The sequence below is a fragment of the Microcoleus sp. K1-B1 genome (genome assembly GCF_036704705.1).
Lineage (GTDB): Bacteria > Cyanobacteriota > Cyanobacteriia > Cyanobacteriales > Microcoleaceae > Microcoleus.
On record NZ_JAUBSH010000017.1, the window covers coordinates 1 to 57,671 of the forward strand.

A 57,671-nucleotide genomic window follows, 5' to 3' on the forward strand; every position below is an offset into this window, starting at 1 on the left:
TGACCTATCTTTTTTTACCACAAGTTGGTCAACACCTCACTCTATCTCGGTTGCGGCGGAGTTGTCACCCCGCCAGGATTTCTTCAGTCCTCTTCAGAGGACTTTCGCTATTAGACAGGGGTTTTAACCCCTGGCGGACTGACGGGATGACTAACGAACTTGGCGAGCTAACAGCTTAAGTTGACACCTATGGGCATTGCTGTCTCCCTACTTAGTGGTTGACAATTAGCAATTACCAATTAGCAATTACCAATTACCAACAATTTAATATGTTCCTGCAAGCAGATGCAGCGATCGCACTTTAAATGAAAACAAGTGGCAGCGCGATCAATCTTCCTAAATAAACCTAGCCTTTATGCTGCTAATTTGTTAAGATTTACAAACATCAGGGGCATCAGCACAAGTGCAAACTCATCAGCATTCTCAGGCAAAAACAAACTAGACAAGCAAATTACACAAAATAATACTTAGAAATTTCTTGCCCTAACGCTCAAAGGCAAGTGTATCATGAACATCGAACTATTAAAAGAAAAATTAGAACAGCTAAAAAAACGTCCCAATTCGAGCAAAGGAACGATCGACCAAATCGAAAAATGGTTAATCGGTTCCCACATTTTGCAGAGATTGCGGATTAACCCTTACTACGTCGCAGGGGATACAGTCAAGAATATTAAAAGAATTACTTCGGAATTTCTGCACGGAGTGAAAGCTGGTGCCTTCGACTTGCACTGGGATATTCACTGCCCCCACTGCAACATGATTACAGAAGAATTTAAGGATTTGGCAGACACATCAGAAATGTCTTTTTGCCAGATGTGCGAGCGCGAGTTTAAAATTGATTTGCTCGATCGCGTCGAAGTTACTTTTTCCCTCAACAAAGAAATCGAAGACCCGCAACTGCGGCCCGTATGCGCTCCCCCTCCCGTACTCCAGAGCAAACTGCAACTGGTAACGCCTTTATACTGCACCGAATCGGAGATTGTCACCTTAGAAAACGGTCGATATCGCTACTGCTGTCCCCTGACTTTAGCTAAAGGGATTTTGAAGGTTGAAGGCGAAGAAACAGAAGAGATACAAGAAATTAAACTCCAGCAGTTGGCCGGCCCAGATTTCGATAAAAAAGAGCTGGCCGTGCGTCCCGGAAAAGTTAAGCTCGAACTAACTAATACCGAACACAATTTGTCCGGGCTGATTTTGCATTCAGATGAATTGCCCGATGAACTGACATTAGAACAACTGCCCCTGCGGCTGTCAGGAATGCAACTGCTTCATCACCCGGATTATAAGCGTTTGTTTGGCGATCAAGTAATATCGGAAAGAGAGCGAGTCAAGATTCGGGCGATTACTATTATGTTTACTGATATTACCGGTTCTACCAGAATGTACGAAACGCTCGGAGATACCAAAGCTTACAATATTGTCCGCGACCATTTTGAAATTTTCTTTGAGTCGATCGAGAAATTTGGCGGTAAAGTCATTAAAACCATCGGTGATGCCGTCATGGCTTCCTTTATCAGCAACGAACAAGCAATTATGACAGCCACCGATGCTGTGGCTAGTTTCAGGAAATACAATTCAACTCGCCAACAAGCAGAGTGGATTCAAGTCAGGATTGGCATTCACCGAGGTACGGCTTTGCTGGTAAATCTTAATAATTCGATCGACTATTTTGGCTCCACAGTCAACAAAGCTGCCAGGATTCAAAATCTTTCTAAAAGTGACGAAGTTTCGTTTTCCGAAGATGTTTACAGCGACCAAGCATTTTTGACAGCATTAAAAGCTGCTGGAGTGTCCGAAATTCACAAACGAGTTGAAGATTTAAAGGGCATACAAGGCGCACAAGTCGCTTATACTGCTAGAATTAATACGGAATCAGTAATCCCGCTGTCTGCTACACTTGTCGCTAAAAAAAGCTAAGTAGGTAAACAAATATAAGTAGTTATTGCTAGCCTCTCGTTACGATCGCCCCAACAGCAGATAGAGTTGTTCGATCGCGCTCAGAAGATAATGACTCCAACAGTATACTTACTCATTAAATGAGTTGCATAATACCTATAACTTAAGGTATACTTAAGTATAGTACGGGTTCTTCAGCGGCATCTTGCGAGAACTGTAGGTTGCTGAATAGCTGAAGTCCTCGACTTCATAGCATGACTTCTCCTCAATTATCTCCAGAAAATACACCCGAAGCCATCGCACCAGCCGCCCTCGACAGCGAACAATTAACCGAAACCGATGCCCCCTTTCCCATTGTTGGAATTGCCGCCTCAGCAGGAGGGTTGGAAGCATTCACGCAGTTACTCAGCCATTTACCGGCCGATACGGGTATGGCGTTTGTGCTGATTCAACATTTAGACCCCAATCACAAAAGTCTGCTTAGCGAGATTCTTGCGCGAACCACGCAAATGCCTGTTAATGAGGTAGAAGACGGCGTAGCTGTAGAGCCCAATCAAGTCTACGTTATTCCGCCCAACACCAAGATGGTGGTATGTAAAGGCGTGCTGCAATTATCACCGCGCGAGAAGATTTATGGCAAATATATGCCGGGAGATGCGTTTTTTACCTCATTGGCGATCGATCGCGGACACAAAGCAATCGCCGTAGTTTTATCCGGGGGAGACGGAGACGGTTCACTCGGGCTCAACGCCATCAAAGCAGCCGGAGGCATGACGTTTGCTCAATGTCAAGACACAGCAAAATTCGATAGTATGCCGAATACCGCTGTTGCCACAGGCAATGTCGATTTCGTTCTGCCACCGGAAAAAATTGCCGAGGAACTGGCAAACTACAGTCACAATCCCCTTCTCACTGGCCCGCTTCCCCTGACAAAAGTTGAGGAATCGCCCGAACAGGGAGATGCCCTGGCAACTATTTTTGCGCTGCTGAAATCGACCACAGGCGTTGATTTTAGCCACTACAAACCCACCACGATCGCTCGACGCATCCAGCGACGGATGGTGTTGTACAAGCTGGAAAGCTTGAATGATTACGCCCAACATCTTCGACACAATTCGGCTGAAGTCACAGCCCTGTATGAAGAAATCCTGATCCACGTTACCAGTTTCTTCCGTGACCCCGAAGCCTTTGAAAAGTTAAAAGAACTGGTTTTCCCCACGATTACCCAAAATAAATCGGCCGAAACTCCGATTCGGATTTGGGTGGCGGGATGTTCCACAGGTGAAGAAGTTTATTCGATCGCCATTTGCTTGTTAGAGTTTTTGGGCGATCAAGTCATCCAGCCACCGATCCAGATTTTTGCCACGGACATTGGCGAACAGGCAATTGGCAAAGCGAGGTCTGGCGTCTACTCAGAAAACCAGATGGTAGATGTTTCACCAGAACGACGTACTCGCTTCTTTATTGCCGAAGCAAGAGGTAGCTATAGAATCAGCAAGGCAGTCCGCGAACTTTGTGTATTTGCCCGACAAGACTTAGGCAGCGACCCGCCTTTTTCCAATATCGATTTAGTTAGCTGTCGCAATGTGCTGATCTACTTGGGAGAGTCATTGCAAAAAAAAGTTATGCCGATTTTTCATTACAGTCTTAAGCCAACGGGCTTTCTCTTGTTAGGCACTTCGGAGAGTACCGGAGAATTTTCCTACTTGTTTACTTCATTGGATAAAAAGTCTAAAATTTATACCAAAAAGTTGACTGCGACTCGTCCCCATTTTTCGTTTACGCCGAGTTCCTATCCCGTCGCTAAAGCACGTGAACGGGAGGAAGTGAAAAACAATTTTACGAATAGCTTGGATTTACAACAAGAAACTGACCAACTGATTTTAAATCGATATGCCCCAGCCAGTGTGGTTGTCAACGAGCAGATGAAAATCCTGCAAGTGCGGGGAGACATCGATCCTTACTTGAGAGTGGTAGCCGGAACCCCCGACTTAAACTTGCTGGCAATGGCAAGGGCAGGCTTGCTGGTTGAGCTTCGCACCGCGATTTATCAGGCACAAACGCAGAACGTAACCATTAGGAAAGAAAGGGTATTGCTTGAATTGGGCGGACGATCGAGTATCGTCAATTTTGAGGTGATTCCGTTCCAGCCACAGGCGGCCGAAGGACGCTACTTTTTGGTGGTATTTGAAGAGGCTTCACCCCCGGTGCTTAACTTCAGCACTCTCCCTTCTGAAAGCTTCGAGCAAGCTGATTTAGTGCGCGAAATTGAGCTGCTGAGGCAGGCAGTTGCAGCCGCTAACCAAGAAAAAACGGTGGCTCAAGCCCAACTGCAAGCGGTAATCCAGGATCAGGAAAGTCTCAACCAAGACCTCAAAATTGCCAACGAAGAAATCCTATCCAGCAACGAGGAGTTGCAAAGCACCAATGAGGAGTTAGAGACTGCCAAAGAAGAGATTCAAGCCACTAACGAGGAACTCACTACCACTAACGATGAACTTCGCAGCCGCAATATTGAACAAAGCCTGGTCAATAACGATCTGATAAATTTGCTTTCCAGTATCAATATCCCTATCTTAATGCTGACAAACGATTTACAGATTCGACGCTTTACGCCAACGGCACAGCAAATTTTTAGTGTGATTCCCACAGATGTTGGACGACCTTTTAGCGACATCCGCTCAACTCTGAACGTTCCTGACTTGGAACAGATGATTTTGGAGGTGATTGATACTCTTCAGACGAAAGAACAAGAAATTCAAACTTTATCGGGATATTGGTACAACCTCCGCATTCGTCCTTACCGGACAACGGAAAACCAGATTGACGGTGTGGTGATGGTTTTGCTCGATATTGATGCTCTTAAACGCAGTGCCAGAACCTTGGAGGAGGCCCGAAATTATGCTGAAACCATTGTGGAAACTGTGCAAACGCCTTTAGTCGTCCTAGATGCTGATTTCCGAGTGAATAAAGCAAATCGATCGTTTTATGAAATGTTTCAGGTTTCACCGTCAGAAACAGCAAAATCTTCGCTATTTGAGCTAGGCAACGGGCAGTGGAATATCCCCCAAGTGCGATGGATTCTGGAAGATATTCTGGTTAGTGATGTTCAGCTTGAAAACTTTGAGTTGGATCACCTGTTTGATAATATCGGGCAGAAAACCATGCTGCTGAATGCTTGTAAACTAGAACGAGAAGATCAAGCTTTAATGATTCTGTTGTCGATCGAGGATATCACGCAGCGCAAGCAGTTTGAGACAGTACGATCGCAGTTATTACTGCAGGAACAGTTTGCCCGCCACCAGGCAGAAACAGCCAACCGTAGTAAAGATGAATTTCTAGCGAATCTCTCCCACGAATTACGCAATCCTTTGACTCCGATTCTGGGCTGGTCACAAATTCTGCGTTCTGGGAAACTGAAGGAAGCAGCGGTTACTAAGGCTTTAGAGGTGATCGAGCGCAGCGCCAGAGCACAATCTCAGTTAATCGAAGATATCCTGGATATTTCCCGGATTACCAGTGGCAAGCTTCAACTGTGCATTTGTCCGATCGATCTGCGGTTAGTGGTGCAAGCTGCGCTGGAGGGGGTGCAATTATCCGCCGAAGCCAAAAACATTCAAATTGTTTCGCAGTTGATTCCTACGACTGTTTTAGGGGATATCAATCGCTTGCAGCAAGTTGTGTGGAATCTCCTGTCTAATTCGATTAAGTTTACTCCGGCGGGGGGACGAGTGGAAATCATGCTATCGACGATCAAGAATCATGCTCAACTTCGAGTCAGCGATACGGGAAAAGGCATTGATGCACAATTTTTGCCCTATATTTTCGATCGTTTCCATCAAGGCGATTCCAGCAGCGTTAAAGAGAATCAAGGGCTGGGATTGGGTTTAGCCATCGTGCGTCACCTGGTTGAATTGCACGGGGGGACTGTGCAAGCCGAAAGTCCGGGTGAGGAACAAGGAACTACAATGACTGTGAAATTGCCGTTGCGATCGCTACCTCCAGAGTTGACATCGGCGATCGATTTAAAGTCAACTGCTTTGGTAGGGCCTTTAAACGCCTCTAGCGATCGCGTCCCCTCTCTAGAAGGCTTGCACATCTTAGCCGTAGACGATCAGATCGATACCCGCGACTTTTTACAATTTGTGCTTGAAGGCTATGGGGCGGAGGTTTTGGCAGTTGCATCTGCCAGAAGTGCGATCGCTGCTTTGACTGAAAATCCGGCCAGATACGATGTGCTAATCTCCGATATCGGAATGCCAGAGGAAGATGGGTATTTCTTAATTCGAGAAGTGCGAGCTCTTGCTGCGGAAGCCGGAGGAGAAATCCCAGCCGCGGCGCTGACTGCCTATGCGGGCGATAAAGAACGCGAAAGGGCGATCGAAGCAGGTTTTCAAAGGCATATTACCAAACCTGTGCAGCCCATTCAACTAGCATTAATGGTTGCCAATTTAGCAGGAAGATTTTAATTTATTAGACCTCTTGCAAAAATAATTAGGACGGGCTCTCCGGCCCATCCCACAAGAAAAAATAACTCTTGTGGGATGGGCCGGAGAGCCCGTCCCATCAATTGAGGAAAATGATTTTTGCAAGAGGTCTATTAATTGTAGGGACACAACATTGTTGTGTCCTAGTTTTGTAGGAACACAACAATACTCAGCTCCAGACAAGCCTGTTTTGAACAGGCAAGATGCCTGTTCCACAATGATTATTGGAGATGTCTAATGTTGAACATGATATCAATTCCGGCTGCGCCGGAATGATATCAAATTCGCGCTCCGAAGTATGGCATTTTGAACAGGCAAGATGCCTGTTCCACAATGATTATTGGAGATGTCTAATGTGGGAGCATGATTTTGTAGTAGCATAACGATCGTGGGCAATTAAGAATTGCCAAAAATAGCGCAATATGGGAAGATAGAAAAAAAAATAAATATTACGGAGTTCAGATTCTTGGTAACTATTAAATGTCGGGGCATTACCTTCTCGAATATCCAAGCCGTAATCTTTGACAAAGACGGCACTCTAGAGGATTCTCAAGAATTTTTGAGATTGTTGGGAATTAAGCGATCGCGCCTCGCAGACGCTCAAATTCCGGGCGTTGGAGAGCCTTTACAAATGGCTTTCGGCATCGAAGGTGGCAGCATTGACCCCACGGGCTTGCTAGCAGTCGGTAGTCGTAGGGAAAATGAGATTGTGGCGGCGGGATACATCGCTGAAACGGGCAGGGGATGGCTGGAATCTTTAACTATTGCGCGTCGCGCTTTTGACGAAGCTGACGAAATGTTTAAAAATAGTGCGGTTTCTCCTTTATTTGTCGGCAGTTTGGAAGTGCTGAAATATCTTTCGGAAGCGGGTTTAAAACTGGGAATTCTTTCGGCTGCTACAACAGAATCGGTGCAGAAATTTGTGAAACACCACGCATTAGCCGAGTGGATTCAGTTAGAAATGGGAGTGGATTCAACGCTTCATAAACCCGATCCGAAATTGTTTTTGCAAGCTTGTGAGAAACTCGGAGTAAATCCCGCAGCAACTTTGATGGTGGGAGATTCAGCGGGCGATATTCAGATGGGTAAAAATGCGGGCGCGGCTGGCTGTATCGGGATTTGTTGGGGAAAGGCTGAGGTTAGTCATTTGGAAAATGCTGATGTGGCGATCGCATCTTTGGAGGAAATTACAATTTTAGCAGATTGAGGTAGGGAAACGGCATTGCCGTTTCCTCCAAATTAGGAAACGGCAATGCCGTTTCCCTACAAATCAAGACAAGGTGTTGCCGTTTCCTCTAAATTAGGACACTCCAAGAGCCCATTGGTGACAACTTAACGTACAACCGATACTCCGGCAGGGGTTGAAACCCCTGCCTCAAAGCGAAAGTCCTCTGAAGAGGACTGAGAAGAAAAATTTAAGATTCATTAGTCCTCTTAAGAGGACTTTCGCTATTAGACAGGGAATTCATTCCCTGGCGGACTGACGGGCGGACGGAATGATTGGGCGGACTGACAGTTTAAGCTGACACCAATGGGCATTGCCGTTTCCCTACAGACAACGCAAACCCAGAATTACGACATCTCTTTCAACACCGTCAAGTTCGGCAACTTGTGGCAGATATCCCCACCGCTGAAAGCCAAATTTCTCAAACAATCTTACACTCGGCTGATTGTGAGCAAAAATTATTCCTATGAGAGTTTTAAGCTTCAATTCTGGACTCCGCACAATTGCCGATTGCAATAGATTTTGTCCGATTCCGCAGCGTTGGCGATCGGGTGCGACGTAGATGCTAACTTCTGCTGTATGCTGATAGGCAGCGCGTCCGTAGAAAAGCTGAAAACTCAGCCAGCCAACAATATTTTGTTCTGATTCCATTACCAAAATCGGCCAGGAATTGGGGGAGTGTTCTCTGTACCACGGGAGGCGGCTTTCGACTGAGACTGGTTCTAAATCTGCTGTGGCCATTCTGCCCGGTATTGCTGCGTTATATATTTGGACAATTGCTGGCAAATCGCTTTCTTCTGCGTCGCGGATTTTCATCGTTTGATTGACTGTTGACTGTTGGCTGTTGACGGTTGACTGTTGGCTGTTGACTCTTGTTATTAGTTATTGGTTATTGGTTATTTGTGAGTTAGTACCAATGCCCAATGCCCAATGCCCAATGCCCAATGCCCAATGCCCAATGCCTAATGACTCTTGTACAGTTCCATAATATCGCTGACAGCCATTCTTGAATTTGCTCCCAAAGTCAGCGGTGATGTGTGTCCTCGCTGCAAGTGTTCTGCCGCCGCACAGCCAATCATTGCTGCGTTGTCTGTACAATATTTTAATGGCGGAAACAATACTCGCAAGTTGTGTTTTGCTGCTGCTGCTTGTAAGTTTTTTCGGAGCCCGCTGTTTGCTGCAACTCCGCCGCCCACTACAATAGTGGTAAGCCCGAAATTTACGGCACAGTCGATCGCTCTTTTTGTTAAACCCTTGGCTACTGTTTCCTGAAAGCTAGCCGCAATATCATTAATTGTAGAGGCAGGCAAGATGCCTTCGGCACCCACATTGTTATTTTGTTTCTTGAGTTTCTGTACTAATTGCAAAACTGCGGTTTTCAAGCCGCTAAAACTACTGTCGTAAGGATGGTAGCCACCACCAGGCAAGGAAATTCTGCCTTCTGGTAGAGGGTATGCTTGGGGATTGCCAAGGGCGGCCAATTTGTCAATCAGCGGCCCGCCCGGATATCCTAGCTGCAACAGTCTCGCAACTTTATCAAAAGCTTCGCCGGCGGCGTCGTCGCGTGTTTGTCCTACAGTTTCATAAACGCCGCAATCTTTGACGTAAATAAAGCTAGTATGTCCCCCGGAAACTAACAAACACAAAAACGGTGGCTGCAAGTCGGGTTCGGTAAGGTAAGAAGCGTAGATGTGCCCTTCGAGGTGGTGGACGCCTAAAAAAGGTTTTTGATGGACTATTGCCAAGCTTTTCGCCGCTGTCAGCCCGACTAACAATGCACCTACTAAACCGGGCGCACAAGTCGCTGCAATGCCGTCAATTTCTGACCAACTCAGGTTTGCTTCACCGAGACACTGGGCAATTACCTGATTGAGCATTTCTAGGTGACTCCGCGAAGCCACTTCGGGCACTACCCCACCAAACTGCTCGTGGATTTTAATTTGTGATGCTACAACATTGCTGCAAACTTGACGATTCTTAACAATTGCTGCTGCTGTTTCGTCACAACTTGTTTCGATCGCGAAAATGGTTGCCATTAACTGGTAATTTTATTTGATAGGTTAGTTATTGCTAGCTTAACTAATTCGGCGCAAGTCCCCCGATCTACCTGTACTCAGGTTATTGTTAAAGGATTTTTGCCCGATCGACAGGTAAGGCCATCATCGGATGCCATGAAGGAATATCCTCGCGGTATTGCTAGCTCAGCATTGACCTATGAAAACGGGAATCCCTCATTCTATTGGGCTTTGCCGCATCAATGATGGATACTTTACACTGTCAACAAACACGATCATCTGGATTCGAGATCGGCAAGTTGAAATGCTTGTACAAAAACTTATTGTTTTGTAACAAAAGGAAACAATTCCATGCGACGATTGTTTGCTGCCATTTTAGTGTTGAGTGTCTGGTTCAGTTTTGCTCCAGTTGCTTCGGCTTACAATTTAGTGCCGTGCAAAGACTCTCCCGAATTCAAGGAACTGGCTAAAAATGCACGTTCTACGAATGGCGACCCCGCATCTGCGAAAGCAAGATTCGAGCGCTATTCTCAAGCTATGTGCGGCCCGGAAGGATACCCGCACTTAATCGTAGACGGCAACTTGAGCAAAGCAGGGGACTTTTTGATTCCTAGCATACTGTTCTTGTATATCGCAGGTTGGATTGGTTGGGTGGGCCGTTCTTATCTGCAAGTTACCAAAAAATCAGCAACCCCAGAGGAAAAAGAGATTATTATCGACGTTCCTTTGGCAATCAAATGTATGCTGAGCGGCGTTTTATGGCCTCTGGCAGCTCTCACATCAATCACCAGCGGTGAAATGTTTGCGAAGGACGACGAAATTACTGTTTCCCCCCGCTAAAATAGGGAAATGGAGAAGAGCTAATAGCTAAGAGTTAAGTAATTAACTAGAAATTAGCAATTAGCGCGCTAGACCGATCGGCAATTACCAACTGTCTCGAATTTTCAGGAGCAGAATTCATGCAATACTTTGTCAAGTTTCTTTCGACAGCACCAGTATTGGCTATCCTTTGGATATCTATTCAAGCTGCGGCTTTAATTGAATTTAACCGCTTTTTCCCTGACCTGCTTTTCCATCCAATGCCTTAAGATTTGAGGGAAATTAGGTTGCAAAACCTAGAAGGTAAAAGTTGAGAGTTTTGATTTTTGAATTATGAGTTACAGGTTAATTTAAAGCTCAAATATCAAAACTCTCAAACCATACCAGTTCGTGCTAAACAGCGCATAAATGGGTAAACTTCAAGGATATCAACTATTTAGTTATCAAATTAGTTACCAATGACTATTGACTAATGACTACTGACTAATGACTACTGACTAATGACTAATATTGTGAATCGATGAAGTCTTATCTCGCCGCAGCAATTCAAATGACTAGCTTGCCTGACCTGCAAAAAAATTTGGTTCAGGCAGAGGAATTAATCGACCTGGCAGTGCGTCGGGGTGCGGAGTTAGTTTCCTTACCAGAAAATTTCTCGTTTATGGGAGAAGAGGAGGAAAAGATTGCTTCTTCAGAGGCGATCGGCCTCCAAAGCGAAAAATTCCTCAAAACGATGGCCCAGCGATTCCAGGTAACGATTCTGGGCGGCGGATTTCCAGTGCCGACGGAGGGGGGGAAGGTATACAATACTTGTTTGCTGGTAGACCCAAACGGCACGGAAGTGGCAAGGTACAGAAAAGTACATTTGTTCGATGTGAATGTGCCAGACGGCATTACTTACAGGGAATCGAACACTGTGAAAGCTGGTGAAGATTTGCCATCGCTTTATGTGTCGCCGGATTTGGGGACGCTGGGACTTTCCGTGTGCTATGACGTGCGGTTCCCGGAAGTGTACAGGCATTTGTCGTACAAGGGGGCTGATATTTTGTTCGTGCCGGCGGCGTTTACCGCTTACACTGGCAAGGATCACTGGAAGGTTTTGTTACAAGCTAGGGCGATCGAGAATACTTGTTATGTGATTGCCCCTGCACAAACTGGCCGCCACTACGGCCGCCGTCAAACTCACGGTCACGCCATGATTATAGACCCTTGGGGTGTGGTTTTGGCGGATGCCGGTGACGAACCGGGTGTGGCAATTGCAGAAATTAATGCCGATCGACTAGAACAAGTCCGTCGCCAGATGCCATCTCTGCAACACCGGGTTTTTCTGTGAAGGAATTTTGAGACCCATTGGGTCTCAAAATTTCAGTCCCCGTCAGCGACAAGACCTGAAAAGTTTTTATTCGATAAAGTAATTGTGTAGGTTCGTACAGACAAAAACTTAGATCATGTGCGTGCGATCGACAACAATAAGCGGGTGGGGGCGGATTTACGCTGATCTATGAGTGATATCAAATCCGTTAGCATCGGAATAGTAAATTAGAGTTCACGGTTGACTGTTGACTGTTGACTGTTGACGCCGTGAACAGTCAACAGTCAACAGTCAACATCACCTGACGGTGTTACCGGAAATGATATGATATTGTCGATCGGGCGTGAGTCTGGCCCCGACAGCTTAATGATATTGTTTTTTCCTGCAGATGAACGGCCAATAACTCGCGATAAAATGTCTAAGGCAGGTTCAATGGGCGTGCACTTCTGCTAAAAGGCGAATTAGCGAAAGTAGAATTGCACGAAATGCGTCTTTTTGGAGAAATGAAACACACTCTTTCGGTTTTAGTTGAAGATGAAGCGGGTGTCCTCACTCGAATTGCTGGTTTGTTTGCCCGTCGGGGTTTTAATATTGAAAGTCTGGCCGTTGGCCCGGCGGAACAAGGGGGAGTGTCTCGGATTACGATGGTTGTACCCGGAGATGACCAAATTATCGAACAGTTGACAAAGCAACTGTACAAATTGATTAACGTGCTTAAAGTTCAGGATATAACGGAAATTCCCTGTGTGGAACGGGAGTTGATGTTGCTGAAAGTTAATGCTGCTAGCGGGACGCGATCGGAGATCATTGAGTTAGCTCAAATTTTTAGAGCGCGAGTTGTGGATATTGGTGATGATACGCTGACATTGGAAGTTGTCGGAGATCCCGGTAAAATGGTGGCGATCGTCCAGGTTCTGAATAGATTTGGGATTAAGGAAATTGCTCGTACTGGGAAAATTGCCCTGACGCGGGAGTCGGGGGTAAATACTGAGTTTCTCAAGTCTTTGGAAGCGAAAGTTTAAGGAAGTTGACGGTTTACTGTTGACTGTTGACTGTTGACGGTTGACTGTTGACGGTTGACTGTTGGCAGTTGACGGTTTGCCATCAACTATGTTAAAGGAGCTAATATGGAAAGCTTTCAACAGCTACAAGTTTATCAATTAGCTGAAAAAATATCAAACGAAATATGGTTTATTGTTAAAAAATGGGACGAGTTTACGAAGGATACGATGGGCAAACAAATAGTGCGATCTGCTGATAGTGTTGGTGCTAATATTGCAGAAGGACATGGACGCTATAGCTGCCAAGATAATCAGCGTTTTGTTAAAATTGCCAGAGGCTCCTTAAACGAAACAAGACACTGGTTAAGACTTGCCTACGCTCGAAATCTTTTAACCCAAGAACAGAGCGATCGACTGCATCCCTTATTAAATGAACTTTCACCAAAACTGAATGCTTATCTTAACTCACTAAAACAAAAACCCAACAGTCAACAGTCAACCGTGAACCGTGAACCGTGAACCGTGAACCGTCAACAGCCAACAGTCAACAGTCAACAGTCCAATTACCATTTAGGTTGACTTTCTATCAAAAGTGTGGCTGCGATGCTGTCGATCGGCTTTGAGAAAAAGTATCCTTGTCCGTATTCGCATTGCAGCGCTCTGAGTAAATTAAGCTGTTCGATGGTTTCGATTCCTTCAGCAATTACATCCATACCTAAGTGACTGGCTAAAATTAAAATAGTCTGTACAATCGCTTCGTTTCCTTCATCTTCAGTCATGCGGCTGACAAAAGCTCGATCTATTTTTAAAGCATCAGTTGGAAAAGTGTGCAGGCGGCTCAAAGAAGAATAGCCAGTGCCGAAATCGTCAATATATAATTGAATTTCTAAATTTTTCAATTCCGCGAGGATAGCGACTGCTGATTCGGCATTCTCCATGATGACGCCTTCAGTAATTTCTACCTTTAAAGTGCGAGGGTCAAGCTGAGTTTCTTGTAAAATTTCGCTAATGCGATCAATTAAATCCGGTTGTTTAAATTGTTGGTTAGAAAGGTTGACGCTGACAGTCAACGGCGGATTTGCTGGGAATTTTTGATGCCACTGGTGGATCTGATGGCAAGCCGATCGCATCATCCACCAGCCAATAGGTATAATCAATCTAGTTTCTTCAGCTACTAAAATAAACTCGCCAGGAGATACGACACCCCGCTGCGGGTGATACCACCGCAGCAGCGCTTCAAAACCGCTGATTTTACCGGTAATTAGAGAAACGATGGGCTGATAGTAAAGCTGAAATTCCTGGGAGTCTAAAGCGCGTCGCAGGTCGTTTTCCAGTTGCAAAAGGGCGACGGCGCGAGTGTGCATACTTAAGTCAAAAACTTCGTGGCGAGCTTTGCCCAATCCCTTAGCATGATACATGGCAGCATCTGCATCTCGGAGCAGTTCTTCAGGCCGATCGTACAATATGGGGAACTGGGCATTGGGAACAGGAGAGTCAGAAGATAAGCAAGACAAAGAAGTTTCCCGATCGATATTTCCCAGATTTTCGGGGCTCGACAGTTTGCTGGTTTCCCTTCGATACGGAGGAAAACCGGAACAAACAATCCCAATGCTAGCACTGGTAAAAACTTGATATTCGTTAAGGTAAAAAGGCTCTGCCAGTTCCGCCTGCACTCGTTCGGCAATCTGGATCGCATCCTCGGTGCTTTTGATATTTTCCAGCAAAATAGCGAATTCGTCGCCGCCAAGACGCGCAACGGTATCTCCAGCGCGCAAACAGATTCCCAGGCGCTGCGCGATCGCGATCAGCAACCGATCGCCCACTAAATGCCCCAAACTGTCGTTAACAACCTTAAAGCGATCGAGATCGATAAACAGCACCGCAAACAAAATCTCGGGGCGGCGTTTTGAAAGATCGATCGCGTGGCCCAAGCGATCCATAAATAAAGCTCGGTTGGGCAAACCGGTTAGCATATCGTGCAAAGCATCGTGTACTAACTTATCTTCTGCTATTTTGCGGAGGGTAATATCTTCGACAGTGCCTTCGTAGTAAAGTAAATTTCCGTCAGGGTCCCGAACTGCCCGACCGTTCTCGGAAACCCAGATAGTAGTGCCGTCAGCGCGGTAAACTTGGGACTCAAACTCAGAGACAAAACCGTGTTTTTCGATCGCACGCAAAAACTCGACGCGGCGGTTGGGATCGAGGTAAAGTTGGCGGTCTATGTCTTGGATGTTCGCGATCAAGTCGGCGGCCGACTCGTAGCCGTAAATTCTCGCCAAAGCAGGGTTAGCGCTGAGGTAGCGTCCGTCAGTCGTTGTCTGGAAAATGCCTTCGATCGCATTTTCAAAGATACTGCGGTATTTCTCTTCCGCCTGTTGCAGCGCGAATTCTGCCTGCTTGCGATCGCTGATATCGGTCAACGTGCCGAGATAGCCTAGAACTTCCCCGCTTTTCGTCATTTCTGGCACTGCTTGCGAAAATACCCAGGTTGTAAACTCACCGTTGCAAAAGCGGTACTCTAAGTTACAGGGCAACTTGTCTGTGACAGCGCTATACCATTGGCTCAAAACACGCTCGCGGTCTTCCGGATGCAAACTTTGCGCCCAACCTTCGCCTAGTGCCTTTGGCGCAGTCAGTCCCGCCATCTCCAAAAATCGCTCATTGACGTACAAGCAATCTCCAGCAGCGTCGGCGCGGAAAATCCCGACAGGCAGTATTTTTGCCAAGGTGTAATAGCGGTATTCGCTTTCTAGCAGCGCGCTGGCAGCTACTTTAGTCTCTGTGATATCAAACATGGCGCCTTGAAGGATGACAGACTTGCTTGCTTCATCGCGAACTGCGGTTGCTTGATCGCGGAACCAGACGACTCGGCCGTTGCGGGCGATCGCGCGGTATTCTGAAACCAGCGACCCCTCGCAGAAGATATCTTCTCCATCGGTGAATTTCTGGGTGGCGTTTTCCACTAACACGCGGTCACGGTCTTCTGGGTGAACGAGTTTCAGCCACAGGTCGGGATCAGCTCTCCATTCAGCTACAGAATAACCTAGAAAAGTCTCGATTTGCGGGCTGATGTAAAGTTTGGCAGCCTTGCGGTTGAGGGGAGAAATGTAGGTGACAGCGGGCATTTGTTCTACCAGGGCGCAGTATTTCGCTTCTACAGTGGAGAGTGCAGCTTCTAGGCGCTGCCGCTCTAATTCGGCGGCGGCCCGTCCGGCAAAGATGCTGAGAATTAATCGGAATTTGGCAAGATGTGCTTCCACCAGGGGTCGATCGTGAAAAATACAAATAATGCCTAAAGGTTCGCCGTAAGAGTTTTTTAGCAAGACTCCCAGGAAACTGCGCGCACCTGTAACTACCGGTCTGCGGTCTTCTGGAAAGGTTTCCCAGAGGTAGTCTGGACAGGAATACATTCCCTCCTCCAGCACTCGCGCTTCGGGAGTATTGGCGGTGTCGCACTCAAAGTTTGGCTGCTGCTGTCCGTCGCTCCAAAAACTGATAAGTTGCAATTTATCGGCAGCAGCATCGGTGCGTGCCTTCGACTTAATCGATTTGGCAGCGACGGCGGTGCGAACTCCGAGTGCTGAGGCTAAATGGCAAACTAAAGCATCAAAGAATTCTGCCCCCCCCGGCGAATCAGTACCTGCTAGGATTTCGCCCAGCAAATCTTCCTCTAATTGCGCGAAAGCATTAACTTTGGGAGGATTATCGGCATTTGGGCGATCGGGATTTTCCCCCATCGAACCCGAAATGCTCAGACTTAAGGTTTTGCTAGTTCCAGGCCCCACAATAGGTGAAGAATTCACACTTAGGCGCTGTTGCTTGGGCAAGAATACAGCGCGGCCCATACCTAAAACTTTACCCAAGAAGCTGTCAGTTGCCGGCCAGCGATTTGAGTTGGGGAAAATCACAAAGTTTTTCCGCATTTTGAATCCTGCAGATAAATCGTCTGGCTTTAAGTCTGCCAACTGCCGTTGCTCTTTGGCTAGCGGTAGACTGGAAGGCCTTCGGTGCCACTTGAGATAAATCGCGGACACCACGGCTACAGTCGCCAATAATCCCAGAAGATATGGAAGAATCTCAAAGTAAAAAAATAAATCTAGATCGAACATCGATTAGCACCGCTCGACAATTGTTGTAGTTATCTGAAGCCAATCTATTTAAAAATAACTAAGTATCGTCACGGATGGGTAACAAATACAAGGTCAGTTCGCCGTGAAGGCGACAAGAGAGTTAACTGTTGAAAAAAAACTGGGCAATACTTGACATTACCGAACTTTTTGTGGTTTTTTTCGTACAGGCTGAACCCGTACAGATGAAATTGGAAACACATATATACGGTTGTGGCACTCCTCTAAGGGGGTGAGTTTACGTTTACTTTTCTAATCATATTTAACGCTGCACTCACATCAGCATTAATCCGACTTTCATTCCAAGACCGAAACCACTCGCGTGTACCGATCTTAGCCTGGTAAGACTCTTGCTTACCGACAGACTCTAAATCCCAAAATTGGCACTTATTTGTATAAGATGCTGCTGTAACTATTACCTTGATACCGAATAACTCAGTTTTGTAAGTAATAAATTTCATGAGCTGGGTATGAGGAATTACTTCAAACGTTGGATGTTTTTTGTCTGATATGATACTTTTTTGGCTCCTCACATTTGTGCCAATAATTAACTGGATTATTTTCTCATCTACCAACCGCTTGACAATTAAACTGCTGGTTTGAGCAAGGTAGTTTTTTAATCGCTTGTTTCGATTAAAGGTGAATTTCTGGGTTTGGCGCTTGGTAGATTTTTCCTGAGCAATTTTTGACTGTAAAAATGCTCGGCGCTGATTGAAACCTTGATTAATTGATTTGAGATTTTTTTCATCATAAATAGTTGGAGTAAATGTTGGCTTATTAGATGTCAAAGCAACGAGGTGCTTAATCCCTAAATCTGTACCTAATCTGAGGTGAGAATTTAAATCCACCAATGTTACAAGCTTTTGATGGGCAGGCTCAATAAAGTAGAGCGCTGTTGCAAAACCTATCCTTACCTTGATCGCATTTTGGGATTTTGTAGAAATTATTATGTCACTTTGAGAGAAATGAAGTAGTCCATTATTTTTGTCACCTCCCCTTTTTTTTATCAATTGCTTATCATGACTTAAAAATTTACCTCCCCAGATTTTATGTTTGTATTGGGGGATGATCGGGAGGAAGGCAAATTGAGGTAGCTCTCGGTCATAAGCTATTCTTAACTTGTGGGAATCATCCCAATCGTGAACAACTTGTTTGAGAATTTGTTTGAGAATTTGATTGCTAATTTGAGCAGAGAATGATTGAGACTCGTCTGTAGGTTTTAAGATAGCAGATAACTGTCTGATAATTTTGGTACTACCAACTTTAGGTTCCGAAGTAAAAAAGTTTTTTTTCATATAATGTTTGCCATGATTGTAGAGATTTCGCGACAGAAAGGATAAGTCATCAAACTGTTTATAAAACAGATGCTGCCGATCTATGGAAGGCCTTTCAACAACAATCATAATTTTTGGGATAAACGAAAAGTTTTTTGTTGCTTTGCTAAGCAATATACAATAAAGTCTAGGGATTATCTGATCTAGTGTAACACCCATGATGAAAGCGATCGTTTTTCAAACCCCCGGAAGCCCGTCCGTATTGAAACTGCAAGATATCCCCGCCCCTACTATACAAACAGAAACTGAAGTTTTGGTACGGTTGCGAGCGGCGGGTATCAATCCGATAGATACTAAGTTGCGATCGCGCGGCACTTTTTACCCTGACAAAACTCCTCACGTTTTGGGGTGCGACGGTGCTGGAGTCGTAGAGGCTGTCGGTGCTGGTGTGCAAAGTTTCCAAGTGGGAGACGAGGTTTTTTTCTGCAATGGCGGTTTGGGCGGGTCGATCGGTACTTATGCTGAGTTTGCCGTTGTAGACGAACGCTTTCTCGCCCTCAAGCCTGCTGCTTTAAGTTTTGCTGAGGCGGCGGCGGCACCGTTAGTTTTAATTACAGCTTGGGAATCGCTGTACGATCGAGGGCGCTTGCAAGCCGGTCAAAAAGTGCTGATTCAAGCTGGTGCCGGCGGTGTCGGCCACGTCGCGGTACAGTTGGCAAAGTTGCAGGGGGCAGAGGTTTGCACGACTGTTAGTTCTGAGGAAAAAGCCAATTTTGTCAAGCACCTAGGTGCAGATTCAGTTATTTTATACAAAAATACCAATGTTGTCGATGAGGTTTTGACTTGGACTCAAGGACAAGGAGTTGATTTGGCTTTCGATACAGTCGGGGGAGAAACTTTTTACCAAACTATTCCGGCTGTGAAGATTTATGGAGATTTGGTAACAATTTTGGAACCCGATCCAGCTTTGGGCAATTTGAAAACAGCGAGAATGCGGAATCTGAGAATTAGTCTGGAATTAATGTTAACACCGATGCTGGAAGGTTTGGTGGAGGAACAGGAACAGCAGGCTCATATTTTGCAGAAATGTGCTCGTTTGTGCGATCGCAATTTGCTAAAAATTCACGTCAGCAAAACTTTCCCTCTAGAAGAAGCGCAAGCCGCTCACGAACTGTTAGAAACAGGCTCAGTAACTGGTAAAATAGTGTTTGAAATTGCCGGGGTTTAAAATTGCGGATGGTTAATTTGCGGGTGGAAGAATCGCGGGCAATTGAGAAGTGCGGGCGATTTCCAGAGACTTCTGGCGAATTTAAAAAGGGTGAAACCAAACATCCCATAATCATCGCAGGAGAACTATAGCAATCCTTGCAGGAGTCGTAAACTTTTTACCCCACCCCAACCCTTCCCTTACCAAGGGGAGGGAGCAAGAAATTCACAAATGATGCGAGGATTGCTATAGAGACCCTTTTGACATCTTGAGGTCGATCTTTCACAACTGTCGATCGCTTCACCATATTGCTCGACCACGGGCATTACCCCGAACACCTGACTATTGAATAACAGAAGATTTATCAAGAAATTATGACCGCCAGCAAGTTTGAACTGTTAAAAAAAACCTCAAACAAGCAAAATAAATACCTGAAAAATGGGTATTTGTGCCGATGAATGCAACATGGATAATGGAAACGTCAAATTCTTGGATAGAAAGATGCAAAATCGTCGTTAATAATTTTGAGATAACTATAGCTAATTCGACGGTATAATGAATCTATGTTTTATTAGGCTGATGATTAAAAGGCTGGCAGCCTAAAAGGTGTCAAATAGGTTCTATCTTCGAGTTTAGACTAAGCAGGTCAAAAAGTTAGGGTAAGAGCATCTCAATCAGGTTTGACACAAGGACTCTTTGAATCTGCATCATATAGTCATCATTCATCGCCGCTCGTTTCTTTTTTTGTAGCACACTACGCTCCTTGAGTGGTTTCTTGATTTATAGCATTAAGTGCCATTCGTGTTAGAAGAGCCAAGTTTTGAGGGCTGTTTAACGACCGAATGCTGCATTGGTATTTATTAAAAGTGACATCTAAAGTCCAATCAACTTGTTTTCAATCCCCCAATGTTAACGAATTACACGACCATTAAGCTGAGCATCGACTGGTCAATAACTTAGGTAAAACTGTACCTGTTGAGTCGTTTTGTTCCAAAGATGACGGACTCATTATACAAAAAAAAATAGTCTGAATATCAGTACATTATTCTTGTTTATAAAGTCCTCCTAATGCCGTTAGTGGCACCGCCCAAACTTTTCTAAGTTCGACGCTAAAGACACCCCGAACCAGATTAGGATTCGGACTTCTGTGATTGAAAATCAAGGGGTGGAGGTTGCGATCGCTGACAATGGAATCGGTATGCTAGACCCAGTAAAGCAGCGCATTTTTGACCCCTTTTTCAGAACCAAAGCCATCGGTCAAGGTACGGGTTTGGGGATGTCGATTAGTTATCAAATCATTACTGAAAAACCTTGCGGAAAAATCAAGTGTTTTTCTACACCTGGCTCAGGCACTGAGTTTGTAATTCAGAGCCCCATTCGGCAACAGACAATTTCAGCATTCCCGATCGCTTAAACTTTTCTAAGTACCAAGAAACTATGGCTTGAAGGAACGCTCGCACTGGAAACTAGAAGAGCGATCGCGACCTACAACAAGCTTCTATTGCCACGAGGGGTTCAACGAGCGCGCCCGGTCGAAGCGCTGCAAATATGTTGTAGTACGATGTATAATCCTAAGTTAGAATAATTCAGAGTGAGACAGATAATGAGCTACTGGGATGTAATAAAAAACCTGAGTTCTCAAAACTTTAAGCGTCTGTGAGGAGTCAGTCCAGAGAACTTTAAACAGATGCTTTAGGTAGTGCGATCGCATAATTTATCTGGAGGCGCTTGTCCCAGCGCCAATTCTTGGTTTTCCAACTCCAGCACAGGTATTATAGTTATAGTTAAAGATCAAGCCATCATGCACTTTAGCATTGAATGAGTCGACAAAATATTTGCACTTGCTAACAAGCTGATTCCCTGCTCGTTTAATTTTTCCCTACAGGCGATCGAATATCGCAGTCCCAGGTTCCCATCCATTCCACATCCGAATAATCGGACTCATCGAAAAAACGAATATGAAAACCACGCTGCCCGGTTACAAACTCTTATCGTTGCCTATTCATGAAGGTATCAATACAGTTATTTATCGCGGGGTTAGGGAGTCCGACCCAACTCCGGTTATAGTAAAAACCCTCAAAGCCGATTATCCCACAATAGAAGAAATCGCACGATTGAGGCATGAATATAAAATTCTCAAAACCCTCGACATAGCCGGGATTATCAAAGCTTACTCTTTGGAAAAGCATAATAACGGTCTGGCGCTCATATTAGAAGATTTTGGAGGAGACTCCCTGAAAAACCTAATCACAGCTAAACACCTTGAAATCAGCGAATTTCTGAATCTGGCAATTCATCTAGCAGAGACCTTAGCTCAACTGCATGAAAATAAGATTATTCATAAAGATATTAAACCGCAGAATATTATTATAAACCCCAAAACCAATCAAATAAAAATCATCGATTTTAGCATTGCCACGCACCTAGAGCGAGAAAACCAGATTCTCAGCAGTCCCAACTTGCTAGAAGGCACCCTTGCCTATATGTCCCCAGAACAAACCGGGCGGATGAATCGCTCAATGGACTACCGCACCGACTTTTACTCATTAGGTGTCACCTTTTACGAAATGCTAACTGGAAAACGGCCACATCAAGCCACCGACATCCTGGAATTAATTCACTACCATATCGCTAAAATACCAGTGCCACCCCATCAGCAAATCGGTGAGATTCCCCAAGCAATTTCTGACATTGTAATGAAATTATTAGCAAAAACTGCTGAAGACAGATACCAAAGCGCCCTGGGACTAAAAGCTGATCTAGAAATATGCCGTCATCAACTGCAAACCCTGGGTAAAATTGACAATTTTCCCATCGGTAAAAGGGATAAATTTGGACAATTCCTAATCCCACAAAAGCTCTATGGTCGTGAGCAAGAAGTCGCCACTTTGATGGCAGCCTTTGAGCGAGTCTCCGGGGGAACCAGCGAAATGATGCTAGTCAGCGGTTACTCAGGGATTGGCAAATCTTCCTTAGTGAATGAAGTTCAAAAACCCATTGTCAGGCAGCACGGCTACTTTATCTCCGGTAAATTTGACCAATTAAAGCGAAATATTCCTTATGCTTCTTTGATTCAAGCTTTCGCCGGCTTGATGCGGCATCTGTTAACAGAAACTTCGGACAAACTAGCGATTTGGAAACAGCAACTTTTACAAGCTTTAGGCTCAAATGGCCAAGTCATAGTAGATGTCATTCCCGAAGTCGAACTCATTATCGGGCCTCAAGGAGCGGTTCCGCAATTGGGGCCATTTGAATCCCAGAATCGCTTTAATCGGGTGTTTAAAGAATTCATTCATGTATTTACTAAACCCTCACACCCCCTCGTCGTCTTTTTGGATGACTTACAGTGGGCAGATTCGGCATCGCTCAAGTTGATTCATCTGCTGATTTGTGACCCGGACAGCCAGTATTTACTACTGATGGGAGCCTATCGAGATAACGAAGTTAGTCCGACGCATCCGTTGATGCTGACGTTGGATGAGATTCAAAAGAATGAGGCGGTTGTAAATAATATCACCCTCCGCCCTTTGGATATTGGCAACGTCAGCTTGCTGGTAGGCGATACCCTGAATGAGTCTTCCGCTCCGAGAAACCGAGTTTCTGAATTGTCCGAGCTACTTTTCAATAAAACTCAGGGCAATCCTTTCTTCTTGACTCAGATGTTCGCTACTCTGCATCAAGAAAAGCTATTGACCTTTGAATTTACTGCTGGGTGCTGGCAGTGGTCATTGAACCAAATTCAAGCGGTAGGAATCACTGATTATAATGTCGTCGAACTGATTGCCAGAAATATTCAAAAACTCTCGGAGGAGACGCAGGATGTCTTAAAGTTAGCCGCCTGTATAGGAGACAAATTTAATTTAGACGTTCTGGCTATTGTCAATGAAAAATCTCAGTCGGAAACGGCGGCTGATTTGTGGGAATCACTTCAGGCTGGCTTGGTTTTGCCCCTGAGCGAAGCCTACAAAATCCCTCTCGTTTTTACCTCCGATGAAATGAGCAGGGAAGTAAAGGAGAGAATAGTTCCAGAGTGTCCTCTGCTATCATGCTCACCTGCCCCTTTTTCTTACAGCCATCATGCGCCTATCGCTTACAAATTTCTCCATGACCGGGTGCAGCAAGCGGCGTATTCTCTTATTCCCGAATCTCAGAAACAACAGACCCACCTGAAAATCGGTGAACTGCTACTGGAGCATACTCCAGCAGAGGAGATTGAAGAAAATATCTTTGAGATTGTCAATCAGTTAAATGTTGGGGCTGACTTCATCACTGAGCAGGCAGAAAAAGATCGTCTAGCCCGATTAAATTTGATAGCCGGCAAAAAAGCTAAGGCAGCAACAGCTTATGAAACTGCTGCCAGACAACTACGGGTGGGGCTAGAACTCCTCAGAGAAGATTGCTGGGAAATTCAGTATGACCTGACGTTCCCTCTGTATGTGGAAGCGGCGGCGGTGGAATTTCTAAACATCAACTTCAAGCGGGCAAAAATGCTTTCTGAGGCAGCTCTCAAACACGCGAAAACTCTGCTTGAAAAAGTAAAAGTTTATGAAATCCAAATGCAGTTTTATACCCAGCAAAACCAGATGCAGGTCGCGTTCGATATTGCGCTGCAAGTTCTGGGTATGCTGGGCGTCTCCTTTTGTCCAGAACCTCCACAAGAGATGAATACGGAGACGTTAGCTAATCTGCCCGAAATGACGGATCTCAATAAGCGAGTGGCTATGGGGATATTATTGAAATCAGCCCCTCTTGCTTTTCATGTGGCTCCTGCCTTATTTCCACAAGTTCCATTTACAATGATTCATCTGTGTATCGAATATGGTAATTCACCCCAAGCTGCTTCGGGGTATGCGGTTTATGGCTTGCTTTTGTGCGGGCCTCTGGGTGAAATTGAGGCGGGATATCGCTTTGGACAACTAGGTTTAAATTTGTTGGAGCGATTTGATACCAAAGAACTGAAATCTTACGTCTATGTAGTTTTTAATGGTCACATTAGACACTGGAAAGAGCATGGAAAAGAAACCTTAGCACCATTAATTGAAGGCATTAAAAGTGGTCTAGAAACTGGAGATTTAGACGATGTTGGTTATAATTGTATTTACTATTGCGATCATCTATTTTTTACAGGTCAACCGCTGGAGTTTGTGGATCAGAAGCAGGCGCAGTATCTTGATTTACTACTGAAACTTCAACAAGATTCGCATATTAATTATTTAAAAATATGGAGATTAATGGTCTTACAATTACTCGCAGCCCCTGAAGAAAAATATACGATTAAGGGCGAATTTTTGAATGAAGATGAACTCCTGCAACAGTCAATTGCTGACAATAAACATATGTTTATTTTTGTTGCTCACCTGACAAAATTGATTCGATTTTACTTGTTTAAAGATTACGCTCAGTCAGTGAAAAGCGCCAGCGAAGCAGAAAAATATAAAGAAGGTTCACCGGCGCTGATGATTGGTGGGGAACACAATTTCTACTATTCTCTGGCTCTCCTTGCTTTATATCCTAAAGTTTCTCGCAGTGAACAAGAAGAATCCTTGAAGCAAGTGGCAAAAAATCAAAAACAAATGCAGCAATGGGCCGTTCATGCTCCGGCAAATTATCAACACAAGTACGAGTTAGTGGAGGCAGAAAAAGCGCGGGTATTGGGGGAAATTGGCAAAGCGATGGAGTATTATGACGCTAGCATTCAAGGAGCCAGAGAACAGGGATACATTCAGGAAGAAGCCCTAGCTAATGAACGGGCCGCCGAGTTTTATTTCTCTCGCGGGCGGGAGAAGATAGCAGAGATTTATTTGACGGATGCTTACTATGGCTATATTCGCTGGGGAGCAAAAGCAAAAGTGCAGGATTTATCAGAAGAATATCCTGAATTCTTCTCGCGACTACTGACTAAAGAAGCTCCCAGCCTCGACGTATCACGGACAACTAGCGCGACGACTACGGGGAGTTTTGCGGCGCTGGATTTCGCCTCTGTGATGAAATCTTCTCAAGCTATTTCTGGCGAAATTGTTCTGGAAAGTCTGCTTTCTAAGTTATTGAAAATTGCGATTGAGAATGCTGGGGCTGAAAAAAGTTACTTAATTTTAGAAAAAAATGGTCAACTGGTGGTAGAAGGGACGGCAAGCATAGATAAAAATGAGGTAGTAGTGCGGCAATCTACACCAATAGAAACGAGTCAACAATTGCCGTTTTCTATCCTTAATTATGTGGCTAGAACGCAGAAAAATGTGGTATTAAATGATGCTAGTCAGGAGGGAATTTTTACCAGCGATAGCTATATTGTTAACGCCCAACCCAAGTCAGTTTTATGTATGCCGGTCGTCCATAAAGGAAAGCTGATTGGTCTGCTTTACTTGGAAAATAATCTGACAAGGAGTGCGTTTACTCCCGATCGCCTGGAAGTTTTAACCGTTCTCTGTTCTCAAGCCGCGATTTCCCTGGAAAATGCCCGACTCTATGCCAATTTGTCTGAGGCGACTGACAACCTGAAACAAGCCAATGAGCAATTAGAAGATTACAGCCGGACTTTAGAACATAAAGTGGAAGAGAGGACGCAGGAATTAAAGGAAAAAAATCTGTTGCTGAGCCAGGAAATTTGCGATCGCGTGCAGATAGAGCAAGCTCTGCGACAATCAGAAGCGTTATTAAAAAAACAAGCCGAGCAACTAGAGCTTTCTTTCCAAGAACTTAAGCGCACCCAGACCCAGCTAATTCAGACTGAGAAAATGTCCTCACTGGGACAGATGGTGGCCGGGGTGGCCCACGAAATCAATAACCCGATTAACTTCATATATGGCAACCTGAGTCACGTCAGGACATACAGTGAAAACATACTAGGACTGGTGAAACTCTATCAAGAACAATACCCCCATCCCTCAGCAGCGATTGTTGAGGATATTGAGGCAATCGAATTAGATTTCTTGATGGAAGACTTACCCAAAGTGCTGGATTCGATGAAGGTGGGGGCAGACCGCATTCGCGAAATAGTCCTCTCCCTGCGAAACTTCTCGCGATTGGATGAAGCGGAAATGAAACAGGTCGATATCCATGAGGGCATCGATAACACCCTACTGATTTTGCAGCACAGACTGCAAGCTAAACTAGACCAGCCTGCTATTCAAATCATTAAAGAGTACGGCCCGCTGCCGCTGGTGGAATGCTATGCCGGCCAACTGAACCAGGTGTTTGTAAATTTACTGGCGAATGCGATTGACACTCTCAATGACCAAAGGGGGCCGCGGGCGATCGTAATTCGCACCTCAGTAGGGTATGGCGAAGAAGAAAAATCCCCGATTTCCAATCCCCCCCTTGCGGAAAGCTCTACATTTTCTTCGGCTGAGGTGGATTCCCCCAACCTCGCCCCGACCCGGAAAAGTCCCCAATTTGTTGTGATTCGCATTTGCGACAATGGCCCCGGTATGACAGAGGAAGTGAACCGGCGGCTGTTCGACCCGTTCTTCACGACGAAACCCGTAGGGAAGGGCACCGGTTTGGGGCTGTCAATCAGCTACCAGATTGTAGTAGAAAAACACCGCGGACAGTTGAAGTGTGTTTCTCATCCCGGTGAGGGGGCAGAGTTCATCATTCAGATTCCTATTCGACAGGCATATCAAAAATTGGCTTTGCAAAGCCAAACTTGATGAGTAGTTGTTATTGGTATTTCCAGGGATTCGATGGCGGGGATTGTGTCGGGATTTGTGCGATCGCAGATGTCTGAAACAAGCTTGCCTTAGAGATTAACAGCAAGACTGACACGACAAGGGCAACGATCGAGAAGCCCAGAACGATCGGGCGATCGTGGAACAGTGATTGCAGCCTTTGAACTCTCACAACAAATCCCCTCTGATTGTTCTCCGCCTAAATTTCCGGCATTTCGCATCTGAGAAGTAAAAAAAAGATGCTTCAAACTGGCGGCCGATTCGATCGTGTTTTACCAGGCAGTTCTAAAAGTTTCCTCTCTCTACAGGAGTAAGTTGGAGAAGGCGATCGCAAAATTAGATTTCAAACTGTGAATCTAGCAATCACACTTTAATCTCCAAGCATTGGTCGTACCTGCAATCTTTAGAAGTTCCAATTAGAACCTCCAATGATTAGCCTTTATTTGACACAACCTGTAGATTATATCGTATACATAGCGGTTTAACAATTCAAATGCAGCGGACGGTTGAAAGCTCCTAGTGCTGAGTACGAGGTTATCTGCTGCCGCTGATTTGAGCCGTTAGCTGCTGTGCTTACTCATGGAGCTATCATTATTCTTTAGATTCAGCACGAGGCTTCATATCGGTCAAAAGTATATCTTTGACTATCCAGAATAATTTACGAAATCCTAAAAAACGATTTGCTTCAAGTAAGGGCACAATTTCGTTCGCGAATACCAGTTTTCCATCTGTAATTTCACGTGTCTCCAGAAGATTGCTTTTCCTAACCTCAACTATAGGGTTTCCGTGCCGCTTCACTCGGATCTCAAGATCAGGATAACTAAAGACCAAACCTTGCCCAGAGGGGGTTTTGACTTCAAGTGTTTCATCATCAAAAAGAAACTCTATCGAAAGGTTCATTAACTCAGCATATTTTTCACGACCTTTCGGAGCTGGCAGTATAAGGGCTGCGGAACGCCCACTTTGAGATATCTTTCCCGGTCTATATTTTGGTTGTTCTCTGTTAATGAAATATCCTGGTAGTTTATTAAAAGCATCGACTCCCTCCTTATCGTGGTCAAAGAGTGCTAATGCTGGATGAGAACTATCTGGTCTGATACTAGAGATAAGGCGAGCAAGCGTTTGAGCGCCACCTGCTCCTCCATTAGAGCCTCCAACAACATCACATTCCTTCACTGCAAATGGCATCTTCTCTTCAGGAAACAATTTTCTGTAAGCTGTTTCCAAAATCATTCGATCTGTTTTTCCCTCCACGTATAACACCGGAGTTGTTGCAGAACGAAGAGTTTGACGAAGTGCAAGCAATTCTTTTTGGTGAGACTTTAGGAGCTGTGACTCTGAAGCCGTCTCGTTCTTAAACGCTTCTCTCGTCAAGTAGTGCTGAGTTCGAAACATCGGGTCGTATACTTCCTGGATATTATAGCGTCCATTAATTGCATCCCATAATTGATGCCAATGGTGTTTTCGAATCAGCATTAAGATATGGCTTGGAATATGAAAGACATCCCAGCAAAGCATTTGCATTAGGCGTGGAATATCTTCGGGGCGCTTATATTCTGCAATTATGTCTAGAAACTCCAATATCAAAATTCTTCCGATGTCAGCGAGCCAGAGATCTGAGCCATACATTTCATCTTTCTCAAATGTCCGCTCTATCAATTCAAACAGAGATCCCGGAATGCTTGGGTCATCAGCCTCCCGAAGAATGCGAAGGATTGCTAAAACTTCAAGCAGAGCATCAGGCTTGGACAATAAATCGAATATTTTGCTTTCAAGGCTTGACATTAGAACGGGAATTTCCCACTCTCCAAGATAGAGCTTCTCCTGATAGTGTTCAACCTCACTAAAATACGGTGAAAAATCTTCTTGAATGTTGTTATCAGTCATGGCACTTTTTACCTATGATAAATATTTTTATTTACAATTAATCGCCCCCGCTCCAATGCGGCTTTGCCGCTTACTGGAGGCAGAGTCTTCGCGGAGCATGTCAAGGCGGAGTATTGGAACGAGTACGATCGCCCCCCGCTGTAGATTGGGTTAAGCTTGTCAAGTCCTTACTTGTGAATCAGTACGTAACGTGAAACCAAACATGACTCGATCGGTCGATCGCAATTAACTAGCTATAGAAAAAAGTAAACCTTGAGACTTAACATCTGCAGTTAGAGCTTCTTGAAGTATCTGGCGACTGGGAATAGCTCAAAGCCCACCTTTTCATAGGTGTGACGGGCTCTTTCATGGCCAGGATCGCCCCCAGTCTCAACCATAGCAATAGACATCCCCGCATCTTTCATCCAACCGAGAGCGAATTCTATCAAAGCACTACCAATGCCGCGACCTTGAAAGTCTGGATCGACAGCAACCATGTAGATTTCACCCATGCTGTCCTCTGAGTGTAGTTTAACGGCTACAAAGCCCACAGTAGAACCTGCATCGATCGCAACCCATACATTCGTGTCTTCCGCAGCACAGACATCCTCCACAGCTTTTTGCTGGCTCACACGCCAATGATTGGGATAGAATGCCTGGTAAACATCAGCATTCATCGCCTTCTGAATCGAATCAAAGACCGGAGTCCAGGCCCGAAGCGAAAGACGAATAACAGCATCAAGGTGGCGAGGGTCGTATGGTTCAATTTGCATTCCCACATGAACTCCTGTTAACTCTGCAAGCTGGCGTTGCTGAATAGAGGTATGAATTGAAGATTTCCCAATTGCTATAAGCCCGCTTGAGGGTGAGTTTTGTAACTTCAAGCGAAAAGTTGATTCATACCGTGAATCAGCAACGCCCAAAGTTTTATCATAGCTTAGTCGGCTGCAAGTGCTGTGTGCGATCGAGAGTGGTGCTAAAAAAGTCACTAAATCTAACTATCTGCACGCTTATAATTCATCACCAAATCCAACCGCGATAAAGAACTTGTCGCTGATTCCCGCACATAAGAATCCACCGATTCATCATTCGCAAATGTGGTGAGAACTTCTACACAACGTCGATCGCCCACAGAAGCAAGAGCATTCACGATCGCCACCTGTACCGCCACATTATCCGTTGTTTTCAGCGACTCCACCAAAATCTCAAAAGCAGAGGAACCCATCTGGCCCAAGGCCATCACTGAAGCAATATTAACCACAGGATTCGGATCTTCGATCGCCTTTTTTAAACCCTGCAAGCCCGCTTCAGGAAACGGCAACTCTGGATAATTAATCGCAATTTGTGCCAATACCTTCGCCGCACTCCCTCGCACAGTCACATTATCACTGTTTAACAATGCGTCCACCACCGATGGCACGGCATCTTCACCAATCACTCCCAAGGCTTTTACGGCCGCCCGACGATAGGTGACATCTTCTTCATCTAAAATGCCCACCAGCCGAGAAATTGTATTTTCATCGCGGGAATCGGCAATTTCAAACATTGCCCGATCGCGCAGATGAGGATTCGGGTGTTTTAGTTGTTCAAACAAAGCATCTGTTGTCATGGTTTTTGTGGTTTTATAGCAGTTGACAGTTGACTGTTGACTGTTGATAGTTGACAGTTGTATGGCGGTTCTCAAGCGTGGTGAGGTATGCCCTATGCCCTATGCCCTATGCCCTATGCCCTATGCCCTATTAAGATAGTTCGGATGTTACATAAGTATGAGCATCTACTTTAGCTCGAACCAACCAATCTGGGTCGGCCGCAGCGATTTCATAACCCGTGACATCACCAAGTTTTTCTAGTGCCATTAATGCAGCATACTTCAAATCCCAGATTTTAGTTTCCAGACAGGCTTTCAATTCGGGAATAGCACGTTTTTCTCCCAGTTCCCCCAGGGCGATCGCCGCCGCTGCACGGGATTTCTGAAACTGAGGTTGGGAGTGATGCAAAGCTTCCAATAACAAATCGTAGGCTGGAGAATGTTTTAACCAGCCAAACAATTTTACCACATGAAAATGCGCTCCATAGTCATTATTTGCTTCTTCAGCAAAGGTAGCAAACAGGGCTGCTGGTGCATCCTCTGAGTAATTTTCAAGTATCGTTTTAGCTGCTAGATAGCAACGTCCAAAATCTGTTTCGTATAATTGGCGAATCAAAAACGGTAAGTCGGGTAACTTTTCATAACTATGCACTAAATCTAAATCTGCTGGATAATCTCTTAATGTTTGTTCCAAATGGGGTTTAATAGTAGCAAAGGTCAGGAATTTGTCGGCAATTCCTGCTTCGGCTAACATCCTAATTCCTCTGAGCCGAAAGACTAAAGATACCGGACATTTGGCAATATTGGGAATGGCATCGTAGTAACGTGCATCTATCAAATCCTGAATAGATAATCGTCGCCCAAGGACATTTTTGTGTTGCAACATTGCCACAACTTTTCCCATTTGAGAAAAGTCTCTGGTTAAGCGACAAATTGCGGCGATCGCAGCACTAGCAGTCGGCGGGTCAATATCATCGACAAATCTGCGAATTCTGGCTACGGCTGGCTGATAATCTAATTTAGTCAGGGTGTGAATAATTACCCGGTAGGTTTGTCCCGGTTTGTCGAGCAATTGAGCAACTTCTGCTAAAATATCGGCATCTTGAGTGCCAATTTCGCCGATCGCCCAAACGGCATTTTCCACCGTGTAGCAGTCATCATCCGCCAGACAGGTGCGAATCACCGGCAATGCTTGCACAGCTTGCAGTCTTCCTAATGTTTCCACCGATTTGCGGCGCACAATCCGATTTTCCAGCACCGGATCGGTTTGTTGTACTGCTCGCATCAGTGCTGCGATCGATCGATCACTTGAGAAATTGATCAAGTGGGAAGCAGCTATGTAGCGGGAATCCTCTTCACCGATTTCAGCTTGGGGCGTATCTAAAAGGGCGATCGCCTGGTCTTCCGTTAAATTAAAAAAACTAAAAAAGCGTTTATCCATAAAATTAGCTGCAATCACTATAGAAGAAGAAAGGCACTACACGGATTATGATTTAACCGCAGAGAACGCAGAGAACACAGAGTCCGAGAATAGAGAGAGAGGAATAATTCCGATGAAGAGAGGATTCCATATGAGTCAGATGTTGAGGGTAGAAACTATGCCCGATGCCCTATGCCCGATGCCCTATGCCCAGAAACATTTAATTTACCTAAGAAACAGGATATGCCTATTAAAACACAATAACAAGCCTAGGAATTCTTTACCCTTACCTCACCAAAATCGGTAAAGCAACGAGCCAAGAGTTCCTAGACTTGTCGGGTAGAAACTACCCAGTCACGACATTACAAACCTGCCAATTAATTAGGACAGGGAGTTGATCGCGTAGTCGAGAAGAGCATTGTACTCAGTCAAAGCTTGAGCGGACATATCGCGAGGAGCGCAACCGCGATTGCGAGCAAAGCTTAATGCTTCAACGTAAGGAGCAGTAGGCAAGCCCAAAGCGCGATAAACTTCGCGTTGACCAGCAATACCCCATTCGTCCAGAGGGCCTGTGCCGCCAACAACTAAGCAATATTGGACCAAGCGCAGGTAGTGCTTGATGTCACGATGGCATTTTGCTTTGAAAGTATCGGTGGAGTTAGCTTGACCGGATTCGTTCAAGTAAGGATACTTTTTGATGCAAGCATCATAAGCTTCTTTAGCAACTGCGTCGAGGTTGGTGCCTAATTTTTCTGCAGCTTCTAAACGAGCAGCAGAGCGTTGGATAGAACCTTGAACTGATTCTAAATCTGAGGTGCTAGGGAAGCGGCCTGCTGCATCAGCAGAGGCAATAGCGGTGGTGAGAACTGATTTCATTTCCTAAAACTCCTAAAGTGATTTTGACGACAGTGAGCGTAGTTTCAATTTTGCTGAGCGAATTGCGATTAGCAACTGACTAGCTCAGTGCAGAAATGATGCGATCGAAGTAGCTGGAAGCTTCAGCAACGAGGCTAGCACAACGATCTTCTACTACAGGACTGCCCATTTTGCGGAGCTTAGCACCAGCAAATTTTTCGCTAGGATTGTCTTGGATGTGAGCAGCGGCTTGAGCCTTCATGATTTGAACGGCACGCACGGTGGAGGTGGTGGGTACGCCCAAAGCTGCGTAGGTTTCTTTCAAACCATTCAAGCAACGGTCATCAAGAACAGAAGCATCACCAGCCAACAAAGCGTAGGTTACATAGCGCAAAATGATTTCTGCATCGCGCAAGCAAGCAGCCATGCGGCGGTTAGGATAGCAGTTACCACCAGCTTGAATCAAGCCTTGGTTTTCGCAGATCATACCGGCAACAGCATCAGAAACCATGCAGCTAGCATTGCTGGCGATCGCGTTTACAGCATCCAAGCGTCGGTTGCCGTTGGCAACGAAAGCTCTCAGGGCACTAATATCACCGACGGTGGAGGTGCTGGCATCGGCTGCAACTACAGCTCTTGAAAAAGCGTCAAGCATTGAGTTCTCCTTAACTTAGAAAAATTATTTCTGATCTGAGTTGGTCAACTGGGTGACTAACTTAATGGTTTTGAATATATCTGTGGGGTGTTGCCTCTGTCTCATTCCTGAGAAACAAAGTAACAATTTGTTACTTTTGTGGCTAAAAGCACTTTTTTTCGTGGACAGGGGCCCAAAAAGTGGAGTTCTGAAGACCAGAATATTTTGGCTCTTGCCCCTGTACAATGTTTTCCATGAACAATATTAAGCAGTTTGTTGAAAATTCTCTAGGACGGTGGCGATCGCAGCGCAGCGCCCATCATTTGACTTTCAGACACTTTGAAGCTGTGCAGTCAGTCATTGATATCGTTGCTATCTCACCGGACGATCGGGCAGTAATGGAACTCTGTCAATTGTATAATGTTGACCCATCCCAAGCCGTAATGCCTTTTCAAATGAGTTGGGAGGGTGAGTCAGATTGGGATGAGAATTCTGAGGTTAAGGGGAGTTGTATTTTGGTACCAATCCCAGATCCAAATGTACCTAACCAGGGTAAGTTATTACGCGATCAAGGTTATGCTGAAACTATTGCCGCAGCAGGTGACTATCACATCACAGAGGATGGAACTTTTGTTCTGTTGACTAGCTACGAACACGCCGCCGCCGAAGAAAAAATCTGGTTTGCTAATCCTAATTTACGATTTCGTGTTTCCCTAATTAAAACCAGTGGAGGAAGTGGGGTAGTAACGGCATCATTTTCCTCAGAGATTCGTTCGCTGTCAGGGAATTAGTGAATTGCTAATTGCTCTTGATAAACTTTATTCTACCTTCTTCTTGGCTTATGAATTCCGTTAAAAGCAATGATTTAATCACTTTAGCTCAGTGGATGGCTGGGGATTTTAGTAACTATCAGCAATCCTTTGATAACCCACAACAATTTGCCCATATTCGGATATTTTTTCGTCCCTTACCCTTTGAATTTTTCAATGCCATTGGCTTTTACTCTGAACAGGTTTACGACCACGATCTGTGGACTCCCTATCGTCAGGGAGTTCATCGCTTAATTGACCAGGGGGATCAGATTTATATTGAAAATTATAGCCTCCAAGACCCCATACAGTATGCCGGAGCCGCACGAGAATTAAGCATTCTCAAAACTATTAAACCAGATAGTCTGCAACGACGCTATAACTGTTCCATGATTTTTAAACGAGACGGCGAAATGTTTCGAGGCGGTGTGGAACCAGGAAACCTTTGTCTCATCGAAAAAAGAGGTTGTTCCACCTACCTAGTCAGTGATGTCGAAATTACAGAAACAACTTGGAGTAGCCTCGATCGAGGTCTGGATGTAAATACCCATCAACAGGTTTGGGGGTCGGCTTTTGGCTCTCTACAGTTTGAAAAGCGTCAAAGTTTTGCCACTGAGTTACCTCACATCGTATAACTTATCCGCGTAATAATTTCAACTCACATTCGCCCTATATTACAAATATTCATGGCGTATTACATGGAAAATATTGCAATAAAAGAGTCATAACAAGCTCTCAACCTCTTTGTGTACTACAAACAAGCTCCCTGAGCAGATTTTATGTTAAGTTATGTAAAGTTTTTTAATATAACCTCTAAGTATGGTAGTTTCTCATGTAATACAATTGTGGAGATTTTTTCAATGGTTTTTGGACCTGCATCTCGACTTGGAGTCAGTTTATTTGAAGAAACACCCCGTTTAGAACTAATTCCAGGACGTTCACAAGAAGAAGTAGAAACCATCATTCGTGCCGTTTATCGGCAAGTTTTGGGTAATGCTTACGTCATGGAAAGTGAACGAGCGACAATTCCTGAATCCCAATTCAAAAGTGGTGAATTCAGTGTGCGCGAATTTGTCCGCGCTCTGGCAAAATCAGACGCTTACCGCTCTCGCTTTTTCGATACTTGTCCTCGCTATCGGTTTATTGAACTCAATTTCAAACATCTTTTAGGTCGGGCTCCTGATGGCTTAGAAGAAATGAGAGGACACAGCACCATTCTAGATACTGAAGGCTTCGAGGCAGAAATTGATTCTTACCTCGACAGCGATGAATACCAAACTGCCTACGGGGAAAATATCGTTCCCTATTTCCGAGGCTACAAAACCCAGCCAGGACAAAACATGGTTGGGTTTACTCATATGTTTGCTCTCTTGCGGGGAGCTTCCAGTAGCGACCTCAAGGGCAGTCTTTCTGGAAAAACCCCTGTTCTGAATAAATTCGTGATTCAGCAAACCCCCCTACCCATAGTTCCCCCTTCAGGTGGTGCAGTTGGAGATGGTTGGGCCTTCCAAGAGTCTGGTATCAATTCACGTACTCGTGCTGGATTAGGCGCCTCAGCAGAAGGCAAAGTTTATCGCATTACTGTGACTGGATATCGTTCTTCAGCAACGACTGTGATGAACCGAGTCTCTAAATTTCGCTCTAGCAATCAAGCCTATCTCGTACCATTTGATAGGCTCTCGCAAGAATATCAACGCATCCACAAACAAGGCGGCGTAATTTCCAGCATCACTGCTGTCAACTAACAACCGCTCAAACTTCTGCCTTAACGACTTGGGGAATTATCTCCCTGAGCGTGCCTTTCACAATCCCTAATTCTCTGTTTTGAAGCGTTATTTATTCTTAGGAGAAACTCAATGAGTGTCGTTTTAGATGCGCCAGTAGAACTTTGGCCTACCAGCAGCTCCGATGATAAACAGGCGGTAATTCGCGCTGTTTACAAGCAAGTATTGGGCAATCCCCATGTCATGGAAAGTGAACGCCTGACGATTGCAGAATCCAAGTTGTGCGATGGCACGATAACGGTACGAGAATTTGTCCGCGCTGTGGCTAAATCTGACTTTTATCGCAGTCGGTATTTTGAATCCTGCGCTCCATACCGCTTTGTCGAGCTAAACTTCAAACATTTGTTGGGTCGCGCTCCTTTAGCTCAAGAAGAACTTTCTGAGCATATTTGTCGGTGTACCCAAGAAGGCTACGATGCCGAAATTGATTCTTATCTCGATAGTCCAGAATATCAAGAAAAATTTGGCGAGAATACAGTCCCTTATTATCAAGGGGCAAAAAGTCAAGTCGGACAAAAGCAAGTCGGCTACAATCGTACCCTTTCCCTGTATCAAGGTTATGCAGGAGTTGATAGTGCTTTTACCGCTTCTCGCTTAGTAGATTTTGTGGCTGGCAATAGCGGTAACAAGATTACTTTACCAACAACAGGCGGTCGGCTCAGTGCTTACAAAGATGCCACCGAAAAGACATTCAAGATTTTAGTTAAGGGGTCTAAATTTGACAGTCCTCGCCGACTAAGTAACACTGAATATCTTGTATCCGGTGGGAATATGACTCCGCAAATTCAGCGCATTCATCGTGCAGGTGGCAAAATTGTCAGCATCACAGAAGTTGCTTGAGGCATAGAGTGATTAGCGGGTAGAGAAGTAAAAAGTTACTTCTCTATCCCTCTCGGAAACAATCGCGATTTTTATCTTATCACCCTCGGAATTATGAAAGCGATAACGATAGAAACAGATAGTTTTTCTCTGCCTGAATAACAGATGTGTTCGCCTCTGTCAAGCTATTTCAACCAACAGTAACTTTTTTTTACACTCTCAATCAAACTTTAATTAACTTTAGGAAAAAATAATGTCCAGTTTAACAGCAGCTTTCGTCAGTGACCCAGTAGAACTGCGATCCAATGCAACGGAAGACGATTTACAAGTCGTCATTCGTGCTGCTTACCGACAGGTGTTAGGAAATGCTCACCTGATGGAAAGTCAGCGTCTCACCAGTGCTGAATCTTTGCTTCGCAATGGTGATATTACGGTGCGTGAATTTGTCAGACAAGTGGCAAAATCAGACCTGTATCAGTCTCTATTTTTTAACACCAATTCTGCCTATCGGTTCATCGAGTTAAACTGCAAGCATTTACTGGGTCGCGCTCCTTTAGAACAGAAGGAGATTTCTGATCACGTCCAAATTTGTAACGGTCAAGGCTATGAAGCCGAAATCGATTCTTATATCGATAGTGACGAGTATACCCAGAACTTTGGTGAGAATATTGTACCTTATCCTCGGAGCATTCGCAGCCAAACTGGTATCAAGAATGTCGGGTTTAATCGGATGCTTTCTTTGCTGGGAGGATCAGCTACTAGCGATAGCAGTAATCAAGCTCAATTAATTGCTACGGTTGCGAGCAATCTGCCTCAGAAAATCAAACTTTCTAGCGTTGCTAACAGTGGAGCCTCTAGCACAACTGGTAAACGTTTTCGGATTACTGCTGCTAAGTCTGGTGGTGCTAAGGTCAGAGTGAGCAAGATCAGCTATGAAGTCAGCTATGCTCAAATGTCTAAGCAAATTAAAAATATTCAGAAAATGGGAGGAAAAATTCTCAGCATTACTGAAGTTGGCTAAATTTACCTAGACTTCACCTTTGTCTTCATTGAAGTTTGGTATCTCCTGCTTTCTATAGAGCGAGTTTATTATTCGCTCTTTTTCTTCTATGTAACACTTGAAAATAAAAATAAATCACTCAGTTTTCAAGCTGAGGATCTGAAAAATGCTACCCCCAATAGCTTGTAAAAAAATTCAGGCTTGGATCAGAAGTCGTCACCTAATTTTTTGCGGTCAATTGCTAGTTTTTGAAACTTTAGACTATCCAGCAGTTGAGCGATTTGAGGAATGTGTTAACAGTCTAGGAGGGTGTTTAATTTCTGTTGAACCAGCCAAACGACTTTGGATGGGAAATCATCGACAAGTGATTCTCTATCAGGCTAAAGCCAGTTTGCATACACCTCATCATGAACTGCGGCAATATTGGTTCAAGTACGGCTGTTTTCAGACTCGATTCGATCAAAGAGCTTAGCTATAACAACCGCCAAGGTTATTAATTATTAAAATATCTTTGGTTATTTGCATAATTAGGAACTTTTTGGTTAAAATAAAGAAAAATTATACTTTGTTGTAGTTATGGATATTCACGAAATCGAAACCTCTCTGAACAATCCTGATTTTCAGTATCGACTCAAGGCAGTCGCGGCTCTCAAGGATTATCAACCAGAGATTGCCGTTCCCTTGCTCAAGGGCAAACTCGATGACCCGGAGTTCTTAGTACGTTCCTTTGTCAGCAGAGCATTTGGGACACAACAAACCGCTGAATCCTTCGCCGCATTGCTCCAAATCATGAAATTTGATAATACGCCGAATGTGCGAGCTGAGGCTGCTAATTCTCTTTCGCTTTTTGGTCGATGTGCTGCATCTCATTTAGTCTCGACTTTTTTTCAGGATGACCACTGGTTAGTTCGTCGTAGTATTCTGGCTGTTTTGGTTGATATGAAGTGCGAAAGCGAACTCTTTGAGGTCTGTATGGAAGCCTTAGCTGGCGAAGATATGGCCACCCAGGAAGCGGCTGTGGATGCACTTGGTACATTAGCCGGAACTAATCAGGAACAGGCTGCACTTTCTCAGTTATTAATGCTGGCTAATTCTGAGTATGAACGTATGCGTCAGCACGTCGCATCTGCTTTGCAGAATTTTGATGCTCCGCAGGCTAAGGAAATTTTAGGTCAACTTAGGCAAGACTCAAATCATCGAGTTGTTGCTACTGCTTTAGAAAATCTGCTTTAGACAATAAATAGTAAGGAAGTTGATTAAGCTTGACTAAAAGTTTTTAACCCACTGATTAAAGGGTCAAAAGAGAGACTCAATAAATCCCGGTCTTCAGAATTAAAATGCTGCAAGCTAACTTTTTTCAACTGTTCTAGTCCACAAAGCATCGCCGAAACAGGAACCCGCAATTCTTGATACAGTAGCTCCATATTTTTGAGCCCTTCTGGGCTAGTAAATTGAGGATTGTTACCTGCAATTCCATAGGTGATACACCGTAGGAACTGCCAAAAATCTCGCCAACAGGCTTCAGCACGTTCGGGAGGATAAAGGTCATTACCAGGCTCAGTGATATCGGGAAAGTCCGCTAATACCTTTTTCCTCGCATCAGCAACAATATTAGGAGCTTGCTCTCGCAATAATCTGGCTTTTTCTAGCATTAAAGAGAGATGAGGATGAAAGTTTTTAATGCGTTCTAAATCCTCATCTGTGAGATATCGACTTTGATTGTCAGCATCTTGAAAAATGGCAATTACTTCATCAGAATATAAGTTTTTCCAAGTGGCAAAACTGACAATTCTCGCTTGGGGAATTAATTGCTTGGCTCTTTCACTTAATTGCATATTTATTAAATTACACTCACTTAATTTACTAGGATAGACTAAAATTATGAACGGGTTGGTTAAGATTTATTACAAATAAAGCCCTTTAATGAGGGTTGGTACAGGGTTTTTCTGGGTAATCCTGAGCACACAACAGATTTTTGTAACGAAATATTACTTTGTTTGTCAAAAACAGAGACAAGATTTAAGGTAATCCCTTATGATCTTGTTTTGAGGGAAAGATTGAAGGAGCTAGATTTTAATCTATGTTTAAGCCGTTTCAGGAATTCTTAGAAAAAGAACTGTTTGGACGTTTTGCTCTAGAGAGTCGTCCCATTCCCTCTGGGTTGGAATCGGTGGTGAGTGAAAGAGGCAAAAATCCTGCCACGATTCAAAGTTGGTGCTATCAATGTCCCGAATTGCGAAAGATTCGTTACACCTACATTGATGCTGGAGAAACGGCACAAATTTTCAATAGTGTCATTTATCCGAATTATAATTACGATTTGCCTTTGCTAGGAATTGATTTTTTAGCCTTTGGACAGAAGAAAATCTTGGTTGTCTTGGATTTTCAACCTTTATTCCGCGATCGAGCCTATATAGACAAATATATCGGGCCAATGAGCGCAATTAAGGATAAATACAAAGATTTAACGCAAGACTTAGAAATGAAGTTTTACGATGCGAACCAGTATTTTTCCAAGAACTTGCTATTTGCTAAAACTGATGCAGAAACGGTTGTAACTCGTTTGTTTCCAGCCTATCAAGAATATGTCCAGTTGTATTGGCAAATGCTAGAGCAAGCCTCCCCCCTTAAGACTCCAGAAGAGATGCAGCGGATTGTGAAGGCACAGAAAGATTACGATCAGTATAGTGCGGAACGCGATCCAGCATCAGGGCTATTCGGCAGCTATTTTGGGCATGAATGGTCAGAGCGATTTCTGTACGAATTTTTGTTTGAAGATGCTGTTCCCTTAGCAGTTCCAGCGGGGGTAAGATAATTTAAAAATGACTCTTTATCAGCCTTTCTTAGATTACGCTATCCCACTTCTAAAAGAACGACTTGACTTGGCGCCATATCCTATTCCCGCAGGTTTTGAACGGAAAGAATCTATAACTGGGAAGGGGAAAAAAGAGCAGTTGGTGGTGACGACAAGTCATGCTTTTAAGTCCTCAAAATTACGGCAAATTCGGGCAGCTCATGTTGAGGGTGGTGATGCTCTCCAGGTACTTAATTTTGTGATTTTCCCCCAGTTAAATTATGACTTGCCCTTTTTTGGGGCGGACTTAGTAACTTTGCCGGGGGGACATTTAATTGCTTTAGATATGCAGCCTCTTTTTCACGATGTTGCTTATCAGAAGCAATACTCAGAGCCAATTTTGCCGATTTTTAATAACTATCAAAAGGAGTTGCCTTGGGGAGGAGATTTTCCTGACGAGGCAAAACCTTTCTTTTCACCTGCTTTTCTTTGGACTCGTCCCAAGGAAACAGAGGCTGTGCAAACTACGGTTTTTGAAGCTTTTAAGGATTATCTTCAAGCTTATCTCGATTTGGTTGAGCAAGCGCAACCTGTCACAGATAGTCAGAGACTTGGAGAAATTCTTGAGGCACAGCGACGTTATATTAATTATCGTGCTGCAAAAGATCCGGCTAGAGGGATGTTTACGCGGTTCTATGGTGAGGAGTGGACTGAGGAATATATTCACGGTTTTCTGTTCGATTTAGAACGCCACATTCCAGAAGTTCAACAATCCGTGTAAATTTATCCTACCTGAGAGCGAAGACTCTGAGCTGTGTTGTTACGAGTAAAAGCATTCCAAGTTCCTAATTCTTTGCGATCGCGACTACAAAGCATGGCTTTCATCTCTTGGGTGAGTCCTTGTGCTAGAGTAAAATCAGCGCCAGCAATACTCTTTAATTGCTCTAAATTTGCCCCGGTTAAGTCAGCCCCTCGTAAATCGGCTCCTTGTAATTCGACTCCAATTAAGATAGCATTTCGTAAATAAGCACCAGTCAGAAAGGCATTCTGAAGACTTGCCCCACTTAAGGCTGCTCCCTCTAAATTGGCCCCAGTTAAATCGGCTCCACTGAGATAAGCACCTCGCAGATTACAGCCGTGTAAATCTGCGCCTCTGAGGTAAGCTGTATTCAGAAAAGCTCCACTGAGATTGGCTTGGGGACCAATTGCTCCTGAATTTTTGTAATTGAATCCTTCTGGCCACAGGGTATGAGCATCATATTGAGCCAATTTTAATTTAGCCTCTTGTAGCTGGGCATCGATTAAATTACAGCCCTGTAATTCTGCACGGAAAAGATAGCTTTCTTGTAAATTCGCTCCACTCAAATTGGCATCTCTGAGATTGGCCCTTCGTAAATCAACCCCTTGGAGATTTGCCCCTTGCAGATTGGTTTGACTAAGGTTTGCCCCTATCAAGTTTGATCCACTGAAATCAATACCAAATAAATCCATCTGGCTGAGGTTGATTCCCGCGAGGTTGCTTTGAGCTAGACTTTTCCCTTGCTGAATGGTTGCCAAGATTTCTGTTGCAGAAAGGGGTTCGGAGAGGAAAGATGAGTGTTGACGAGGTGACATTATATTTTTCTGAAGATTTATTGATCGAGTTGCTCAAAATTGTCCTGTGTCATTTATCCTAGAATTTGAAGGATTACAGACTGACGTTTGTTTATTTTTCTTAACCAAAATCAGCTCTGATTCCCAGTTCCGCTAAGCTCAGGTCACAGCCTAAATCCACGTTTTTCATTGAGATTTGTCTCAATCCCTATGATTCCTCTCGCTAAGTTGACACAGAAATGCTGCTAACACCACCTATGACTATGATGGATTTCTTTCGCAAGAGTGAGGGCGTTTGGTTTACTCAGCGAACAGTCCATAATTTTGATACTGCTGCGGCTGATGAGTCGGGAGAGTCCAATGTCATCGTTGAAGTTTTGTCAATAGATGATCCCAGACTTTTAGATGTTTGTCAACAGCAGAATGTCGATCCCGCTTTAGTTAGTGGGGGATGCAGTTTTATGTGGCAGGACAATTTAGATGATACAGTTCCGAACCAAAACTATGCTGCTATTCTTTTAGATGTGCCTAATCCTACTAATCCGAGAACGGGCAAGTTTCTGCGAAATCGAGGCTATGTTGAAGGTATTCCGGTCATCGGTATTTACCATTTTGCGGATGATGGGGTGTTGACTATTGAGACGGAATATGAGACTAATCAAGGACAGGAACGCTGTTGGTTTATTAACGATCATTTTCGGGTACGGGTGATGACTGTGCAGATGGTAAATGGGGTTAAACAAATGGCATACTGTTCTGAGCGTCGTTGTGTTTCTCACTCTGCTTTAGAAGAGATGATTGAACACAATCGCTTGAGATTTTCTGGGGTGGGTGTGCTGTCACCTTAAAGCACAAATATCCAGTATCTTGCAATCGCATCTACACACACAGTCAAAATATCCCGGTGATTGAAATTGGGGTGACATCAACAAAAAATATCCAAACGACTGCAATCGCATCTACACACAAAGTTTGCCTACGCGGACTAATTATTGAACTCAAAAAACAAACTATGTCTGAAAACGCAGAATTGAATCCATCTGATAATGAGGAAACTGTTGCCACTTCATCAGGGTCTAATGCTGAAGAAGTGGCAGAAGTAATTGCTGAATTTGAGAAATATCGCGAACGTTTGGTTAATGAAACTATGACGGCGGCACAAAAGGCAAAATTACCTCCGAAGGCGGCGATGGCTAAAATTGAGCCGGAACTTGCTAAGATTGATGCTGGACTGGAGAGTCTTCGCGCTCAATTGGCGGCTCTAACTACTAATAATTAGGTGATGATGATGGTCAATTCTAATGCTCAAGCGGAGGCAGATCCAATTGTCTTGGCTCACGCTGAAACAGATGCTTTTCTTCGGGAAGTTACTGAACAAATAGATTTAGATACTTTCGATGCTAATGATTCCAATCTGTTGAAGCGGTTGGTTGAATGTTTGGGAGATACGCGGGGGATGACTCGACTGCGTTTCGCGGAAACTTTGGCTGAAATTGGGGAAGCGGCGACTCCTTTTTTGTTGGATGGTTTGGCAAATCATGTTAATCCGGTTGTGCGGCGTGCTGCTGCTAAAACTCTGACTTTGATTGCCGATCCGACTGCGGTTCCTCATTTAATTCATGCTTTGTTGAACGATGAGGATACGGTGGTTAAGGGTTCATCAATTGGGGCTTTGGCGAGGATTGGGGAGCCGTCTGTGCAGGCTTTGTTGGATATTTTAGGGTCAACTGATTTGCCTGAGAGTACGATCGGTCATGCGGCTTGGGCGTTGGCGTTTATTGGGGCGGGGGCGAAGGAGTATTTGTATCAGGCGATCGCGTCTGATTCGCCTGTGGTGCGCGGTGCAGTGGTGGGTGCGATCGCGAAGGTTGCACAGGAAGAACCAAAGGATGAATTATTCGAGATTTTGGTTAAGTCTCTGACGGATGTTGATGTGGATGTGCGTTGTGAGGCGGCGGCGGCTTTAGGAAATCTGGCTTATAAACCTGCAATTCCTAATCTGATTGAGTTGCTGGATCATGGTGATGGGGAAACTCGTAGGGCGGCGGCTTTGTCTTTGATGAAAGTGGGCGATCGGGCTGCGATTGAACCGCTAAAAGCTGCTTTGAAAAAGGAGTCTGAAGCGGCGGTTCAAGGTGTGATCAAGTTGGCAATTTCTCAAATTAAGTAACTAAAAGTATGACTGAATCGGGAACGGGGCGGATGTTGCTTTCTCATAATTTTGATATGCCCGAGGGTGTTTTTCCCACTTTAAGTAGGGAAGAATTTACTCTGGTATTTGCTGAGGGTTTAAGTCAATATCCTGAGATTAAGTGTCGTCAATTAAATCACGGTCATTGGATGGTAGAAGTTTTATTTTCTACTGATGCTTTTTCTCCGCCTCAAGTGGGAGAATTTTGTGCTCAAAGTTTGGTGGATAAGCGGATGAGTCAGGGGAAAACTGATGATTCTTTTCCTGATATTTTGATTTTAGCGGGATTGAAGAAGACGCCTCCTTTGAGTAGCGATGCTGAGGCGTTGCAACCGGGAGAATGGGGGGTGGATGTGGTGGAAACTCAGTCTGCTGAGAGTTTTTTGATGGCGATGGGGTGGGAGGAGAAAACTGCCGGGAAAACTATTGAGGATGTTTTTAAGGCTGAAAGGAGAAAGGAGTAAAGGGTTACAGGTTGTTGGAAAACTAAGAGCTAAGTCCCAAAAGACTGATTTTGATGTTGGCCAGGATATTATCTATCTCCCTCCGATCAAAAAATTGAATTGAAGGTAATGTGGGGAACTGATTTTCAGCATATTTTCTGGACAGTCATGGTTATCAGTTATTGCCTCCCGTGTTGGTTTCTTAGGAATATTGATATTTCTGATAGTGACAAATCGATAGACATAAGCATCAAGGAATTGCTTGGCAGACCAAAATTCTTTGCCAATTTTCTGACAATACGCGACAAAACACTGTGCACCTTTAAGTTGCTGAATAATTTTCCATTCTGGGCTTGTTGTAGTTTTTGCCTTCATCTCAATACAGAGGATAACTTTTTTCTTACCAGTATCAGCAATTATCACAAAATCTGCACGTTTGCATTCACCTTTTGAACCACAAAATATCGCTTCAGGTGATGTAAAATCATCTACTTTAATGATAATAACTTGATCGTCATTGGGCATTCCACGAATTGTCACAAAGCAGTTGGGGAGAGCGGGTTCTCTGAGAGGATGTTTGAAAAGTTTTTTTGAGTAAATTTTATGCCAACCGCCTCACCATGATTCGGATCATGGCCAGGTAGATAAACGTCTCCGAGGTCTCTGGGAGTAACTCATAGTCTCTGGTCAAGCGCCGACACCCCATCAGCCAACCAAATGAACGCTCCACTACCCAGCGTTTTTTGAGCAAGAGGAAGCCTTGAGTTTGCTCCGGTCGCAGCACCACCTGCACGATCCAACGGCAAAAGTCCATCACCCACATCAGGAACGGCTGACCGTCAAACCCACCGTCCACCCAGATGGTATGCAATCGGGAAACGGAGTTACCCATCTGTTTGACCCGTTTGAGGACTTGCTTCCCACCATCGCGCTCTGGCACACTCGCTGCGGTGACCAACACCCGTAGCACCAACCCTAAAGTATCTACTGTCATAAACCGCTTGCGACCTTTGATTTTTTTGCCTGCATCGTACCCCACCATTTGACTCACCATCGCGGCACTTTTTACACTTTGGCTATCGATGATTGCTTCTGATGGACTGGGATGACGCTCCTGCTCGATTCTTGTCCACTCTCGTAGACAGTCATGAAGCTTCAACCATGTCCCGTCTTGGCGCCAGTTGCGAAAATAGGTGTACACCGTCTGCCATGCCGGAAAATCTCCGGGTAACGCTCTCCAGCGCACTCCTTCGACGAGGACATAAAAAATCGCGTTGAGAATCTCCCACATCTCGACTTTACGAGGACGACCACCCGATTTAGGCTCTGGAATCATGTCACTGAGAAATTCATATTGGGCACGGGTCAGGTTGCTGGGGTAAGCTTTACTCATGTCGCTCTCTCGGTGCTGTGTACTACATATTCGCAGCTTACACTGAGAGAGCTTTTTTACCATCTGACCAACTTTTCAAACATCCTCTGAGTGTCACTTGCTTTTTACCATAGCTATCTTCTACCAATGGCACTGTAGCACTTTCTTTAATCATCTCTTTGAGGATAGCAATATCAGACATTAATCCTTACCCCAGACAATCGCTTCCTGAATCCGGTTCATAGTCTCAATAGTTGTATCAAAACTGCGAGCTTCTATACCCATTTCTGGATCAATATCTGCTGGTGTCAGGGTTTGACATTGAGTTTTTCTTTTCTTCCCTTCTAAAAGGATTGATGCTTCTTCTGCAATATAAACTTTAATTTTTTCAGCCGAGATCAGTTCCACTTCGCGATAACCTTCTTCTTCAGCAATTCGCTTCAGATGAGGTTGATCATGGTTAAGCATAATCAAAGTATTCAGTTCTTTAATAATGTAATCGCTATGGGTAGTTATAAACACTTTAATACCTAGATTTACCAGTCTGGCAAATAGCCGTGCGACGCGGCGCTGATTTTCAGGATGTAGATTCAATTCTGGTTCATCTACCATCAATAAATCGCCCATCTGAGCCTCATGTTTCAGGTAAAAACCGATATCTAATAGAGAACGCACAGCACTAGAACTTTGATCCATAGAAAGCTTAACCCGTTTACCATGCGGCACATAATAAAGCTGATCGTTTCGGGTTACAGTGTACTCACCACCGATGATGTCAGCAAAATCTGCCAATACATCGGGATGGTTGTCAGCAATGAAACTGGTTGTTTTAACAAGGGTTTCAAGTTGTCTGGTAAAATCTACATTTGTCTCTATCGGCAGAGCATAATTCTGATAAACCTTTAAGAAAAGCTTCATTGGATTGATATTATTGTTGGCTTGACCCATTTCGTCAAGCAAGCGATTACGGGCAAAATTCAACTCTTTGCGAAAAATAGCTGTACCAGTTCGTTCTGCACTAGCGATAAAAGGACGAGGAATAATTTCAGCAAAAATAATGTCTTTTAGTGCATCAGCAATGGTGGATATAAGTATCTCGTTGGGAATTTTTACCTTTTCTTTCTCAACTAGCAGGGTGACAACTAATTCTGTACTGTCTTCACTTTTGATCAATGAGAATATTTCGGCATTAGCCGAGCCTATTGTTCGCTCAAATCTGCCTCCAAAACTAATATTTTTTATGTCTATACTTACCTGAAAGTGTGTGTTTTTAAAACGTTCAGCCGGTGCTGCAAAAATCTGAGGCAATCGCTGTGTATAAGCATGACAAGCTATATCAACAATCTGCTTAACCTGCTTGACATATTCTTGTAGATCAAGATGAATTACTCCGTCAGTAAGAAGTTGCTGAATTTTATTGTCTTTGATTTCGATCAAAAATATCCGTTGCCAAGTAAACAAAAAGCCAAACAGTGCATAAGTAGCGTAGGTTTTACCAGTATTATTGCCACCACAAATAATTGTTAGGTCGCCCAGGGTGAATTCGGCTTGCTTTAAAACACCAAGATTTTTGACTTTGACTTTCATAAATGTTTTGCTAAAATGACAACTTACTATTTAATTTTACAGTAGTAGAAGTATTAATTATACCAAAATTTTACCCACCGTCAACTCCTGCTGCTGCTGCTGAACAGGAATACAAATCTCAAATTCCGTCCCTTTTTCTGGCGTTGAAAAACACCTCAGCGTCCCACCATGTTTTTCAGTAATAATCTGATAACTAATCGCCATTCCCATTCCGGTTCCCTTCCCTACAGGCTTTGTTGTAAAAAATGGATTGAATATCTGTGTTTGAATTGATTCTGGAATTCCATTGCCATTATCGGCGATCGCAATTTTAACCCATTGCGAATCTACCACCGAGGTAGAAATTGTAATACAACATGGGTGCTTCTCGATCGCGCAAGCTATCTGTTGAGTATTTATTTCTTCGAGTGCATCAATAGCGTTTGCCAAAATATTCATAAATACTTGATTAAGTTGTCCGGCATAACACTCAACTAGCGGTAAATCACCATAGTCTCGAATGACTTTAATTTCTGGATGTTCGTGCCGCGCTTTGAGACGATGTTGCAAAATTAACAGCGTGCTATCAATTCCTTGATGGATATCAACTTCTTTAAATTCTGACTCATCCATCCGGGAAAAATTGCGGAGTGACAGCACAATCTGGCGAATGCGATCGGTACCAATTCTCATTGAGTTCAGGATTTTAGGTAAATCATCTTTCAAAAAATCTAGGTCAATATTTTCTGCTTGTTTCTCAATTTCGACAATTGGGTTTGGATAATGCTTTTGATATAGGTGTACCAAATTTAATAAACTGTCAGCATAATATTGTACATGAATTAGATTGCCATGAATGAAGCCGACCGGATTGTTGATTTCATGGGCAAGTCCTGCAACTAATTGCCCCAAGGATGAGATTTTTTCCGTCTGAATCAGTTGGGCTTGCGTTAGTTTTAAATGCTCGATTGCCTGTTCAAGCTGCTGAGATTTGTCTCGTTCTCTGGCTTCGCTATCGCGTAATGTGACTTCTATTTGTTTCCGTTGAGCTATTTCGGCGGTGAGTTGCTCGTGAATTTCTAATTGTCGGAATACTTCCTCAAATGTGCTTGCCAAAAATTGAATTTCGTTAGCGGGAATCGTCTTTGGCATAGGAAAAATGCCAGTTTTTTTACTTTGAGAAACTGCTTCGTTTAAGTCCCGCAAGGGCTGCAAGACATTCTTCTGAAGGAGTATCGCCATGATTAACAAAATTGTGATGATGCCAACTAGCAATGACAAAGTTGAGGTAATGAAGGTTCTGTCGGCAGCTTGCTTCATTTGGTTGAGATCGAGTAGCGCGATCGCCACTCCTCGCCGTTGAGATGCGCCAAACAAGGTACTGCTAAAAGGCAGAATTTGTGCGATCGCAGGCTGATTGTCCACGACGATATCTTGCCTGACTTCAATGCCTGTGGTTGCCGCCCGATCGATCGCGATCGCGAGTTGTGGATAGATCGAAGTGTATGGCCCATTAGTCGTATTCTGAGGACTGCGGGCGATCGCCATTCCAGATGGATTAACGATCGCAATTTCCAGCACACCGGGCATCGTGGCAAAATTTTGCACAACCCGTCGCAGAATGCTTTTATTCTCCAACTCTAGTAAGCCTTCTGTAGAAAACTCCAGAGATTGTGTAATTGATTGAGCCCGGTTATGAACTTGCGTTTCTAAGTCAGACTGCATCAGCCGATAGTTAAGTCCCAAAGTTGCCAGTCCAACTGTGGTAATCGACAACCCAACGCTAACCAGCAAGCGCTGTGACAAGCTATGGGGATGCAGGAATTTCGTCATAATTTCCATTCATTGATTGCTGTAGTTACGATCTCAGTGTTAATCTCCACATCCTGACGTGGCATCCGTCCGGCACGGGGGTCAGATTTTAATAGTTCAGCCATTTGAGCGATCGCCTCTGGCAACCTACCAGACAGCAACATCTTCTGCTGCATGGCAATGTCACCCTTTTTCAGACCAGCGTAATCTTTAGCAAAGGCCTCACCCTTCTGTCCCAGGTTTTTACCAACCTTTTGAAACACTTCCTGGGGCTTTGTTTCCACCGCACTCATAACATCAAACCAAGCCATAATAAATTGCTTTAATTCAGCTTTATTCGTGCCAGTAAGAGTTGACCGAGAAACCAAGGTATCAATAACTAAACTATCAACTTCCTGAGTGGTAAAAATAATATTACCCTTGATTGCTTGGGCAGTTTCCCCTAGAAGCGGTTGCCAGAGCACGGCCGCATCTAAACGTCCCTCCCGCATCAAATCAACCGCTGTTTCGTTGGAAATATCTTCAATCTTGACCTCTTCGGGTTTAATCTGGTGCAACTTGAGGGCTTCCAATAAAATCAGATGATTTACTGTTCCCAGTTTCGCTCCGACTCTTTTACCGCGAAGGTTTGCCACTGACTTGATTGCAGGTTGAGCAACAATACCATCAGCCCCATGAGAAATATTTGTTACCATCAGCACCGCAGGCTTGTCACTCCCCGAATCAGACTGCACCACATCCCACAAAGAAGCGAAGTTAGCATCGAGATTACCGCGCAACATGGCGCGAGTTGAATCTTGATTATTCTCAAATCGAATGAGTTGCACGTTCAATCCGTGCTTTTTGAATAAGCCTGCTTCCTGAGCATAAAGTGCAATATCAAATCCTGCCCAACTGACGATTCCCACGCGCAGGGGAGCTAGTTGCTGTGGTGCAAGGCTACAAGCATTTACAATCAGGCTAACCGCCAGTGTCAAAACGCAGAGGACACTGAGCGATCGCCATGAAGTTAAGGTCAACCAACACCTACGCAATAATTGTCTAGTCCCAGTCTGAGCTTTGCCAGTCATCTATGCAGCCTCAACGCTCTTGTCCGTTGATGATAGCAAGAACTTTTCGGGATGTCATTACCTGAAAAAACGCCCAAAACAAATGTAAAATAGAACTATTATCTTCGCTTATAATTTATTACCAAATCCAACCCAAATCAAGAAATCGCCGCTAATTCCCGCACATAAGAATCCAGGAATTCATCTGCTGGCAAATGTGGTTAGAACTTCTACACAACGCCGATATTGCGATGCGAATCGCTTCCGGGAGTTGAGGGGTTCGTTGGTGTGGCGGTTTCTGGGCTGCTGCAATCCACGGTTCATTCACAGGGGAAAATTCCGTCCAAGATCGCGATCACCCTCGATCGAGTTCGGACTCTTCGCAAAATAATCAGGCTAGAAACTAAGAGAGCGATCGAGCATGAATTGAAGGGCGATCGCTCTACTGGTATTTTTGTATTGGGTATGGCGATCGCGACCTAACGACTCGGTTCAGTTGCAGACCGCCCCGCAAGACCCCAAACACACAGGCAGAAACAGGGCCGGCTTTTCGCTGCACGCTCATTGTTCGGCGACTGTTGATAACTTCTAGCTCATTTGAGCGAAGTTAATTGATTGTGCCAAAGTGAATAAGTGCTGCGCGGATCGCGATGAACCACACCGCGAGCGTGGCAAATAAGTAGAGGTAGAACCGAAGTATGATGAGATTGAATGTGCAATGAACAGCACTATGCAATGTACGAAACACAACGAATACCCACGCGGCGTTCACATACACTGTATCCACCTGCTTTGTGATGAACAGGTATAGGACAAGCGCATAGAAAAGTACCGGAATCTCGAACAGGTTTTTTAGGTTATCCGATGGATTGGATACGCTTGGTGGCGAAATTTGAGCCAGTGCGCCCGGTACAGCAAGTTCTTTCGGGGTGAGCTTTCTACTGGTGATAAAACTGATACGGCGGATGTACATATACACCCAGACGATGAATGTGAGAAACACTGTTGCAAAGAAGGGGCTGAAGATTGTATCTTGGGTCATTTCTACCTCTCATATCAAATCCGTTAGCATCGGAATAGTAAATTCGAGTTCTCTGTTGACGGTTGACGGTTGACGCCGTGAACAGTCAACCGTCAACCGTCAACATCATTCCGGTGTAACCGGAATGGATATCAAATTTGATTGTTCTGATAGTTGCTGGGCGATAAAGTGCGCGATATGCGATGTACAAGGCTTGAAGAAACATAGAGTAACGTAAATCCAATTAGAGGATGCAGTATCTCTAGGTTAAGAGGACTTTTAAGATGAATGCTGGAAAATTGTAGCGCAAGCAGGATTGGCAAACTGGCGGCGAGATGTCGTATTCTGCGTGAGAATGGGGCGATAAACGACCATCCCAGTAATACTAATGACAGCCCACTGTACCCTCGCACTAGCCAAACATGAATATTCCACCAGGCAGGATTATTGAAGTAGGCAATTCCAACCGTTAATAACTGAGCAATCAAGCAGAGATTAAAGATGATTGAAGTCACATAAAAGCCGATCGGTATCCAAGGTGTGGGAGTGCGATCGCGATCGGTTTCCAAACTTGTTGTCATGTCAAGTTGCTTTTGAGATTACAAGGCTAATATAATTCGAGTATTGCAATGCTTCTAGACCTCGATCGGGTACTCTTTTGGAGAGCATGACCATGAAAAGTCCCTTGCAGCTTTTATTTGAAGCGATCGACCAGGTAAAGGACGAACAAGATTTGCGATCGCAAGTCGTACCCAAAATCGGTGAGTATTTTGCAGCTAAACGATCGGGAATCTTTTTCTTCGATCAACTGCCCTTGGTAGATAGTAATCTTCAGAAAATACTGAAAGTTGGGCTATCGATCGAACATAATCCTGTTGTGCGTTATCTAGTGGATCGTCACGCCCCCGTCCATGAAGCATTGGTGGCATCTCCCAAGGTTTGGACAATGATTTGTCCCCGTCCCGATCATTGGCACGTGATGGCGGGGCCGATTGTGAGTCGCGGTCAATTAGTGGGTGCAGTAGGTTGTACGCGCGATCGGTCAATGCCCGCTTTCGATACAGAAAATCTAGCCGATTTGAGTGCGATCTGTTTGCATTTGTCGGTTTGGGCTGCAACAGTACGCGCGGCGAAGCTATCCTGTAGGGAATCGCAGCACCAACCTTTGAAGACCTCACGCCTAACGCCTCGTGAATTGCAAATTGCCGAATTGGTTGCTTTGGGGCGAACCAACGCAGGAATCGGGAGGGAACTTTGGATTACTGAGAATTCGGTGAAGCAAGCGTTGAAGCGAATGTTTCGCAAGCTTGAGGTTTCGTCTCGTGCAGAAATGGTTGCACAGCTTTCGGCAACCAAATATAATTTGCCAAGTGTAAAAATGTCTCCATCTAACTTGATGCAGAACACCCATCAATAAACTTAACGCTAGAAACACCGATAGCGATCCTCTTCGAGGGCTTCGCTAACGCACCGAATTGAAGAGCGATCGACCAAATGGTAATTTTGAAGTATTGAGTAGGGCGATCGCTTACCGTCGCAACTCCTTCAGTCAATCAAGGCTCGTTTACAAAGATCGAGTCCTTGAGTTAAGCATTGTTCTCGCCACTTGCGAGATCTGGGTGCAAACATTTCTACCAACTGGTCTTTTGTCCATTCATAGCTCTGGTCTGACTTACCCCACCAGTAAGCACGATTCTCCGCCCGCAATGCCTTCAAGACTTGAATCGTTGAGTAAGTGCCAAATTCTGCGGTTAGTAAATCATAGCGACAATCTGGTAGAAGAGCTTGGCACCAAGTTTTTAATCCACCGCGAATTGGATATGACACACCTTCTGTACTGTTCGGTTCTATTGTTTCTGCTCCAAATCGTTGAGCTAGTCTTGAACAAGATTCTGATGTTGCAGATGCGTCAAGCAAAAGCTTATAAGTTCCCGATCGCCCTAAACCTGTGTGGAAATCAATATGCAGTACCTCTGAAGCATTAGCAATCCATTGGGGCAAATTGCTAGCTAGAATCTCTTGAGTTTTGGATGCAGCATGACCACCAAAAAAAAGTCCCTTTGGAAAATCGTATTGCCCTACAGGAAAAGTGTTTCTCAAACTGGTCATTCCATATCTCAATATTAGCCATATAGCTTGAATAATATAAGGTTCAAAGCGTGATGGAGGTGAAGTTGGATTGAGAAAGTAATTGAATTTAGGATAATCCTTTGGGCTGCCATCAAAAACTTCTTCAGACAATAAAAAGTTACGGTTTAAGTCTATGTTATTTTCATTCCAACGTCGTCGCCATGCAAAACCATAAGGATTCAGAGCATGAATAAGTACAACTTTAATATCAGGTGACAACGATGTGAGAAGTTGGTGCTTTTCTAACAAGGTAAGTTGGATTGCCGAACCCAAAAAGCCTTCTACTCCATGCAAGCCACTAGAAATGACTACACATCGTCGTGGGTTGGAAGAACCACCGATAGCCACATCAATAGTTAATTCTTCACCAGTTGGACTAACCTGATCAATTGGATAGGCTGTCTGCTGATAACCCAAAGATGAAGATGCTGATCGAAATCGCTCTCGTGCAGTAATGTAGTTGGGTGAAAATGCTTCTGAATCGCTCATAAATCTTCGTTACCCACCAGTAACCTTACAACTATGCCTCAAAAGACAACTCACACGGCATAACGATTCATTATACTGTAGTTGCGGTCTAAGACTTCGATAGCCCAAACCAATATCACACTATCCATCGAACAATAAGGCTAGAAACTCACGGAGCGATCCTCTTGGAGGGCTTCGCTAACATACCGAATTTAAGGGCGATCGACCAAATGGTAATTTTGAAGTATTGGGTTTTGCGATCGCGATCGCGAGTTAACGGATGTTGTCAGAATGCCGACATTGACTTACACCGTAGCCTGAGAGTCAAGTTTCACACTTAAATGATGATTGACAAATACTACACTGAGCCAAAATATTTTTTTTATTAACAGGAAGCCGCAGTTTTTGACTGCAGACTGGACATTCAAAAACCACTTTTATCCCATCTGATACATCAAATTGATATCCATCAAATGAATGCCATAAACCCTTTATATTTCCCTCTACACTCGCACTAACAATACGTCTTAAATTCCATCGATAAAGAGTACGCTTGATCAATCCACAATTTTTAAGCGGCGGCTGTCGATATTCTAGTTTTGCTCTTTTAAAACCCCTCTGGAAAGCTTCTTTAGCAGCAGAGCTTGTAAGAAAGCCCTTCATGCTTTCCTTAAAATTAATCGCTCGCTTCCCAAGCACATATCCAAATTCTTCTGGCGTGAGATATCCTAACCGTTCTTCTTGATACCGAATATATCCTTGTCCTGAACTATTAATTTGCTTGGTTTCTGTGAGTCGGTAAGCATTCAAGCCGAGCCATCCAACACCTAAATAAACAGAAGCTGTATCCGTCAGAATTTCGTTGTCATATGTATTTGGGAAGAACAATCTAGCACGGTATAACAAGACGTGTGTAATTTCATGTGCCAGAATCGCTGCGATATCGCGTTGGTTTTCCTTATATCGCGCATTTAGCTCTACCAAATACTCATCTTCTAGTGTTAATTCCACTTGTCCGGGGTGTTCCAAGCTTGTTCTGTAATTAACTAGGATCGAACCATCGGGAAGCTTTAGGTGACGTACAATCATGCTTGCTAAACGATGAGCAGTAATAACGGGGTCTTGTCCAGAAATTATCGAGATTGTATCGGGAGAAATATTGTTTGAGAAGGAGTGGATATTCTGACTAGAAAAATGTTTATACAGGGCTTTTATTGATGCTTTAATGCGCTCTAGATTAGGATAAGTACCCAAAGCATTTGTTTGCTCAATGACGGTTTCTCCACCACCGAAATTAACCATGAGAGATTCTATTGTGCGAATAGGCCCCCACGGAATACCCCAGCAACCTAAGAGTAGTGATACAAATGAATACGGTAGACCTCTTAATATGGCTTCTCTCTTACCAGAAACTCGATAAGCACGAGAAGTGCGATAAAAAGTTACAACCCATAGTGAGATAGCGTAGCGATAGACGACGTATTTCATGTTTTGTAAAGGTTCAAACCACTTAATTTGTTGTAGGAGCTGAGTAAAAGCTGCAACGCTTGGATGCACTCCTATGCCATCAAAAACTTGTTTTCATTGAGACGATTCATGGAAGCTCTGACAATTTTTGGAATTTCTGTGTACTGGTATGCGTAGACATCAGGATATTTAGACACATACATTGTATCTTTCTGGGTATCAATTACCGCAAACTGCTTTATCTGAAGCCACAAGAATCCTAGAAAGTTGAGCGAAAAAAAATAGAAAACCCCCAAACCCTTTTAATAAAAGGGTTTGGGGGTTTTCTTCCTAAATCCAGTTCAAATCACAACTTACTCGGCTCGATCGCCGGAGCACGCAGAGACAGAGTTTTATCCGCAGCAGCCTTAGCAACCAACGAAGGTACAGAATCGCGCAACTTTGCAGTCAACTGTACAGTAGTCGCATCATAAACCTGAGTCAGCATCTTAGGATACAAACCAATGCCAATAATCGGCACCAACAGAGCAGCAATAATAAACACTTCTCGCGGTTCCGCATCCACCAATTCTTCGTGATCCGACAATTCCTTATTCTCAGGCCCGTAGAAAATTTCGCGCAGCATCGACAGCAGATAAATCGGAGTCAAAATCACCCCGACAGCAGCTAGAAATACCACACAAACCTTAAACACAGGATTGTAAGCATCGCTGGTTGCAAAACCTACAAACACCATCAATTCTGCTACAAAACCGCTCATTCCCGGCAAAGCCAAAGAAGCCATAGAACAAGCAGTCCACATCGCAAAAACCTTACGCATTTTCTGTCCTACACCGCCCATTTCGTCCAGCATGAGCGTGTGAGTGCGATCGTAAGTGCAACCCACCATAAAGAACAAACTCGCCCCAATTAAACCGTGGGAAACCATTTGCAGCATTGCACCGCTAATTCCCAAATCGGTAAACGAAGCTATCCCAATCAGCACAAACCCCATGTGCGAAATCGAAGAATAAGCAATTTTTCGCTTCAAATTGCGCTGAGCAAAAGAAGTTAAAGCGGCGTAAACAATGTTAACCACACCCAAAATTACCAAGATGGGTGCGAAGACAGCGTGAGCATCCGGGAGCATTCCCGCATTCATCCGCAGTAAAGCATAGCCGCCCATTTTTAGCAGAATTCCTGCTAGCAACATGTGGGCGGGTGCGGTTGCTTCGCCGTGAGCGTCAGGGAGCCAAGTGTGCAGCGGAAAAATTGGCAATTTGACGCCGTAAGCTATTAAGAAACCTGTATACAGGAGCAATTCTACAGTGGGGGCGTAATCTTTAGCTGCGATCGCCCGCATATCGAAAGTCACCGTATCGCCGTAAAACGCCATCGTCAGCGCGCCCAGCAAAATAAACAGCGAACCGCCTGCGGTGTATAGGATAAACTTAGTTGCTGCATAGAGGCGCTTCTTGCCGCCCCAGATTGACAAAATCAGGTAAATCGGGACTAATTCCAGTTCCCAAACTAGGAAAAACAGCAACATATCCTGTACGGCAAAAACTGCGATTTGGCCGCCGTACATTGTCAGCATCAAAAAGTAAAATAGCTTCGGTTTAAATGTGACCGGCCAAGCTGCTAAAGTAGCCAGCGTAGTAATAAAACCAGTCAGCAAAATCAGCGGCATCGATAAACCGTCAGCACCCACAGACCAATTCAAATCCAGTTGCTGCACCCAAGTATAACTTTCTACCAGTTGCAAATCTGGATTGCTGAAGTCGTACTGAGTGTAAAAAGCGTAAACAAGTAGGGCAAAATCGATCAAACCCACAATTAGGGCATACCACCGCACCGTCTTGCCATCCTTATCGGGAATTAAAGGAATCAGCAAGGACGCAGCAATGGGAAACAGAATTGTTGTTGTTAACCAGGGAAAGTTAGCTGTATCCATTGCGTTTTAAAATGATCCATCAGTTAT

General features: G+C 44.3%; 49 protein-coding genes and 1 pseudogene. 26 read left to right on the forward strand and 24 right to left on the reverse strand.

What is annotated here, in order from left to right; translation table 11 throughout:
* The first annotated feature begins 507 nt into the window (after positions 1-507).
* The 3 genes from QUA83_RS08790 (at position 508) to QUA83_RS08800 (ending at position 7,590) form a co-directional block, all read left to right on the forward strand.
* The gene (locus QUA83_RS08790) at positions 508-1,917 is read left to right on the forward strand and encodes an adenylate/guanylate cyclase domain-containing protein (RefSeq protein ID WP_333292587.1); all 1,410 of its coding nucleotides are present in this window, start codon (positions 508-510) and stop codon (positions 1,915-1,917) included.
* A 233-nt stretch (positions 1,918-2,150) separates the two neighbouring features.
* The gene (locus QUA83_RS08795) at positions 2,151-6,365 is read left to right on the forward strand and encodes a chemotaxis protein CheB (RefSeq protein ID WP_333292588.1); all 4,215 of its coding nucleotides are present in this window, start codon (positions 2,151-2,153) and stop codon (positions 6,363-6,365) included.
* A gap of 484 nt (positions 6,366-6,849) precedes the next feature.
* Positions 6,850-7,590 carry an HAD family hydrolase gene (locus tag QUA83_RS08800; protein WP_333292589.1) on the forward strand — a complete coding sequence of 247 codons (741 nt, stop codon included), beginning with the start codon at positions 6,850-6,852 and terminating at the stop codon, positions 7,588-7,590.
* A 342-nt stretch (positions 7,591-7,932) separates the two neighbouring features.
* Here QUA83_RS08800 and QUA83_RS08805 read toward each other — a convergent pair whose 3' ends face one another.
* Positions 7,933-8,424, reverse strand: a complete 492-nt coding sequence (locus QUA83_RS08805; RefSeq protein ID WP_333292590.1) for an N-acetyltransferase family protein — start codon at positions 8,422-8,424, stop codon at positions 7,933-7,935.
* Positions 8,425-8,570: 146 nt separating this feature from the next.
* A complete protein-coding gene (gene tsaD / locus QUA83_RS08810; RefSeq protein WP_333292591.1) occupies positions 8,571-9,644 on the reverse strand; it encodes a tRNA (adenosine(37)-N6)-threonylcarbamoyltransferase complex transferase subunit TsaD in 1,074 nt (357 codons plus the stop codon).
* A gap of 330 nt (positions 9,645-9,974) precedes the next feature.
* On the opposite strand from tsaD, the gene QUA83_RS08815 reads away from it, so the two are divergent.
* The 5 genes from QUA83_RS08815 (at position 9,975) to QUA83_RS08835 (ending at position 13,274) form a co-directional block, all read left to right on the forward strand.
* A complete protein-coding gene (locus QUA83_RS08815) occupies positions 9,975-10,463 on the forward strand; it encodes a Photosystem I reaction center subunit III (RefSeq protein WP_333292592.1) in 489 nt (162 codons plus the stop codon).
* Positions 10,464-10,582: 119 nt separating this feature from the next.
* Positions 10,583-10,711: a photosystem I reaction center subunit IX gene (psaJ, locus tag QUA83_RS08820; protein ID WP_333037175.1), complete on the forward strand. Its 129-nt coding sequence runs from the start codon at positions 10,583-10,585 to the stop codon at positions 10,709-10,711.
* 251 nt (positions 10,712-10,962) lie between these two features.
* Complete coding sequence (locus QUA83_RS08825; protein ID WP_333292594.1) at positions 10,963-11,775, forward strand: carbon-nitrogen hydrolase family protein; 813 nt, start codon at positions 10,963-10,965, stop codon at positions 11,773-11,775.
* Positions 11,776-12,257: 482 nt separating this feature from the next.
* Complete coding sequence (gene ilvN / locus QUA83_RS08830; protein WP_041622928.1) at positions 12,258-12,776, forward strand: acetolactate synthase small subunit; 519 nt, start codon at positions 12,258-12,260, stop codon at positions 12,774-12,776.
* A gap of 105 nt (positions 12,777-12,881) precedes the next feature.
* Positions 12,882-13,274: a four helix bundle protein gene (locus QUA83_RS08835; RefSeq protein ID WP_333292595.1), complete on the forward strand. Its 393-nt coding sequence runs from the start codon at positions 12,882-12,884 to the stop codon at positions 13,272-13,274.
* Positions 13,275-13,318: 44 nt separating this feature from the next.
* On the opposite strand, the gene QUA83_RS08840 is transcribed toward QUA83_RS08835, so the two are convergent.
* Both QUA83_RS08840 and QUA83_RS08845 read right to left on the reverse strand, forming a co-directional pair.
* A complete protein-coding gene (locus QUA83_RS08840) occupies positions 13,319-16,864 on the reverse strand; it encodes an EAL domain-containing protein (RefSeq protein ID WP_333292596.1) in 3,546 nt (1,181 codons plus the stop codon).
* Positions 16,865-17,106: 242 nt separating this feature from the next.
* Positions 17,107-18,285, reverse strand: coding sequence for a transposase (locus tag QUA83_RS08845; protein ID WP_333292597.1), 1,179 nt, complete (start codon positions 18,283-18,285; stop codon positions 17,107-17,109).
* A gap of 91 nt (positions 18,286-18,376) precedes the next feature.
* Between QUA83_RS08845 and QUA83_RS08850 the strand changes: the two genes are divergently transcribed.
* From QUA83_RS08850 to QUA83_RS08860, 3 genes and pseudogenes are all read left to right on the forward strand, one after another.
* Positions 18,377-19,384: a zinc-dependent alcohol dehydrogenase family protein gene (locus QUA83_RS08850; protein ID WP_333292673.1), complete on the forward strand. Its 1,008-nt coding sequence runs from the start codon at positions 18,377-18,379 to the stop codon at positions 19,382-19,384.
* A gap of 1,105 nt (positions 19,385-20,489) precedes the next feature.
* Positions 20,490-20,777, forward strand: a pseudogene (locus tag QUA83_RS08855) (sensor histidine kinase); the annotation flags it as partial.
* 544 nt (positions 20,778-21,321) lie between these two features.
* Positions 21,322-27,012 (forward strand): AAA family ATPase, encoded by a 5,691-nt coding sequence (locus tag QUA83_RS08860; protein ID WP_333292598.1) that lies wholly within the window; start codon positions 21,322-21,324, stop codon positions 27,010-27,012.
* A 10-nt stretch (positions 27,013-27,022) separates the two neighbouring features.
* On the opposite strand, the gene QUA83_RS08865 is transcribed toward QUA83_RS08860, so the two are convergent.
* The 7 genes from QUA83_RS08865 to cpeB form a co-directional block, all read right to left on the reverse strand.
* Positions 27,023-27,202 carry a hypothetical protein gene (locus tag QUA83_RS08865; RefSeq protein WP_333292599.1) on the reverse strand — a complete coding sequence of 60 codons (180 nt, stop codon included), beginning with the start codon at positions 27,200-27,202 and terminating at the stop codon, positions 27,023-27,025.
* Between the two features lie 419 nt (positions 27,203-27,621).
* Positions 27,622-28,917 (reverse strand): hypothetical protein, encoded by a 1,296-nt coding sequence (locus QUA83_RS08870; protein WP_333292600.1) that lies wholly within the window; start codon positions 28,915-28,917, stop codon positions 27,622-27,624.
* Between the two features lie 272 nt (positions 28,918-29,189).
* Positions 29,190-29,885 carry a GNAT family N-acetyltransferase gene (locus tag QUA83_RS08875; protein WP_333292601.1) on the reverse strand — a complete coding sequence of 232 codons (696 nt, stop codon included), beginning with the start codon at positions 29,883-29,885 and terminating at the stop codon, positions 29,190-29,192.
* 5 nt (positions 29,886-29,890) lie between these two features.
* Complete coding sequence (locus tag QUA83_RS08880) at positions 29,891-30,505, reverse strand: HEAT repeat domain-containing protein (protein ID WP_333292602.1); 615 nt, start codon at positions 30,503-30,505, stop codon at positions 29,891-29,893.
* Between the two features lie 130 nt (positions 30,506-30,635).
* Entirely contained in the window at positions 30,636-31,925 is a 1,290-nt protein-coding gene (locus QUA83_RS08885) for a HEAT repeat domain-containing protein (protein WP_333292603.1), read from the reverse strand.
* A gap of 360 nt (positions 31,926-32,285) precedes the next feature.
* On the reverse strand, positions 32,286-32,780 hold the full coding sequence (locus tag QUA83_RS08890; protein WP_333159034.1) for a bleomycin hydrolase: 495 nt from the start codon (positions 32,778-32,780) through the stop codon (positions 32,286-32,288).
* Between the two features lie 79 nt (positions 32,781-32,859).
* Positions 32,860-33,414, reverse strand: a complete 555-nt coding sequence (cpeB, locus tag QUA83_RS08895) for a C-phycoerythrin subunit beta (protein ID WP_333067110.1) — start codon at positions 33,412-33,414, stop codon at positions 32,860-32,862.
* Between the two features lie 233 nt (positions 33,415-33,647).
* Here cpeB and QUA83_RS08900 point away from each other — a divergent pair, with 233 nt between their 5' ends.
* The 7 genes from QUA83_RS08900 (at position 33,648) to QUA83_RS08930 (ending at position 39,038) form a co-directional block, all read left to right on the forward strand.
* A complete protein-coding gene (locus QUA83_RS08900) occupies positions 33,648-34,184 on the forward strand; it encodes a phycobiliprotein lyase (protein ID WP_333273928.1) in 537 nt (178 codons plus the stop codon).
* A 50-nt stretch (positions 34,185-34,234) separates the two neighbouring features.
* Positions 34,235-34,837, forward strand: a complete 603-nt coding sequence (locus QUA83_RS08905; RefSeq protein ID WP_333292604.1) for a chromophore lyase CpcT/CpeT — start codon at positions 34,235-34,237, stop codon at positions 34,835-34,837.
* A 225-nt stretch (positions 34,838-35,062) separates the two neighbouring features.
* Positions 35,063-35,947, forward strand: coding sequence for a phycobilisome linker polypeptide (locus QUA83_RS08910; RefSeq protein ID WP_333273922.1), 885 nt, complete (start codon positions 35,063-35,065; stop codon positions 35,945-35,947).
* Between the two features lie 111 nt (positions 35,948-36,058).
* Positions 36,059-36,826 (forward strand): phycobilisome rod-core linker polypeptide, encoded by a 768-nt coding sequence (locus QUA83_RS08915; protein ID WP_333292605.1) that lies wholly within the window; start codon positions 36,059-36,061, stop codon positions 36,824-36,826.
* A gap of 232 nt (positions 36,827-37,058) precedes the next feature.
* Complete coding sequence (locus QUA83_RS08920) at positions 37,059-37,826, forward strand: phycobilisome rod-core linker polypeptide (protein WP_333273917.1); 768 nt, start codon at positions 37,059-37,061, stop codon at positions 37,824-37,826.
* A 145-nt stretch (positions 37,827-37,971) separates the two neighbouring features.
* Positions 37,972-38,277, forward strand: a complete 306-nt coding sequence (locus QUA83_RS08925) for a hypothetical protein (protein WP_015174910.1) — start codon at positions 37,972-37,974, stop codon at positions 38,275-38,277.
* Between the two features lie 104 nt (positions 38,278-38,381).
* Complete coding sequence (locus QUA83_RS08930; protein WP_333234150.1) at positions 38,382-39,038, forward strand: HEAT repeat domain-containing protein; 657 nt, start codon at positions 38,382-38,384, stop codon at positions 39,036-39,038.
* A gap of 23 nt (positions 39,039-39,061) precedes the next feature.
* Here QUA83_RS08930 and QUA83_RS08935 read toward each other — a convergent pair whose 3' ends face one another.
* Entirely contained in the window at positions 39,062-39,640 is a 579-nt protein-coding gene (locus tag QUA83_RS08935) for a phycobilisome protein (protein WP_333292606.1), read from the reverse strand.
* Positions 39,641-39,885: 245 nt separating this feature from the next.
* On the opposite strand from QUA83_RS08935, the gene QUA83_RS08940 reads away from it, so the two are divergent.
* Both QUA83_RS08940 and QUA83_RS08945 read left to right on the forward strand, forming a co-directional pair.
* Positions 39,886-40,620, forward strand: coding sequence for a 15,16-dihydrobiliverdin:ferredoxin oxidoreductase (locus QUA83_RS08940; protein WP_333292607.1), 735 nt, complete (start codon positions 39,886-39,888; stop codon positions 40,618-40,620).
* Between the two features lie 7 nt (positions 40,621-40,627).
* Positions 40,628-41,380, forward strand: a complete 753-nt coding sequence (locus tag QUA83_RS08945) for a phycoerythrobilin:ferredoxin oxidoreductase (RefSeq protein ID WP_333292608.1) — start codon at positions 40,628-40,630, stop codon at positions 41,378-41,380.
* Positions 41,381-41,382: 2 nt separating this feature from the next.
* Here QUA83_RS08945 and QUA83_RS08950 read toward each other — a convergent pair whose 3' ends face one another.
* Positions 41,383-42,213, reverse strand: a complete 831-nt coding sequence (locus QUA83_RS08950; protein WP_333292609.1) for a pentapeptide repeat-containing protein — start codon at positions 42,211-42,213, stop codon at positions 41,383-41,385.
* Between the two features lie 218 nt (positions 42,214-42,431).
* Here QUA83_RS08950 and QUA83_RS08955 point away from each other — a divergent pair, with 218 nt between their 5' ends.
* Genes QUA83_RS08955 through QUA83_RS08970 form a run of 4 tightly spaced genes read left to right on the forward strand, consistent with a single transcriptional unit; the run spans position 42,432 to position 44,847 of the window.
* Entirely contained in the window at positions 42,432-43,040 is a 609-nt protein-coding gene (locus QUA83_RS08955) for a phycobiliprotein lyase (protein ID WP_333292610.1), read from the forward strand.
* 56 nt (positions 43,041-43,096) lie between these two features.
* Complete coding sequence (locus QUA83_RS08960; protein WP_333292611.1) at positions 43,097-43,471, forward strand: hypothetical protein; 375 nt, start codon at positions 43,097-43,099, stop codon at positions 43,469-43,471.
* Between the two features lie 3 nt (positions 43,472-43,474).
* Positions 43,475-44,362: a HEAT repeat domain-containing protein gene (locus QUA83_RS08965; RefSeq protein WP_333292612.1), complete on the forward strand. Its 888-nt coding sequence runs from the start codon at positions 43,475-43,477 to the stop codon at positions 44,360-44,362.
* 8 nt (positions 44,363-44,370) lie between these two features.
* Positions 44,371-44,847, forward strand: coding sequence for a DUF2656 domain-containing protein (locus QUA83_RS08970; protein ID WP_333292613.1), 477 nt, complete (start codon positions 44,371-44,373; stop codon positions 44,845-44,847).
* 72 nt (positions 44,848-44,919) lie between these two features.
* Here QUA83_RS08970 and QUA83_RS08975 read toward each other — a convergent pair whose 3' ends face one another.
* From QUA83_RS08975 to QUA83_RS09000, 6 genes are all read right to left on the reverse strand, one after another.
* Entirely contained in the window at positions 44,920-45,351 is a 432-nt protein-coding gene (locus tag QUA83_RS08975) for a hypothetical protein (protein WP_333292614.1), read from the reverse strand.
* A 76-nt stretch (positions 45,352-45,427) separates the two neighbouring features.
* Complete coding sequence (locus QUA83_RS08980) at positions 45,428-46,219, reverse strand: IS5 family transposase (RefSeq protein ID WP_333292615.1); 792 nt, start codon at positions 46,217-46,219, stop codon at positions 45,428-45,430.
* Positions 46,220-46,256: 37 nt separating this feature from the next.
* Entirely contained in the window at positions 46,257-46,400 is a 144-nt protein-coding gene (locus tag QUA83_RS08985; RefSeq protein ID WP_333292616.1) for a hypothetical protein, read from the reverse strand.
* Positions 46,400-47,785 carry an AAA family ATPase gene (locus tag QUA83_RS08990; protein WP_333292617.1) on the reverse strand — a complete coding sequence of 462 codons (1,386 nt, stop codon included), beginning with the start codon at positions 47,783-47,785 and terminating at the stop codon, positions 46,400-46,402. Before QUA83_RS08990 ends, QUA83_RS08985 begins: the two co-directional genes overlap by 1 nt.
* Before the next feature lie 57 nt (positions 47,786-47,842).
* A complete protein-coding gene (locus QUA83_RS08995; protein WP_333292618.1) occupies positions 47,843-49,606 on the reverse strand; it encodes an ATP-binding protein in 1,764 nt (587 codons plus the stop codon).
* Positions 49,594-50,595, reverse strand: a complete 1,002-nt coding sequence (locus tag QUA83_RS09000) for an ABC transporter substrate-binding protein (protein WP_333292620.1) — start codon at positions 50,593-50,595, stop codon at positions 49,594-49,596. The genes QUA83_RS08995 and QUA83_RS09000 overlap by 13 nt, the downstream gene beginning before the upstream one ends.
* Positions 50,596-50,913: 318 nt before the next feature.
* On the opposite strand from QUA83_RS09000, the gene QUA83_RS09005 reads away from it, so the two are divergent.
* Positions 50,914-51,108, forward strand: coding sequence for a hypothetical protein (locus QUA83_RS09005; RefSeq protein ID WP_333292621.1), 195 nt, complete (start codon positions 50,914-50,916; stop codon positions 51,106-51,108).
* A 124-nt stretch (positions 51,109-51,232) separates the two neighbouring features.
* On the opposite strand, the gene QUA83_RS09010 is transcribed toward QUA83_RS09005, so the two are convergent.
* Positions 51,233-51,667 (reverse strand): MAPEG family protein, encoded by a 435-nt coding sequence (locus QUA83_RS09010; RefSeq protein WP_333292622.1) that lies wholly within the window; start codon positions 51,665-51,667, stop codon positions 51,233-51,235.
* A 131-nt stretch (positions 51,668-51,798) separates the two neighbouring features.
* Positions 51,799-52,227, reverse strand: coding sequence for a DUF6220 domain-containing protein (locus QUA83_RS09015; RefSeq protein ID WP_333292623.1), 429 nt, complete (start codon positions 52,225-52,227; stop codon positions 51,799-51,801).
* 92 nt (positions 52,228-52,319) lie between these two features.
* Between QUA83_RS09015 and QUA83_RS09020 the strand changes: the two genes are divergently transcribed.
* Positions 52,320-53,063, forward strand: coding sequence for a LuxR C-terminal-related transcriptional regulator (locus QUA83_RS09020; RefSeq protein ID WP_333292624.1), 744 nt, complete (start codon positions 52,320-52,322; stop codon positions 53,061-53,063).
* 128 nt (positions 53,064-53,191) lie between these two features.
* Here the strand turns inward: QUA83_RS09020 and QUA83_RS09025 are convergent, their stop codons facing one another.
* The 3 genes from QUA83_RS09025 to QUA83_RS09035 form a co-directional block, all read right to left on the reverse strand.
* On the reverse strand, positions 53,192-54,265 hold the full coding sequence (locus tag QUA83_RS09025) for a M14 family metallopeptidase (RefSeq protein ID WP_333292625.1): 1,074 nt from the start codon (positions 54,263-54,265) through the stop codon (positions 53,192-53,194).
* A gap of 303 nt (positions 54,266-54,568) precedes the next feature.
* Positions 54,569-55,732 carry a hypothetical protein gene (locus QUA83_RS09030; protein ID WP_333292626.1) on the reverse strand — a complete coding sequence of 388 codons (1,164 nt, stop codon included), beginning with the start codon at positions 55,730-55,732 and terminating at the stop codon, positions 54,569-54,571.
* 325 nt (positions 55,733-56,057) lie between these two features.
* Positions 56,058-57,644, reverse strand: a complete 1,587-nt coding sequence (locus QUA83_RS09035) for an NAD(P)H-quinone oxidoreductase subunit 4 (protein WP_445301765.1) — start codon at positions 57,642-57,644, stop codon at positions 56,058-56,060.
* Between the last annotated feature and the right edge of the window lie 27 nt (positions 57,645-57,671).

Excerpts from the sequence above, each read along its gene's own strand:
- QUA83_RS08790 (WP_333292587.1), top strand. The coding sequence starts at position 508 with ATGAACATCGAACTATTAAAAGAAAAATTAGAACAGCTAAAAAAACGT.
- QUA83_RS08795 (WP_333292588.1), top strand. The coding sequence starts at position 2,151 with ATGACTTCTCCTCAATTATCTCCAGAAAATACACCCGAAGCCATCGCA.
- QUA83_RS08805 (WP_333292590.1), bottom strand. The coding sequence starts at position 8,424 with ATGAAAATCCGCGACGCAGAAGAAAGCGATTTGCCAGCAATTGTCCAA.
- tsaD (WP_333292591.1), bottom strand. The coding sequence starts at position 9,644 with ATGGCAACCATTTTCGCGATCGAAACAAGTTGTGACGAAACAGCAGCA.
- QUA83_RS08815 (WP_333292592.1), top strand. The coding sequence starts at position 9,975 with ATGCGACGATTGTTTGCTGCCATTTTAGTGTTGAGTGTCTGGTTCAGT.
- psaJ (WP_333037175.1), top strand. The coding sequence starts at position 10,583 with ATGCAATACTTTGTCAAGTTTCTTTCGACAGCACCAGTATTGGCTATC.
- QUA83_RS08825 (WP_333292594.1), top strand. The coding sequence starts at position 10,963 with ATGAAGTCTTATCTCGCCGCAGCAATTCAAATGACTAGCTTGCCTGAC.
- ilvN (WP_041622928.1), top strand. The coding sequence starts at position 12,258 with ATGAAACACACTCTTTCGGTTTTAGTTGAAGATGAAGCGGGTGTCCTC.
- QUA83_RS08835 (WP_333292595.1), top strand. The coding sequence starts at position 12,882 with ATGGAAAGCTTTCAACAGCTACAAGTTTATCAATTAGCTGAAAAAATA.
- QUA83_RS08840 (WP_333292596.1), bottom strand. The coding sequence starts at position 16,864 with ATGTTCGATCTAGATTTATTTTTTTACTTTGAGATTCTTCCATATCTT.
- QUA83_RS08845 (WP_333292597.1), bottom strand. The coding sequence starts at position 18,285 with ATGATTGTTGTTGAAAGGCCTTCCATAGATCGGCAGCATCTGTTTTAT.
- QUA83_RS08850 (WP_333292673.1), top strand. The coding sequence starts at position 18,377 with ATGAAAGCGATCGTTTTTCAAACCCCCGGAAGCCCGTCCGTATTGAAA.
- QUA83_RS08860 (WP_333292598.1), top strand. The coding sequence starts at position 21,322 with ATGAAAACCACGCTGCCCGGTTACAAACTCTTATCGTTGCCTATTCAT.
- QUA83_RS08870 (WP_333292600.1), bottom strand. The coding sequence starts at position 28,917 with ATGACTGATAACAACATTCAAGAAGATTTTTCACCGTATTTTAGTGAG.
- QUA83_RS08880 (WP_333292602.1), bottom strand. The coding sequence starts at position 30,505 with ATGACAACAGATGCTTTGTTTGAACAACTAAAACACCCGAATCCTCAT.
- QUA83_RS08885 (WP_333292603.1), bottom strand. The coding sequence starts at position 31,925 with ATGGATAAACGCTTTTTTAGTTTTTTTAATTTAACGGAAGACCAGGCG.
- QUA83_RS08890 (WP_333159034.1), bottom strand. The coding sequence starts at position 32,780 with ATGAAATCAGTTCTCACCACCGCTATTGCCTCTGCTGATGCAGCAGGC.
- cpeB (WP_333067110.1), bottom strand. The coding sequence starts at position 33,414 with ATGCTTGACGCTTTTTCAAGAGCTGTAGTTGCAGCCGATGCCAGCACC.
- QUA83_RS08900 (WP_333273928.1), top strand. The coding sequence starts at position 33,648 with ATGAACAATATTAAGCAGTTTGTTGAAAATTCTCTAGGACGGTGGCGA.
- QUA83_RS08905 (WP_333292604.1), top strand. The coding sequence starts at position 34,235 with ATGAATTCCGTTAAAAGCAATGATTTAATCACTTTAGCTCAGTGGATG.
- QUA83_RS08910 (WP_333273922.1), top strand. The coding sequence starts at position 35,063 with ATGGTTTTTGGACCTGCATCTCGACTTGGAGTCAGTTTATTTGAAGAA.
- QUA83_RS08915 (WP_333292605.1), top strand. The coding sequence starts at position 36,059 with ATGAGTGTCGTTTTAGATGCGCCAGTAGAACTTTGGCCTACCAGCAGC.
- QUA83_RS08920 (WP_333273917.1), top strand. The coding sequence starts at position 37,059 with ATGTCCAGTTTAACAGCAGCTTTCGTCAGTGACCCAGTAGAACTGCGA.
- QUA83_RS08925 (WP_015174910.1), top strand. The coding sequence starts at position 37,972 with ATGCTACCCCCAATAGCTTGTAAAAAAATTCAGGCTTGGATCAGAAGT.
- QUA83_RS08930 (WP_333234150.1), top strand. The coding sequence starts at position 38,382 with ATGGATATTCACGAAATCGAAACCTCTCTGAACAATCCTGATTTTCAG.
- QUA83_RS08935 (WP_333292606.1), bottom strand. The coding sequence starts at position 39,640 with ATGCAATTAAGTGAAAGAGCCAAGCAATTAATTCCCCAAGCGAGAATT.
- QUA83_RS08940 (WP_333292607.1), top strand. The coding sequence starts at position 39,886 with ATGTTTAAGCCGTTTCAGGAATTCTTAGAAAAAGAACTGTTTGGACGT.
- QUA83_RS08945 (WP_333292608.1), top strand. The coding sequence starts at position 40,628 with ATGACTCTTTATCAGCCTTTCTTAGATTACGCTATCCCACTTCTAAAA.
- QUA83_RS08950 (WP_333292609.1), bottom strand. The coding sequence starts at position 42,213 with ATGTCACCTCGTCAACACTCATCTTTCCTCTCCGAACCCCTTTCTGCA.
- QUA83_RS08955 (WP_333292610.1), top strand. The coding sequence starts at position 42,432 with ATGCTGCTAACACCACCTATGACTATGATGGATTTCTTTCGCAAGAGT.
- QUA83_RS08965 (WP_333292612.1), top strand. The coding sequence starts at position 43,475 with ATGATGATGGTCAATTCTAATGCTCAAGCGGAGGCAGATCCAATTGTC.
- QUA83_RS08970 (WP_333292613.1), top strand. The coding sequence starts at position 44,371 with ATGACTGAATCGGGAACGGGGCGGATGTTGCTTTCTCATAATTTTGAT.
- QUA83_RS08975 (WP_333292614.1), bottom strand. The coding sequence starts at position 45,351 with ATGCCCAATGACGATCAAGTTATTATCATTAAAGTAGATGATTTTACA.
- QUA83_RS08980 (WP_333292615.1), bottom strand. The coding sequence starts at position 46,219 with ATGAGTAAAGCTTACCCCAGCAACCTGACCCGTGCCCAATATGAATTT.
- QUA83_RS08985 (WP_333292616.1), bottom strand. The coding sequence starts at position 46,400 with ATGTCTGATATTGCTATCCTCAAAGAGATGATTAAAGAAAGTGCTACA.
- QUA83_RS08990 (WP_333292617.1), bottom strand. The coding sequence starts at position 47,785 with ATGAAAGTCAAAGTCAAAAATCTTGGTGTTTTAAAGCAAGCCGAATTC.
- QUA83_RS08995 (WP_333292618.1), bottom strand. The coding sequence starts at position 49,606 with ATGGAAATTATGACGAAATTCCTGCATCCCCATAGCTTGTCACAGCGC.
- QUA83_RS09010 (WP_333292622.1), bottom strand. The coding sequence starts at position 51,667 with ATGACCCAAGATACAATCTTCAGCCCCTTCTTTGCAACAGTGTTTCTC.
- QUA83_RS09015 (WP_333292623.1), bottom strand. The coding sequence starts at position 52,227 with ATGACAACAAGTTTGGAAACCGATCGCGATCGCACTCCCACACCTTGG.
- QUA83_RS09020 (WP_333292624.1), top strand. The coding sequence starts at position 52,320 with ATGAAAAGTCCCTTGCAGCTTTTATTTGAAGCGATCGACCAGGTAAAG.
- QUA83_RS09025 (WP_333292625.1), bottom strand. The coding sequence starts at position 54,265 with ATGAGCGATTCAGAAGCATTTTCACCCAACTACATTACTGCACGAGAG.
- QUA83_RS09030 (WP_333292626.1), bottom strand. The coding sequence starts at position 55,732 with ATGAAATACGTCGTCTATCGCTACGCTATCTCACTATGGGTTGTAACT.
- QUA83_RS09035 (WP_445301765.1), bottom strand. The coding sequence starts at position 57,644 with ATGGATACAGCTAACTTTCCCTGGTTAACAACAACAATTCTGTTTCCC.